The sequence below is a fragment of the Colwellia asteriadis genome (genome assembly GCF_039523295.1).
In the GTDB taxonomy this organism is placed as follows: domain Bacteria; phylum Pseudomonadota; class Gammaproteobacteria; order Enterobacterales; family Alteromonadaceae; genus Colwellia; species Colwellia asteriadis.
Genome location: NZ_BAAAFA010000008.1, coordinates 115343 through 173013, shown reverse-complemented (window position 1 = coordinate 173013; position 57671 = coordinate 115343). Strand labels below are relative to the sequence as shown.

The 57671-nt window shown below is 37.4% G+C and carries 54 protein-coding genes (2 of these 54 running past the window's edge); 31 read left to right on the top strand and 23 right to left on the bottom strand.

The features are described from left to right. Together asnB and ABD005_RS12620 are read right to left on the bottom strand one after the other, a co-directional pair. Positions 1 to 778: the 5' portion of an asparagine synthase B gene (gene asnB, locus ABD005_RS12625; RefSeq protein ID WP_343817828.1), read on the bottom strand. It extends 887 nt beyond the left edge of the window; only the first 778 of its 1665 coding nucleotides appear in the window; its start codon is at positions 776 to 778; the stop codon falls past the left edge of the window. Positions 779 to 1200: 422 nt separating this feature from the next. Next, entirely contained in the window at positions 1201 to 1878 is a 678-nt protein-coding gene (locus ABD005_RS12620; protein ID WP_343817826.1) for an MOSC domain-containing protein, read from the bottom strand. Between the two features lie 129 nt (positions 1879 to 2007). Here ABD005_RS12620 and ABD005_RS12615 point away from each other — a divergent pair, with 129 nt between their 5' ends. Genes ABD005_RS12615 through ABD005_RS12605 form a run of 3 tightly spaced genes read left to right on the top strand, consistent with a single transcriptional unit; the run spans position 2008 to position 3044 of the window. Next, entirely contained in the window at positions 2008 to 2280 is a 273-nt protein-coding gene (locus tag ABD005_RS12615) for a hypothetical protein (RefSeq protein ID WP_343817824.1), read from the top strand. 44 nt (positions 2281 to 2324) lie between these two features. Next, positions 2325 to 2696 carry a DUF2750 domain-containing protein gene (locus ABD005_RS12610; protein ID WP_343817823.1) on the top strand — a complete coding sequence of 124 codons (372 nt, stop codon included), beginning with the start codon at positions 2325 to 2327 and terminating at the stop codon, positions 2694 to 2696. Between the two features lie 21 nt (positions 2697 to 2717). Then, positions 2718 to 3044 carry a hypothetical protein gene (locus ABD005_RS12605; protein ID WP_343817821.1) on the top strand — a complete coding sequence of 109 codons (327 nt, stop codon included), beginning with the start codon at positions 2718 to 2720 and terminating at the stop codon, positions 3042 to 3044. A 132-nt stretch (positions 3045 to 3176) separates the two neighbouring features. On the opposite strand, the gene ABD005_RS12600 is transcribed toward ABD005_RS12605, so the two are convergent. Beyond that, on the bottom strand, positions 3177 to 4025 hold the full coding sequence (locus ABD005_RS12600) for a PEP-CTERM sorting domain-containing protein (protein WP_343817819.1): 849 nt from the start codon (positions 4023 to 4025) through the stop codon (positions 3177 to 3179). A gap of 546 nt (positions 4026 to 4571) precedes the next feature. Between ABD005_RS12600 and purE the strand changes: the two genes are divergently transcribed. From purE to hppD, 3 genes are all read left to right on the top strand, one after another. Then, positions 4572 to 5063 carry a 5-(carboxyamino)imidazole ribonucleotide mutase gene (gene purE / locus ABD005_RS12595; RefSeq protein WP_215979013.1) on the top strand — a complete coding sequence of 164 codons (492 nt, stop codon included), beginning with the start codon at positions 4572 to 4574 and terminating at the stop codon, positions 5061 to 5063. Then, the gene (locus tag ABD005_RS12590; protein ID WP_343817817.1) at positions 5063 to 6172 is read left to right on the top strand and encodes a 5-(carboxyamino)imidazole ribonucleotide synthase; all 1110 of its coding nucleotides are present in this window, start codon (positions 5063 to 5065) and stop codon (positions 6170 to 6172) included. Before purE ends, ABD005_RS12590 begins: the two co-directional genes overlap by 1 nt. 448 nt (positions 6173 to 6620) lie before the next feature. Next, positions 6621 to 7676, top strand: a complete 1056-nt coding sequence (gene hppD, locus ABD005_RS12585; protein WP_215979015.1) for a 4-hydroxyphenylpyruvate dioxygenase — start codon at positions 6621 to 6623, stop codon at positions 7674 to 7676. 110 nt (positions 7677 to 7786) lie between these two features. On the opposite strand, the gene can is transcribed toward hppD, so the two are convergent. After that, positions 7787 to 8386 (bottom strand): carbonate dehydratase, encoded by a 600-nt coding sequence (gene can / locus ABD005_RS12580; RefSeq protein WP_215979016.1) that lies wholly within the window; start codon positions 8384 to 8386, stop codon positions 7787 to 7789. Positions 8387 to 8583: 197 nt separating this feature from the next. On the opposite strand from can, the gene ppiC reads away from it, so the two are divergent. Beyond that, positions 8584 to 8862 (top strand): peptidylprolyl isomerase PpiC, encoded by a 279-nt coding sequence (gene ppiC, locus ABD005_RS12575; RefSeq protein ID WP_215979017.1) that lies wholly within the window; start codon positions 8584 to 8586, stop codon positions 8860 to 8862. Between the two features lie 33 nt (positions 8863 to 8895). Here the strand turns inward: ppiC and ABD005_RS12570 are convergent, their stop codons facing one another. Then, positions 8896 to 9063, bottom strand: a complete 168-nt coding sequence (locus ABD005_RS12570) for a DUF2897 family protein (protein ID WP_215979018.1) — start codon at positions 9061 to 9063, stop codon at positions 8896 to 8898. Positions 9064 to 9451: 388 nt separating this feature from the next. On the opposite strand from ABD005_RS12570, the gene ABD005_RS12565 reads away from it, so the two are divergent. Then, on the top strand, positions 9452 to 10999 hold the full coding sequence (locus ABD005_RS12565; protein ID WP_343817813.1) for a methyl-accepting chemotaxis protein: 1548 nt from the start codon (positions 9452 to 9454) through the stop codon (positions 10997 to 10999). A 150-nt stretch (positions 11000 to 11149) separates the two neighbouring features. Here ABD005_RS12565 and ABD005_RS12560 read toward each other — a convergent pair whose 3' ends face one another. After that, on the bottom strand, positions 11150 to 11779 hold the full coding sequence (locus ABD005_RS12560; protein WP_343817811.1) for a PilZ domain-containing protein: 630 nt from the start codon (positions 11777 to 11779) through the stop codon (positions 11150 to 11152). A gap of 218 nt (positions 11780 to 11997) precedes the next feature. Here ABD005_RS12560 and ABD005_RS12555 point away from each other — a divergent pair, with 218 nt between their 5' ends. The 4 genes from ABD005_RS12555 to ABD005_RS12540 all read left to right on the top strand — a co-directional run bounded on the left by ABD005_RS12555 (position 11998) and on the right by ABD005_RS12540 (position 16555). Next, positions 11998 to 13341 (top strand): lipoprotein-releasing ABC transporter permease subunit, encoded by a 1344-nt coding sequence (locus tag ABD005_RS12555; protein WP_343817809.1) that lies wholly within the window; start codon positions 11998 to 12000, stop codon positions 13339 to 13341. Positions 13342 to 13469: 128 nt separating this feature from the next. Further along, complete coding sequence (lolD, locus tag ABD005_RS12550) at positions 13470 to 14216, top strand: lipoprotein-releasing ABC transporter ATP-binding protein LolD (protein WP_343817807.1); 747 nt, start codon at positions 13470 to 13472, stop codon at positions 14214 to 14216. Beyond that, entirely contained in the window at positions 14209 to 15480 is a 1272-nt protein-coding gene (gene lolE / locus ABD005_RS12545; protein ID WP_215979023.1) for a lipoprotein-releasing ABC transporter permease subunit LolE, read from the top strand. The genes lolD and lolE overlap by 8 nt, the downstream gene beginning before the upstream one ends. A 607-nt stretch (positions 15481 to 16087) precedes the next feature. After that, positions 16088 to 16555 (top strand): GNAT family N-acetyltransferase, encoded by a 468-nt coding sequence (locus ABD005_RS12540; protein WP_252738783.1) that lies wholly within the window; start codon positions 16088 to 16090, stop codon positions 16553 to 16555. A gap of 99 nt (positions 16556 to 16654) precedes the next feature. On the opposite strand, the gene ABD005_RS12535 is transcribed toward ABD005_RS12540, so the two are convergent. Together ABD005_RS12535 and ABD005_RS12530 are read right to left on the bottom strand one after the other, a co-directional pair. Next, positions 16655 to 18103, bottom strand: coding sequence for a M20/M25/M40 family metallo-hydrolase (locus ABD005_RS12535; protein WP_343817804.1), 1449 nt, complete (start codon positions 18101 to 18103; stop codon positions 16655 to 16657). A gap of 85 nt (positions 18104 to 18188) precedes the next feature. Further along, positions 18189 to 18722, bottom strand: coding sequence for a YaeQ family protein (locus tag ABD005_RS12530; RefSeq protein WP_343817802.1), 534 nt, complete (start codon positions 18720 to 18722; stop codon positions 18189 to 18191). Positions 18723 to 18897: 175 nt separating this feature from the next. Between ABD005_RS12530 and ABD005_RS12525 the strand changes: the two genes are divergently transcribed. Then, entirely contained in the window at positions 18898 to 20019 is a 1122-nt protein-coding gene (locus ABD005_RS12525; RefSeq protein WP_343817800.1) for a pyridoxal-phosphate-dependent aminotransferase family protein, read from the top strand. 107 nt (positions 20020 to 20126) lie between these two features. Here the strand turns inward: ABD005_RS12525 and ABD005_RS12520 are convergent, their stop codons facing one another. From ABD005_RS12520 to ABD005_RS12500, 5 genes are all read right to left on the bottom strand, one after another. Next, complete coding sequence (locus ABD005_RS12520; RefSeq protein WP_215979027.1) at positions 20127 to 20546, bottom strand: VOC family protein; 420 nt, start codon at positions 20544 to 20546, stop codon at positions 20127 to 20129. Between the two features lie 265 nt (positions 20547 to 20811). After that, the gene (locus tag ABD005_RS12515) at positions 20812 to 21447 is read right to left on the bottom strand and encodes a class I SAM-dependent methyltransferase (RefSeq protein ID WP_343817798.1); all 636 of its coding nucleotides are present in this window, start codon (positions 21445 to 21447) and stop codon (positions 20812 to 20814) included. 156 nt (positions 21448 to 21603) lie between these two features. Next, positions 21604 to 22875: a serine hydrolase domain-containing protein gene (locus tag ABD005_RS12510; protein WP_343817797.1), complete on the bottom strand. Its 1272-nt coding sequence runs from the start codon at positions 22873 to 22875 to the stop codon at positions 21604 to 21606. 108 nt (positions 22876 to 22983) lie between these two features. After that, positions 22984 to 24003: a helix-turn-helix transcriptional regulator gene (locus ABD005_RS12505; protein ID WP_343817796.1), complete on the bottom strand. Its 1020-nt coding sequence runs from the start codon at positions 24001 to 24003 to the stop codon at positions 22984 to 22986. 229 nt (positions 24004 to 24232) lie between these two features. Beyond that, positions 24233 to 26101 (bottom strand): serine hydrolase domain-containing protein, encoded by a 1869-nt coding sequence (locus ABD005_RS12500; protein ID WP_343817794.1) that lies wholly within the window; start codon positions 26099 to 26101, stop codon positions 24233 to 24235. Between the two features lie 154 nt (positions 26102 to 26255). Here ABD005_RS12500 and ABD005_RS12495 point away from each other — a divergent pair, with 154 nt between their 5' ends. The 8 genes from ABD005_RS12495 to ABD005_RS12460 all read left to right on the top strand — a co-directional run bounded on the left by ABD005_RS12495 (position 26256) and on the right by ABD005_RS12460 (position 34047). Continuing rightward, entirely contained in the window at positions 26256 to 28004 is a 1749-nt protein-coding gene (locus tag ABD005_RS12495; protein ID WP_343817792.1) for a histidine kinase, read from the top strand. Positions 28005 to 28017: 13 nt separating this feature from the next. Next, positions 28018 to 28752: a LytR/AlgR family response regulator transcription factor gene (locus ABD005_RS12490; RefSeq protein ID WP_343817791.1), complete on the top strand. Its 735-nt coding sequence runs from the start codon at positions 28018 to 28020 to the stop codon at positions 28750 to 28752. 384 nt (positions 28753 to 29136) lie between these two features. Next, complete coding sequence (napE, locus tag ABD005_RS12485) at positions 29137 to 29298, top strand: periplasmic nitrate reductase, NapE protein (protein ID WP_343817789.1); 162 nt, start codon at positions 29137 to 29139, stop codon at positions 29296 to 29298. Positions 29299 to 29301: 3 nt separating this feature from the next. Next, on the top strand, positions 29302 to 29940 hold the full coding sequence (locus tag ABD005_RS12480; RefSeq protein WP_343817787.1) for a ferredoxin-type protein NapF: 639 nt from the start codon (positions 29302 to 29304) through the stop codon (positions 29938 to 29940). A gap of 67 nt (positions 29941 to 30007) precedes the next feature. Continuing rightward, positions 30008 to 30280, top strand: coding sequence for a chaperone NapD (locus tag ABD005_RS12475; protein WP_343817785.1), 273 nt, complete (start codon positions 30008 to 30010; stop codon positions 30278 to 30280). Between the two features lie 159 nt (positions 30281 to 30439). Further along, entirely contained in the window at positions 30440 to 32938 is a 2499-nt protein-coding gene (gene napA / locus ABD005_RS12470; protein ID WP_343817783.1) for a nitrate reductase catalytic subunit NapA, read from the top strand. Positions 32939 to 32947: 9 nt separating this feature from the next. Further along, positions 32948 to 33451, top strand: coding sequence for a nitrate reductase cytochrome c-type subunit (locus ABD005_RS12465; protein WP_215979032.1), 504 nt, complete (start codon positions 32948 to 32950; stop codon positions 33449 to 33451). A gap of 8 nt (positions 33452 to 33459) precedes the next feature. Continuing rightward, entirely contained in the window at positions 33460 to 34047 is a 588-nt protein-coding gene (locus ABD005_RS12460; protein ID WP_215979033.1) for a cytochrome c3 family protein, read from the top strand. A gap of 78 nt (positions 34048 to 34125) precedes the next feature. On the opposite strand, the gene ABD005_RS12455 is transcribed toward ABD005_RS12460, so the two are convergent. The 9 genes from ABD005_RS12455 to ABD005_RS12415 all read right to left on the bottom strand — a co-directional run bounded on the left by ABD005_RS12455 (position 34126) and on the right by ABD005_RS12415 (position 43475). Further along, the gene (locus ABD005_RS12455) at positions 34126 to 34575 is read right to left on the bottom strand and encodes a GNAT family N-acetyltransferase (RefSeq protein ID WP_343817781.1); all 450 of its coding nucleotides are present in this window, start codon (positions 34573 to 34575) and stop codon (positions 34126 to 34128) included. Positions 34576 to 34580: 5 nt separating this feature from the next. Beyond that, positions 34581 to 35240, bottom strand: coding sequence for an endonuclease III (gene nth, locus ABD005_RS12450; protein WP_215979035.1), 660 nt, complete (start codon positions 35238 to 35240; stop codon positions 34581 to 34583). Positions 35241 to 35287: 47 nt separating this feature from the next. Continuing rightward, positions 35288 to 35989 (bottom strand): electron transport complex subunit E, encoded by a 702-nt coding sequence (locus tag ABD005_RS12445; protein WP_343817915.1) that lies wholly within the window; start codon positions 35987 to 35989, stop codon positions 35288 to 35290. Positions 35990 to 36083: 94 nt separating this feature from the next. Then, the gene (gene rsxG, locus ABD005_RS12440; protein WP_343817779.1) at positions 36084 to 36833 is read right to left on the bottom strand and encodes an electron transport complex subunit RsxG; all 750 of its coding nucleotides are present in this window, start codon (positions 36831 to 36833) and stop codon (positions 36084 to 36086) included. A 7-nt stretch (positions 36834 to 36840) separates the two neighbouring features. Continuing rightward, positions 36841 to 37896: an electron transport complex subunit RsxD gene (rsxD, locus tag ABD005_RS12435; RefSeq protein WP_343817778.1), complete on the bottom strand. Its 1056-nt coding sequence runs from the start codon at positions 37894 to 37896 to the stop codon at positions 36841 to 36843. A gap of 3 nt (positions 37897 to 37899) precedes the next feature. Then, complete coding sequence (gene rsxC / locus ABD005_RS12430) at positions 37900 to 40227, bottom strand: electron transport complex subunit RsxC (protein ID WP_343817776.1); 2328 nt, start codon at positions 40225 to 40227, stop codon at positions 37900 to 37902. Between the two features lie 9 nt (positions 40228 to 40236). After that, positions 40237 to 40791 (bottom strand): electron transport complex subunit RsxB, encoded by a 555-nt coding sequence (gene rsxB / locus ABD005_RS12425; RefSeq protein WP_215979039.1) that lies wholly within the window; start codon positions 40789 to 40791, stop codon positions 40237 to 40239. Position 40792: 1 nt separating this feature from the next. After that, complete coding sequence (rsxA, locus tag ABD005_RS12420; RefSeq protein ID WP_215979040.1) at positions 40793 to 41374, bottom strand: electron transport complex subunit RsxA; 582 nt, start codon at positions 41372 to 41374, stop codon at positions 40793 to 40795. A gap of 172 nt (positions 41375 to 41546) precedes the next feature. Further along, positions 41547 to 43475, bottom strand: coding sequence for an EAL domain-containing protein (locus tag ABD005_RS12415; protein ID WP_343817774.1), 1929 nt, complete (start codon positions 43473 to 43475; stop codon positions 41547 to 41549). A 602-nt stretch (positions 43476 to 44077) separates the two neighbouring features. Between ABD005_RS12415 and rimP the strand changes: the two genes are divergently transcribed. From rimP to ABD005_RS12370, 9 genes are all read left to right on the top strand, one after another. After that, complete coding sequence (rimP, locus tag ABD005_RS12410; protein WP_215979042.1) at positions 44078 to 44533, top strand: ribosome maturation factor RimP; 456 nt, start codon at positions 44078 to 44080, stop codon at positions 44531 to 44533. A 21-nt stretch (positions 44534 to 44554) separates the two neighbouring features. Next, complete coding sequence (nusA, locus tag ABD005_RS12405) at positions 44555 to 46051, top strand: transcription termination factor NusA (protein WP_343817772.1); 1497 nt, start codon at positions 44555 to 44557, stop codon at positions 46049 to 46051. A gap of 21 nt (positions 46052 to 46072) precedes the next feature. After that, the gene (gene infB / locus ABD005_RS12400) at positions 46073 to 48754 is read left to right on the top strand and encodes a translation initiation factor IF-2 (RefSeq protein WP_343817771.1); all 2682 of its coding nucleotides are present in this window, start codon (positions 46073 to 46075) and stop codon (positions 48752 to 48754) included. Between the two features lie 151 nt (positions 48755 to 48905). Then, positions 48906 to 49310, top strand: a complete 405-nt coding sequence (gene rbfA, locus ABD005_RS12395) for a 30S ribosome-binding factor RbfA (protein ID WP_215979045.1) — start codon at positions 48906 to 48908, stop codon at positions 49308 to 49310. Positions 49311 to 49313: 3 nt separating this feature from the next. Beyond that, entirely contained in the window at positions 49314 to 50261 is a 948-nt protein-coding gene (gene truB / locus ABD005_RS12390; protein WP_215979046.1) for a tRNA pseudouridine(55) synthase TruB, read from the top strand. Between the two features lie 220 nt (positions 50262 to 50481). After that, complete coding sequence (gene rpsO, locus ABD005_RS12385) at positions 50482 to 50751, top strand: 30S ribosomal protein S15 (protein ID WP_215979047.1); 270 nt, start codon at positions 50482 to 50484, stop codon at positions 50749 to 50751. Positions 50752 to 51121: 370 nt separating this feature from the next. Further along, positions 51122 to 53239, top strand: a complete 2118-nt coding sequence (gene pnp / locus ABD005_RS12380) for a polyribonucleotide nucleotidyltransferase (protein ID WP_215979048.1) — start codon at positions 51122 to 51124, stop codon at positions 53237 to 53239. A gap of 107 nt (positions 53240 to 53346) precedes the next feature. Continuing rightward, positions 53347 to 54282 carry a lipoprotein NlpI gene (gene nlpI / locus ABD005_RS12375; RefSeq protein WP_343817769.1) on the top strand — a complete coding sequence of 312 codons (936 nt, stop codon included), beginning with the start codon at positions 53347 to 53349 and terminating at the stop codon, positions 54280 to 54282. A gap of 3 nt (positions 54283 to 54285) precedes the next feature. Then, complete coding sequence (locus ABD005_RS12370) at positions 54286 to 55863, top strand: hypothetical protein (protein WP_343817767.1); 1578 nt, start codon at positions 54286 to 54288, stop codon at positions 55861 to 55863. A 26-nt stretch (positions 55864 to 55889) separates the two neighbouring features. On the opposite strand, the gene ABD005_RS12365 is transcribed toward ABD005_RS12370, so the two are convergent. Beyond that, entirely contained in the window at positions 55890 to 56183 is a 294-nt protein-coding gene (locus tag ABD005_RS12365) for a hypothetical protein (protein ID WP_343817765.1), read from the bottom strand. Between the two features lie 193 nt (positions 56184 to 56376). On the opposite strand from ABD005_RS12365, the gene ABD005_RS12360 reads away from it, so the two are divergent. Then, a protein-coding gene (locus ABD005_RS12360; protein ID WP_343817763.1) for a SufS family cysteine desulfurase crosses the window boundary here: on the top strand, positions 56377 to 57671 show its 5' portion. The gene runs 400 nt beyond the window's last position; only the first 1295 of its 1695 coding nucleotides appear in the window; it begins with the start codon at positions 56377 to 56379; its stop codon lies off the right edge, out of view.

Genomic DNA, 57671 nt, shown 5'->3' with positions numbered 1-57671 from the left:
AGTCATTATCTTCAATACGACGTGCGGCAAACTTTTGGGTAATAGCTGAAATTAATGATGAGTCTAAACCGCCTGAAAGCAATACACCATAAGGAACGTCAGTCATTAAGTGGCTTTTTACTGACTCTTCTAACGCTTCGCGAATTTTAGTGGTGCTGGTAGTATTATCTTTAATAGCACCATACTCTTGCCAGTTACGTTTGTAATAACGTTGTAATTCACCAACACGGCTGTCTAAAATATGCCCAGGAGGAAATTCGCTTACCGTTTTACAAATAGGCATTAACGCTTTCATTTCAGAGGCAACATAAAAGTTACCATCGCTATCATAGCCAGTATACAAAGGAATAATGCCAATATGATCGCGGGCAATTAAATAGCTGTTATCTGTTTCGTTATATAGAATAAACGCGAACATGCCTTGTAGCTTATCAACAAACTCAACACCAAACTCTTCATAAAGCGGTAAAATAACTTCGCAATCTGATGCGGTTTGAAAGCTGTAATCAACGTTCAAGCCTTTAGCTAAGGTTTTATGGTTATAAATTTCACCATTAACCGCTAAAACATGGGTTTTGTTTTCATTGTATAGAGGCTGTGCACCGTGTTCGGTATCAACAATAGAAAGACGCTCATGAACTAAAATAGCGTTATCGTTATTGTAAATGCCAGACCAATCTGGACCGCGGTGACGTAAAAGACGTGAACATTCTAACGCTGAAGGACGAAGTGCATCAGCACTTGTTTTTATATCTAATATACCAAAGATCGAACACATTGAAGCGCTACTCCTTTAATTTTAATTGGGTTTAACTCAATATGAGTTAATTGAATTTTTATGCAGGAAATTATTGCTATGAAGGGTATTATCTTGCTTTAACCTGATTTATTCACTTACTTCAATTGAAAATCAATCAAAAATACGAATAAATATGCAATAGAGTCACTTTGACAGTTTTGAAATAAAAAGCAATAGCAAAAACTAAAGTTTTTACACTAAATATTAATTTGACGTTTTTTTGGGTTACTTCTAAGACCATTATTTGGCTAGTAATTTGTAACAGCTTTTCTCGTTGCTTAGATAACAAGGTGTAATAACTAAACTCGATATTTTGGTTGTTATCTTGCTTTAAGGCAATGGCACGCGACAGATGTTTTTTTACGGTGATACCTGCCAAGTTAGCTCAAGCTCATATTCAACTATTTGCCCTGCAATCGAAATTGCCAACTTTCAACCACCTTATTGGTCAGTCGCGCAGCCACTTTATTTTGCCAGCTGGCAGAAAGTGTTTGTTGTTGACTTAACTTTTCTAAGCCTTTTTGATTAAGAGGATCACCGAAGAAAACCTTGCATACTTCATCAACAGTCATAGGGTTATTCACGCGCTTTATCAAAATCAAGGGGTCATTAACACTGACAATACCAGGGGTAACCACTCTATATAACCAGCCGCAGCGATGGTTCTCTTGCATTTTTTCTGAGAATCTCTCAATGCCCCAACGTTTATTGAGCTTAAAGCAAGGGGAGCGAGGTTGGCTTACTTCAATAATGGCATCACCCCATTGATATTGGTCACCTAAACATACTGATTGCTCTGTCATACCGAAAGTACTGATATTTTCTCCCATTCCTGGCGCTTGCCAATTAATGGTATTACCGTAAATCTCTCGCCAATAAACATAATGCTCAGCAGGATATTGATGTAAAGCACGCTCTAAGCCGCCGTGGTGAGTTTTATCTGCACACTCATCACCAGCTAACCCTGTGAACGATAAATAAAGTGGCGTTAATACCGCTTGTTTATTTATAGCGCTTTGCATATTGTAACATTGACTGACTACGCCACAATAAAGTGCATTAATTGAATGTGATAACACAATAGTCCTTCATATAAATAGAGTACTCAAACAAGCTTGTAAAATTATTATAAGTTTAACAATCGTAAAGCTAATATCGTATAATCAACAATATACCGTGACCTTTATAAGTTTAACAACAGACATTTTATGAATAAAAATATATTACCTCCGTTTATTGGTGTTTTCGCAAGCTGGTTAGTTATTTGGCAGTTACATCGCTATTTATTAGTTGATAATTGCTTAGATATAGGGGGAAGTTTTCAATATAGTACGGGACAATGTTTACTTGATAATGGCGTTATGCAAAGCGATGGTTTAACCTCCGTAATGCTAGTGACTTATTTTGCGGTAGGTTTTATTGTGGCGTTATTTGTCGCTACATGTGTTCGTAAACTTATTGCTTCTCGCGGTGATAAATAGCGTATAATTGTTGAATAAATTTTAAGAGTCTATTGAGTGTAAGTATGAGTGATATAAATAACAGTACAGAAACAATGAATGCGTTTTTACAACAAGTAAAGCCAACGCAAGTTTTTTGGGCGCTACAAGATAAAGTCAGTGAAGATTGGGTGGTATTAGACTCACCTAGTTTTGAAAATACTGATGTCATGCCATTATGGTCGACAGCAAACTTAGCTCAAGAGCATTGTATTGAAGAATGGTCTGACTACGTGCCTTGTGAAATTTCGGTGGCAGAGTGGTTAGAGTTTTGGGTTGAAGACTTAAATGAAGACGGGGTAATTGTTGGCGTTAATTGGCAAGGTGATGAGCAATACCTTGAAATGGAACTAGCAGATTTTACTCAAGGGCTTGCGAGCATCGAGTCTTTTAAATAACGCTTAATACAAGGGAGTATCATGAACCAAAATATACAGCAATTGGCTGAAGAGGTCGCTAAAGCTAATGATGCTTTTTACGCTAAATATCAGCATGTAGATACTTTGATGGGAATTATGGATAAAACACTCCGTCAACAAGGTATATCGGCTGATGCTATTACCATTGACTGTGTTGCGTTAGATAAAAAAATTGTTTTATTAGTTCATGATAATCAACCCGAAGTGGTTGATGTTGCATTAGGAAATAAAGCAGGAGAGATATTTTCTTCGTCTAAATATGAAAGGGAGCAGCTTGATCTAGCTACTATTTTAGCGATTATGCAAACTAATTTTATTAACGCGTAGCCGCTCTTTTTCATACTTTATATTTTACTCTATCCCCTTAATTTCAAAACGAAAACGCCGTTCATTGATGTCCATGAACGGCGTTTTTTAACCCGTTACAGTCCTGTAACTTTCTACTTGTAGCATCACTATTTAATGATGAGTACGTTTTATACGCATTAAACCAAGTAACGCTAAGCCAAACATTGCAATAGTTGCTGGCTCAGGAATATTACGGCTTTGTAAACCAACAACAATATTATCAAATTCACCGGCAACACCAGTACTGGTTACCATGAATGAGTCAAAAGCAAAATCTTCAAACTTAATATTAATATATAAGTTTGATTCTAGGCCATTTTGATTACCTGGTGTACCTCCGCTTTGAGCAAGTAATGTTGAACCCAGTAAAGTTTCACTGGTGTTTGTACTTGAATCAAAAAAGGTAAAATTATTATAAGCATCAATAGAGCCCCAATAAAAACCTAAATAATCAATTTTATCACCACCGGTTAAAAAACCACTATAGTCAACAGTTACCGTATTACCTATACCTTCGCCAGGGGTAAAACCAAAACATGTTTTATCGCCAATAGTGGCGTGATTCCCTCCTGGAGGAGCACCTACACCGTGGTCGTTACTTGTTCCGTCACCTTTAACACCTAAATTACCGGTAACACTGATTGAGCCTGAAGAGTTTACTCCACAACCTGCGGAGACTGCGTTTCCAATTTCATCTAACCCGCTCCAGTTAAAGCTTTTATCTTGGGGGAAGCCTTCAAATCCGATCATTTTCGTAGCGGCATCAAAAGTTTCTATTAAGTATCCATTGGTTGGATCGATTTTGTTCGAGGCATCTACAAACGAGCTAGTTAAACCTGAGCCGTCTGTTGCCACTTGTCCACCGGTTGTAATGATTAAACCAGCGACTCCTTGATTCGCTGCTAACAGCAACGTTGTCCCTAATAGTGCTGATAAATATTTGTTTTTTAGAAAAGCCATATCTATTCCTTAAAAGTATCAAACATATAGGTCACCACTAATAATGCATATAGTATTCCTAAAAGTAATTAGTCACGAAAAACAAGCTATTAGTGACTTATGAGAATAGGGCGTCTTCTCAAGTGTAAAATAAACTGACAGCCTGATTGTTGAATAAAGCTGTCTGGCGTCAGCGTAAAGCAGAGCAATAATGTTAATATTGTTAGTTGCTGTTTTAAGTGTTTTATTGGCTATATGACAAGAAAGAAAGCTGCTATAATATCGCCTTGTTTTTTTGAACGCTTCAGTAAAATTTATTCTTTAACTGCTTTTAAATAAGCTATTCATTACTGAAGCGTATAAAAATCAACGTGTTTATTGATAATATTTATCAGTATAATACTGCTATATTATTGGCTCATTAGTTTTTATTTAATATGAGTTCTTGCTATTTAATGAATATATTACCGATACAGTAAGTGAGCGTTAAATAGTTTTCCTGTAAATGTAACCGTTGATGCACCAATTTATACGTCATAACTCAATGACTAACGAGGTAATTAAAATATGAGTCAAGTAAATAAAAAAATGAAAGTTGCAATTATCATGGGGTCTCAATCAGATTGGCCTGTTATGGAAAATGCAACGACTGTGCTTAATGCTTTAGATATTCCTTATAAAGCTATGGTTGTTTCTGCACACCGTACACCAAAAAGACTTGTAGAGTTTGCCGAAAATGCAGAAAACGAATATAGCTTAATTATTGCTGGCGCAGGTGGCGCAGCTCACTTACCGGGCATGGCAGCATCAATGACTTGGTTACCCGTTATTGGCGTACCAGTAATGAGTAAAGCACTTAAAGGAATGGACAGCTTATTATCTATTGTACAAATGCCAAAAGGTGTTGCCGTGGCAACACAAGCAATTGGTGAAGCTGGCGCATTCAACGCAGGCCTTATTGCTGCACAAATGTTAGCGATGGGTAATGAAGATTTACAAGTAAAATTAAAAGCATGGCGTCAAGCACAAACAGATAGCGTAGCATGGGAGACAGTGTAATGCGCATTGCTATTGTGGGATGCGGCCAACTGTCTAGAATGATGGCGCTTGCAGGTATTCCATTTGGTATTGAATTTAGCTTTATCAACGATAGTGACAATGACGACACTCGTTGTGTTGACGGTTTAGGCTCTGTTGTTAAGTTAAGTGATTACTGGCAAGTTGGCCAAGATGCACAAGCATTATTTGATGCATTAGGAAAGCCCGATACAGTTTCTGTTGAAAAAGAGCAACTCGATATCCAAATATTACAAGCGTTAGCACCTTATACGCGTGTTAATCCATGTGTTGATGCTGTATTGGCTTGTCAGCACCGTAATAAAGAAAAATCACTATTAGCACGCTTAGGTATCCCTTCTTCACCATCACTTTATTGTGTTAGTGCCAAAGAAGCGATGGACAAGCTTAAACTTCCTATGGTGGCTAAATCATGTAGTGACGGTTATGACGGTAAAAATCAGTGGGTATTAAAAACACCCGCAGACGTTGAGCACTTTGATAGTTTAAACATGCAAGATTATATTATTGAAGCATGGATAAAATTTGAAAGAGAAGTGTCGATCGTTTCGGCCCGCGGTTTAAACGGTGCTATTGTGCATTATGACATTACAGAAAATGAACACCAAAATGGCATATTGAAAAAATCTATTGCACCAGCTGCTAATGTGAGCGCAGCGTTAACGAAAAAAGCGCAATCGTACATGGAAAGCCTGTTAACTGAACTTGATTATGTTGGCGTTATGGCGATGGAATGTTTTGTACTCAATGATGAATTAATTATTAATGAGTTAGCGCCTCGTGTTCATAATAGTGGTCATTGGACTCAAATAGGCAGTGTTACCTGTCAGTTTGAAAACCATGTTAGAGCGCTTGCTGGCATTGAGTTAGGTAGCACACAAATACTCGGTAGTGTTGGTATGCTTAACTTAATTGGCACCGATATTCCTTCGGTGAATGAAATGTCACAAGCACTATGCGGCAACTCAAAGCTATATTGGTATAATAAAGTACCGCGCCCAGGGAGAAAGTTAGGTCACATTAACTTTTTAGCTGCAGACGCTGAAACACTAAGCCAAGCTATGCAACCGTTAGCTAAAGTAGTTTTATAAAAAATACCATCGTTATTACATTAATAGCGGATTGAATGGGTAAGATAACAACGCATTGTTGTTACCTTACCCATTTTTTATGTCTGTTCCTTTCACCTTAGGGGCTTTTTATTTTTACTTTTTAATTCCCTAAACTCGATTTACAGAAGCCATTTCAATAAATTTCTATTTCCTATACAAGAGCTGACGATAAATTTTTAGCAACGAACTATCGTGACATTTTCTTATTCGTTTGTGTCTCATCATAGCCTGTAAAATATTTGTTACATCAAATTTTCAGCCACTGTTTAGCTTAGACTAGTTTACGTTATTATTTAGCCAATATTATTGTACATAATTTTTTACGTCTGCGTTTTTAGCCTTATTCTGCTTAGCCTTTCGTTAAAGTGAATTCAACTAGATAATGGATTTATTACAACAACAACACGTTGACAAAAGAGAGATTATAATGACAGATAGTAAAAACCCTTTACAGCTTTGTGGTATTGAATTTACTGAATACGCTAGCCCAGATTCAGATTTTATGGAAAAAGCCTTTTATGGTTTTGGTTTTTCTAAAACTAAAAAATTCAAAGGTCGTGACATTGATTACTTCAATCAAAACGATATTCACTTTTTATTAAATAAAGAGAAAGCGGGTTTTTCAAAAGAGTTTGCTAAAAGTCATGGGCCTGCTATTTGTTCAATGGGCTGGCGCGTTAAAGATGCTGAATTTGCATTTAATGAAGCGGTAAAACGCGGTGCCAAATCGGCAGAGAATGAACCAAATAAACTGCCATACCCAGCTATTTTTGGTATTGGTGACAGCTTAATTTACTTTGTAGATAACTTTGCTGATATTGGTAAAAACAAAGGTTTAATTTACGAAGATGACTTTGAAGCACATGCTGAGCCAGTAATTAATGAAGACAAAGGCTTTTTAGCCGTAGATCACATGACCAATAATGTACATCAAGGTACTATGCATAAGTGGGCTGACTTCTATAAAGAAGTATTTGGTTTTACTGAAGTACGTTACTTTGACATTAAAGGTGTTAAAACAGCTTTGATTTCTTATGCGTTACAATCACCATGTGGCAAATTCTGTATTCCAATCAATGAAGGTAAGGGCAGTAAAGATAATCAAATTGATGAATACCTAGACGAGTATAACGGCCCAGGTGTTCAGCATTTAGCTTTCCTTACTGATGATTTAGTTGCTTCGTTAGATAAAATTGACCGTTCAATTATCGACACCTTGAATATCGTACCAGAATATTACGATGAAATTTTTGACCGCGTACCTTGGGTTAAAGAAGACAAAGATAAAATTCGTGAGCACCAAATATTAATTGATAGCCAAAGTGAAAACTCGTATTTACTACAAATATTTACGAAGAATTTATTTGGTCCTATTTTTATTGAAATGATTCAGCGTGTAGATGATCAAGGCTTTGGTGAAGGTAACTTCTCAACATTATTTAAGTCGATTGAGTTAAATCAAATGGAACGTGGCGTTTTATAGTTTGCCGTAGCCATTGTTTAATGTGTTAATAAAAAACCAGCATAATTGCTGGTTTTTTATTAATTTTTAATTCGCTTAAGTCTCTGCTAAAAAACTATGTATTTATAGTTTTACTTACCGTTAGATGATACTTTCAAGTCCTTTAATATGCCATCGTGTAAGTTATACACGACACCATGAACGGTAATATCTTGATTTGCACGCCATGCATTTTGTAAGGTCATGGTATTACTGACATTAGCAACTTGCTCAATAACATTTAGCTCACACAAGCGATCGACACGCTCTTTCTCGTCGGTTACCGCATCCATCTCTTGTTTATGAAAACGATAAACATCTTGTAAGTGACGTAGCCAGTTATCAATAAGGCCGTAGCTTTTGTCGTTAAGTGAAGCAATAACCCCGCCACAACCGTAATGGCCACAAACAATAATATGTTGTACTTTTAATATATCAACGGCAAATTGAATAACCGATAAACAATTAAGATCCGTATGAATCACTTGATTAGCTATATTGCGGTGTACAAATACCTCACCAGGTTGCATACCTAATAAATCATTAGCGGGCACACGGGAGTCTGAGCAGCCAATCCATAAATATTTAGGGGATTGTTGTTTGGACAGGTTTTCAAAAAAATCTGGGTTATCTTCCGTGATTTGTGCAGCCCATTTTTTATTGTTTTCAAATAAATGAGAAATATTGGTCATGTATGATTATACCTATACTAATGCCGAAGGAGGGGTAAGCCGTTAATTTACGCCATAGTAATGCGAAGTAAGTCATAAGTAAAAGTAATATTCGTACTAAGCGTAATCGTAGTATACTTACTAATAGTATAGTGTTGGCTGTGCCATCATCGATACTTATTAATTTTCAAGTTTTCAGGTTCAGTAAAGAGGAATATATGGCTACGGCGTGCGCATTACATATTTTAGTAAAAACAGAGAAACAAGCCTTAGCTTTAAAAGCGCAACTTGATGGCGGTGCTGACTTCTCGACATTAGCAAAGAAACACTCCACCTGCCCATCTAAAAAAAAGGGCGGTGATTTAGGTGAATTTCGTCGTGGTCAAATGGTAAAAGCTTTTGATGACGTTGTATTTAAAAAGCCAATACTTAAAGTACACGGACCGGTAAAAACAAAATTTGGTTTTCATTTAATTAAAACTATTTATCGTAATTAAATGACTAGCAGCTATGTAATTATTGATAGCTGCTTATTGTTCTTTTTTCTCTTCTTTATCTAGCATTTCATTACGCTTCTTAATGTCGGCTAATTGCTCTCGCGTTAAATTAAATTTTTTAGCCGATTTTCTAATTAAGAAAATCCCGCCAAGAATGCTGCCAAATATGAGTACTGTGATTATAATTTCTACGTATGACATAAACCCTCTGTTTATTTATGATCTGTTTGGTAATATAAAACTATTTTTATATTTTATATGCTAAAATTTCTTTTTAAATTAGTGCGTTAGTATGTGTTCTTTGTAATAAGTATCTAACGATGCTTTCAACGAGAAATGTTTGTTTAACAATGCTTCTAAGTTATTTATTATATGTTATTAGTTGCCTATTAAATATATAACAAAGCAATTTTTCAATTGTGGTTATTAAGTTAAGCCTAATATAAAAATACTCTTTTAGGTTGTTTTTTAGTGCTCAATAGATATTTTTTTTAATAAAAACTCTTTCCTAGACTACACTTAGCTTCAACACCTATTTTTCATTAATTATTATCTTTTATACATTACCATTATGGGAGAGTAAGGCACTATGGCACGGAATAATCAAACATTAATTGATGAGGAAGTCTCGTTTTCTGAAAATGAACAGCTTATTTCGGTTACTGATACTCGCGGTGTTATTCTTTACGCGAATGAAAATTTCTGTCGGGTTGCAGGTTACACTCAGGAAGAGCTTTATCATAAAAATCATAATATTGTCCGTCATCCAGACATGCCTAAAGCCGCTTTTAAAGATTTGTGGGAAGAATTGAAAGCCGGAAATCATTGGCAAGGTATGGTGAAAAACCGTTGTAAAGATGGCCGTTATTATTGGGTTAGCGCTTATGTTACGCCAATGTTTGAAAATGGTGTCCTAAAAGGTTATCAGTCAGTGCGGGTTAAACCATCACAAGCATTAAAGAAAAAAGCAGAAGAAACCTATAAAGCATTAAACAATAATCAAAAGTCGATATCTGAAGCACAGAAGAATGTGATTAAAAAGTCTATTTCTTTTGCATCACTCCTTTTCATTATAACGAGTGCCTTTTTAATGGCAGGTGCTTTTTGGGGGGCAGCAACATTACTGGCAGTTGTTGTTTTATATTTTTCATTATTTGATGAATTAGTGGTATTGCCTCGTTACGTAAATAAACAAAAACAAAAATATACTAGTATTTGTCGTCACATCTATACGGACGGTGGCGCTCAGTCTGTACTTGAGTTTCAAGAAATTCTTTATCAAGCGCGCATTAGAACTATTTTGGGAAGAATGGATGATTCGTTGAGTGTTATTTCTAATGTTATTAGTAATCTAGGGCAAGCTATTATAGATACAAATGACAAAATGAATAACCAAAACCATGAAACTACGCAAATAGCGACGTCTATGAATGAAATGTCGACAACGATTGCCGATGTCAGTGAAAATGTTGTGCAAACCGCCGATAGAGTAGAGCAAATATATCAACAATGTGCGACTTCAAAGACATTAATTTCTAGTTCAGTCAATGATATTTCAACGTTGCAAAATGATGTCACATCAGCCCATGATTTGGCCGAAGAGTTAGTAAGTATTGTTGCTTCAATTAATGCGCAAATGACAGAAATACAGGGTATTGCTGATCAAACTAATTTACTGGCGTTAAATGCGGCAATTGAGGCTGCGCGTGCCGGTGAACAAGGTAGAGGGTTTGCTGTTGTCGCTGATGAAGTGAGAGCGTTAAGTGGAAGAACGCATAGCGTATCTGAAGGTATTAAAGACTCTGTGCATCAAGTAACCGCAAAACTTGCCGATGTTTCTGGGTTAATGCGAGGTAATATGAAAACCAGTCAAGGCTGTGTTGACTCAGGTGAAGCTGCTCATAATTCAGCGGAAGAGATATTTCAGCAAATGTTGTCTATTTCTGACTTAACTACGCAAGTCTCTACCGCATCTGAAGAACAAAGTGTGGTCGCTGAAGAAATTAACCGTAATGTTCAGCGTGTTGCTGAATTAGCACAGGAGTTAGTCGACTCAGATATACTTTCAACAAATATCGCTGCGTTAAATAAAGAGTCGGGTCAATTAACCGAATTGTCGAATACATTTACTCGTTAGTTGATGATATAAAACCAATGAAGGGTGTATCAAAATTTATATGGATTTAAAACTTTGTTTCAATGAAAGCCTGCAAAACTGTGTTGCAGGCTTTTTTATTGATTTATATAGCTTTTGTTAAGACTTCCCTATATTCATTGTGGCATTCTGTTAGTTACTACGCTCTTGGTTTCTGTGTTGAGCTAATCTTTGTAATTGCTTAGCTTGTTCATGTAAACTGATACGTACTAATGCTTCTCGGTCTTCTTCTCGAATGAAATGAAAAATTGCCTTGTGCTGGTAAGAGCTCTCTGCTGTATTTTCTTGGGCTGCACTGTCATCCGTTTCACTTGCCTCAATGACTTCTGCATAACAGTATAACGCGCAGTTATTATCTAAAAGGAATATTTTTACTTCTAACATCTGTCCAATAGCAAAGCACTCTGCTGTGTTAAACTTTATACCACCGCCACCAAACTCTATACCCTGGTACCTGTGCTGTTCATCATCCTGCTGGCTGAGTATGTAAGTAACTAATAAATCAATCTTTTTTGCCTGTAAATTTAAAAAATCAACCAGTTGAGCACTCACGCTGTTTAACGCTTGTAAAGGGCGTAAAGCACTTTGGTCAACCGTTGTTACATCGCTTGCTAACTTAAAAGGGGTTGGCATATTACTAAGAAAGTCATCAAAACTACTTACATCGGTTGTTAGCGGGTGAATGTTTAGCGTGAAGTTGTGCGCTATGGCGAAAAACTCGTGGTATTGCGCTAATTTTTGCTCAAGTGTTTTAGTATTCATAGGTTAATTATTAGCTCAGAGTAAAAGGATACCGCCGCTCAAACCTGTGCTAGCAGTAATAACTATAGAGTGACTACAATAAAATAAAAGTAGTGAATTAATAGCGAATTTAAAATATATCACTTAATGATATCTTACACTAATTAACTCAAAAAAATGTAGCTGATATGGTATGCTGCTTTATCTTATTTATTCGCGAATAAACTTAATTAACCTCAATGTTTCAACCTATTAGTATCTTTATTGGGCTTCGCTATAGCCGAAGCCGCAGTCGAACCGGCTTTGTTTCTTTTATTACCTTCTTTTCTATTGTTGGTATTTTGTTAGGTGTTACTTCATTAATTACCGTGGTATCGGTGATGAACGGCTTTGAAGGAGAACTTAAGAAGCGCATTTTAGGCATAGTGCCTCACGTTGTTATTAATGATGTTGATAAAGTACAGTCATTTTATGCTGCCAATGAAAATAATACTCAAGCCAAAAGGTTATCAAGCACTTCGCCATCATGGCAACCCTTAAGACAAGGCTTATTAGAGTTCCCTCATGTGCTACACGTTAGTCCTTTCCTTGAAAGTGAAGCCTTAATTCAGTCCCCATCAGGGTTACAAGGTGTATTAATGCAAGGCATTGAACCTATTTATGAGCAAAATAATATCATTAATCAAGATATGGTTATTGGCTCACTCAACAGTTTAAGCGAGCAGCCTTACACCATTGTTGTCGGGCAATCATTAGCACGGCAACTTAAAGTGACTTTAGGTGATGAAGTTAGATTATTTTTACCAAATAAGAGCGTTTTTACGCCAATGGGTCGTATACCAGTACAGCGTGTTTTTACCGTTGGAGGTATTTTTAATGTCGGTTCACAAGTTGATGAAAGCATGGTGTATGTTAGCAATAAATATGGCGCTAAACTGCTAAGGCGTAAGGGCGACGGTATTGATAAACTGCGCTTATATTTAGACGATGCCTTTCATGCTAATACGGTCGTAAAACAGTTATTACTTGCGCAGCAGGCACCAAACAATAAACAGACACCAGCCATGCCACAACACCACCTAGCAAGCTCTCTTCCACAAGAAATAACCTTTAGCGTATGGAGTGAAAGCCAAGGTGTATTATTTTCTGCGGTGAATATGGAAAAAAACATGATGTGGCTAATGTTAAGTTTAATTGTTGCTGTGGCAGCATTTAATATAGTTTCAGCGCTTGTGATGGTAGTTATTGATAAACAGGGTGAAATAGCAATATTACAAACATTAGGCTTTACCCGCGCAGGTGTGGTTAAAATATTTATTACACAAGGTATGGTGAATGGTTTATGGGGTATTATTCTCGGCAGTGTTTTTGGGGTGTTACTGACGCTGAATTTAAATAGCATTATTACAATGCTTGGCGTTAATTTATTAGGTGTTGGCGTGCAACATTTACCCGTAGAGTTAGTTTTAAGTGATGTGTTTACTATTGTTTTATCTGCACTGGCGATGAGCTTTATTGCAACATTATATCCTGCTTATAAAGCATCAACCACGCTACCTGCTGAAGTGTTGCGTAATGAATAGTTGCTTTGTGAATGGTTATTTAATGAGTAATTATCATACACCACCCAGTAAGAACAAAATACCATTGTGCTTACTTATGCCATTATTAAGTTGTTCTCCGTTATTGTTACCCGTTAAGGTTTAAAAAAATGAGTAAAGTATTACGTTGTTGCCAGTTAACTAAGTCGTATAAACAAGGCGATATTGAAACTAAAGTGTTAGATAACTTAGCCTTAGAGGTTGAAAAAGGTGAGTTACTCGCTATCGTTGGTAGCTCAGGTTGCGGTAAAAGTACTTTTTTACACCTTGCTGGCGCACTTGATGTGCCTAGCTCAGGGCAAGTATTGATTAATGATATTGATATTCATCAATTGTCAGATAAAGAACGGGCAAAATTTAGAAATCAACACATTGGCTTTATTTACCAATTTCATCATTTAATGATGGAGTTTAGTGCGTTAGAGAATGTTGCTATGCCGCTATTAATCCGTGGTGACAAACCCAAAAAAGCACAACAAGCCGCTAGCCAAATGTTAGCACAGGTAGGGCTGGCGCATCGTGAGCAACATCGCCCATCACAACTGTCAGGTGGTGAACGGCAACGTGTTGCTATTGCTAGGGCTTTAGTTACACAACCTTCATTAATTTTGGCGGATGAGCCTACCGGTAATTTAGACAGTGAAACTGCAGAACAAATCTATCAACTAATACGCAAATTAAATCATGAGATTGGTACGAGTTTTGTTGTAGTAACCCATGATCTAGCTTTAGCAAAGCGCATGGACCGACAAGTAACATTAAGCCATGGCAGTTTGGCTGTGAGTGATGACAAAAGTGTCCTTAGTGATGTTATCAAAACTACTAGCGTCTCTGGAGATAGTTCAGTCAATGTTTAACTCGTTAAGTTTGTTTTTAGGCTGGCGATATATTCGTAGTCGCCATGGCAATGGCTTTTCTGCATTTATTTCTGCCTCGTCAACGATTGGAATTGCTTTAGGGGTAATGGTTCTTATTGTGGTGCTAAGTGCGATGAATGGCTTTGAGCGAGAATTATCACAAAAGCTATTATCGATAGTACCTCATGCTGAGTTGGTTAGTGTAAATAAACCCATTAATAACTGGCCGAAGAGTATTAAATCGTTACAAAATCAAGAGCACATTATTAGTGCCGCCCCAGTGATTAAGATGACAGGAATGCTACAACATGACTTACATCTAAAAGCGATTGAACTCCGTGGTGTGAATACCTTATTAGAGACACAAGTGTCGAGTATTGAGGATTATATTGTTGCAGGGGATTGGCATGGACTGAGCGATAACCAAGCATATGTGTCCAATACAATAGTCTTAGGTAGCGGCGTTGCTAAAAAGCTTAATGTTACTGTAGGCGATAGTATACAGCTATTATTACCTGCGCCTAAACAAGCTAATGATGTAAAGCAGGTATTTACCGCACCAGTTACAAAAACCGTGACAGTCGTTGCTATTTTTAAGTTTGGCGGCACTATTGATGAAGCATTAGCATATATTTCGTTAGAGCAAGCGAGTGCATTAATGGGCTACCAAGAAGGGCAAGCACAAGGGATCCGTTTACGTGTTGACGATGTTTTTGAAGCGCCAGCAATTGCACGTAGTGTTGCCTATAACTTTAACCATTATGTTTATATAAACGACTGGACCCGAACCCAAGGACACATATTTAATGATATTCAACTAGTGCGACTCGTAATGTTCATTGTACTGATTTTGGTGATTGCTGTTGCCAGCTTTAATATTGTTTCGACACTGATTATGGCAGTGAATGAAAGAAAAGGGGATATTGCTATTCTAAAAACCATGGGGGCAAGTGCGCCAGTGATAATGTTTTCTTTTATCATTCAAGGCTTGTTCAATGGCATACTTGGTTCATTAGTCGGTGGTGCTTTAGGTGTTTACCTTGCTTTAAACCTAACTGATTTAATCTCCTCTATTGAGAACTTCTTTGGAACAACTTTCCTTTCAGGTGATGTTTATTTTATTAATCACTTACCAAGTGTATTGCACCTGTCAGATGTTTATATCACTATGTTAACAGCATTGATAATGAGTTTTTTGGCTACTATATATCCTGCATGGCGAGCAACAAAAGTTGAGCCTGCACAAGTGTTAGGGCAATTATAAATGAGATAAGGATTAAAAAGATTTTTATTTCATTTGTTACTTTGTTTTGAATAAATTGAGACAAAAAAAAGCCCGCAAAATATGCGGGCTAACTTAAAAATAAGTTATAGAAGGAAGTTAAATTTCCAAAGAACATGTCAGAGAGAATAAATAGTAAGCTATAAATTCAAGTAATCTTGTTAGTAATTTCTCTATGGGAGTTAAGAAATTATTGCGCTAACTCAGAAAACAAAGCTATCTTAATAATTAAGTACCAGCTTCACAAACTAAAAAAAATATACCTTCGCATTAGAAAAACTAATGTAACTTTTTTAATGTTTCTTTGTTTGTGGTGGCTAAATAACTATTCATAAATAATTATTAATTACGAGTATTTAAGCAAAATAGAGGCATATTTATTTTTAGTTGAACAATTGTGCCATGATGATTTACTTATTAAGTAAAAAAATTATTTTCATATTATCAATTGTTTTTACTTTTATTGTGTGATTTTTGAATTAAATGTTGTTTTTTTAACTCGAATTTAAAAGAAAATGACATTATTATTTTTTAGTTATTGTTAAATGTTCTAATCACCTGTTTCCCCAATAAGTATTATTATCGAAAAATGAAGTTTACCGTAAGCTTTAGAAAAGCGACCCATGATGACATTGATTTTTTATTATCGTTAAGAAAACGATCAATGACTAAGCACTTACTTGTTGCTGGCATTAAAATGACTAATGACCAACATATGGAGCGAATTAAAGAATTCTATGCTCAAAGCCATATTATTTTAGTTGATCGCAAGCCGGTCGGTTTATTAAAGCTTGGGGTGGTTGCATTAAATGATATGGAGAAAAGTTTACACATTCGACAGTTGCAAATTATGCCAGCATTTCAAGGGAAGGGAATAGGTAGTGCGGCATTAGATGTGGTGAAAAAGCGCGCGCTGCAATTATGTTTACCGATCACCTTAAATGTTTTATTGAAAAACCCCGCGAGAGCGCTATATCTTCGCCATGGCTTCCAAGTGGTCAGTCAGAATAAATTAGAATATCAACTTCGTTGCTCACTTGAAGTCATCGCCGCGTAAAAATACACTGACGATAGCTTTAAGTGATAAATTAAGATAATAAATGCTAGCTAAGCTGTGAACATTTTAGCTAGCAATGGCAGAGTAAAACCCTTACTTTTAAAAAATAAGTCCTTTGCCTTTAACTAGATTAGTATCTATACGGCTTGGTGTGATTTTTCCGGTTACTAAAGGCGTTGTTGCCGTGGCCAAGGTTTTTATAACTTGCTGCATAGAGTTTAAATCAAGGCTATTAATATCATCGGTTACTTGATGATAATGCTGGTCTTTGTCAAGTTGGGTGCTACTAAAGCTATGCGCTGGTACACCTAACCTAGCTAAAGTTGCATTATCAGAGCGGTAAAATAGGTTTTGCTCTGGGTAAGGGTCGGCATAAATTTCCTTACTCTGTTCTTTTAAAGCTATATTTAACTGCTCGCCTAAGGTTGAACGCTCCATTCCTGTCATCCAAACGGTACCAGCACCGAATTTAGCCGGCTTACCGATCATTTCAATGTTAATCATTGCGGTAATATCGCTCGGGTTAAGTTGAGCGGAGAAATATTTAGAGCCAAAGCCGCCAATTTCCTCGGCGCTAAACGCAGCAAACATTAATGTTCTTTCATTGTTATTTACTTGCTTGAAATGGTTGGCTAAATTAATAATAGCTGACACGCCAGAAGCATCATCATCTGCGCCATTGTATATCTGCTGTCCCATACTTTGATGTGAGCTTTCGTCGCTGTGATTGCTTTTATGCTCATCAGGGCTAATACCGCCTAAATGATCATAATGAGCCGAATAAAGTACAATTTCATCAGGTAATGACTTACCTGGTAAGACACCAATCACGTTACTAATTTTAGTCTTGTTGACGTTAGTTGTTCCACTGATAGATAAGCTGTTTATCGTGGTGGTATCGGTTATTGCACCAACAATTATACCACCGCTAGTGCTTTCGTTTTCATTAATAAGTTTGTTGAGCCCACGTGCAAAATAAGCTTGGTAGCGCTTAAAGGTTTTTTCATGACTAGGGTCTACTAATACTAAATGCTGACCTCCTTGTTGATTAATATTGCTTAATATAGTTCGCAGGTTATCGTCTTTGCTAATGACGTGAGTGCTAAGGTTGGCGGTATTTTCACTCCAAGTAAAGTCACTAACGGTACTTGCCATAGTTAATACATCAGCGCTAAGCGTGTTGTTATTGATGACAACGGTTAAAGATGCAGGTGTTATTGATTTTATTTGGTAATATTGTTGGAAATTATCGGTATTGTTTGCTGCTACTAAACCAACTTGCTGATAACGCTGAGCGATATATTGCGCTGCTTTTTCAATATCTTTTGAAAAGTTACCACGGCCATTAAGCTCATCGCTCGCTAAATACGTAACGTCTTTAGTAATTTGGGTAAGGTTAATGGTGTTATCTAATGAGGTTTCTGTCGCTTGAAGTGCTTGAGTTTGATTATCGCTTTTCTCTTCGTTAACACAGCCAGTTAATGAAATACTAAGCGCTATCGCTAAAGACAAACGTTTTATATTATTATTGTTAAATGAAGGTGACATAAATGGGCCTTTATTTGATTTCAGGTTAGTTTAGGTAAACGCGCTATAGTACACATTACTCTTTTGAGTGAAAAGCTTAGCGACTTTATTGTAATTTAATTGTTTCAACCAGTACGGTTTCATCGCCTGAAGAAAGCCATAATTGACCGTCTTGTATACTGCATTGAAATTCCATGGTACGACTTAGTAGTTTAACTAACGCATCACAAGTTTCAGCAGTGAACTGTTCAACGCTTAAACGATCAAATTTTTTCAGATTGCTTTGTGCTTGCCCCCACCATGTTGAGGCGCTTGCTCCATAACAATAGAGTTTGACTTGCTTAGCTTGATTTGATGCCTTTTTTAAACGCTTTTCATCAAGCTGACCTAGCTCAATCCACAGCGCTATTTCATCACTGTAATTTACTTGCTTAATGGCAGCTTCATCTTCATCACTTAAGCCTTTGCCAAATTGTAGATCTGGGTGTGCATTTAAAATGTACGCGATTAATCTTACCATTAAGCGTTGCTCGGTTTCAGATGGATGCTGAGCAATGGTTAACTGAATACTGTCGTAATAATTACGATCCATATCGGCTAAATCAATGTTTGCTTTGTATATCGTTGCTTTAAGTGCCATGAGTTTTTTAATAGAAGGTGTTTATAATTGGCAATAGTAGCAGTTAGTCTGCCGCTTGCCATTACATTTATCAAATGAATAGCTAGGATAAGAGTAATTTATTTAGTTTATAAACAGCTCAATGCTAGAGTGGATGTTACTATGATTATTTATTGTTAAATATTTTGAGGATTATATGTCTATTTCATCTTTTTTCCCGCCACAACGTACTTTAATGGGGCCTGGTCCGTCAGATGTTAATCCTCGGGTTTTATCCGCACTCGCACGACCCACAGTAGGGCATTTAGATCCAACCTTTATTGGTATGATGGATGAAGTTAAAACGTTGATTCAGTATGCCTTTCAAACAAATAACACTTACACCATGGCAATCTCTGCGCCTGGCTCTGCGGGAATGGAAGCGTGTTTTGTTAATTTATTGACCCCGAACGATACTGTCGTTGTCTGTAAAAATGGTGTTTTTGGTGCACGCATGGTTGAAAATGTTACGCGTATTGGCGCTAAAGCAATTGTTATTGAGGGTGAGTGGGGCAGGGCTGTTAATCCACAGCAGCTCGAAGATACTTTAAAACAAAACCCTCAAGCGAGCGTTGTTGCTTTTGTGCATGCTGAAACCTCAACTGGCGCACTTTCTGATGCTCAAGCTCTATGTAGTATTGCTAAACAGTATGATTGTTTAACGATTGTTGATGCTGTTACTTCATTAGCTGGTGTTGAATTACGTGTTGATGATTGGGGAATTGATGCTGTTTATTCAGGCAGTCAAAAATGTTTATCGTGTGTACCTGGCTTGTCACCAATCAGTTTTAGTGAGCAGGCAGCAGAGCTGATTAAAAAACGTAATGCGCCCGTGCAAAGTTGGTTTTTAGATCAATCGTTAGTAATGGACTATTGGTCAGGTCAAGGTAAGCGTAGTTATCATCATACCGCGCCAGTAAACTCTCTTTATGCCTTACATGAGTCGTTAGTAATATTACAAAATGAAGGGTTAGAGCAAAGCTGGCAACGTCACCGTACTATGCATAATAAATTAGCGGGTGGTTTAGAACAGTTAGGTATTAATTTTATAGTACCTAAAGAGGAGCGTTTACCACAGCTAAACGCAGTATATATTCCTGAAGGTGTTGATGATGCTGCGGTGAGACATACATTATTAAATGATTATAATTTAGAAATAGGAGCTGGTCTTGGTGCTTTTGCGGGTAAAGCATGGCGTATCGGTTTAATGGGTTATGCTGCGCGTAATGAGAATGTAACCTTGTGCTTAGCGGCACTAAAAAACACCTTGCCTGCATAATACGAAACCTTCTGCACCTAAATACTGTTCAAATAATTAAAACTATATACACGCACTATGTATAAATAAATGTAGTGCGTGTACTGTTAATAAATTATTAGCTTGGCTTACCAAGTGCCAATATTCTCCATTTCGGCCCAAGGTGATTGAACAGGCAGCGCCCCGCCTTTTTGTAACAGTTCAATTGAGATCCCGTCAGGAGACTTAATAAATGCCATGTAGCCACAACGTGGTGGTCTATTAATAACGACACCCTCATCTTGTAGCTTTTGGCAAAGCTGATAAATATCATCTACTTGAAATGCTAAATGACCAAAGCTTCTACCCGTTGGATATTCTTCTGCAGAATCCCAATTGTAGGTAAGCTCAACTTCTGGTGCACCTATTTCTGTTGCTAAGTACACTAGCGTAAACTTTCCGTCAGGATACTCACTGCGTTTAGTTTCAATAAGACCGAGTTTATTAATATAAAAATCAAGAGAGGCATCTAAATCTTTCACTCTCACCATAGCATGTAAAAATTTCATTGTTTTTCCTTACGTAGGACAGAAGACAGGGGCTGTTGCCAATTAATCGTACTATTCTTATTTAAAAGAGAGGTAAAAATACACGTTAAAGTTAGCTAATTAATTACAGCACTAACCCTCGTTGCTTTATAACAATAATTGACTGTTTTCGCTAGCGTTAGTGTTTGTATTTAAGGTAATTGTGGCAAGGTACAGCTGTACGTAACAAATTACTTGAAAAAGTTACTTCTATTAAAGTCAGCACTAAACTCTGTTCACCGACCTCCTACTCAATAGTATTAGAGCTCTGTTTTCTTGCAATAATAAATATTGACTCATGGCTGCTTTGCCATTCTAATTCAATAGAAAACCCTGCTTTAATGAGCTTATCGGTTAGTTGTTTTTTAGTTAAAAAATCTACGTAAGGGGCTAAACCCAAAAACTGCATTATTACAATTAACCATCGAAAAATTACATTTACCTCACCTACTAGGGAAGTGCTTGAAATAAAAATAGCATTGCTTTTTAGTAGTTTGTAAACATGATTAATTGAACGGTCTACATCCTCTAAAAGGTGTAGAATATTTAGCCCTAAAACAACATCGTAATGCCTCTCCTGGACGACAAGATTATCAAGAGTACTTTGTTGAAAAATGATATTGTTAATATTACATTTATTCGCTTTTGTTTTTGCTATTTTTATCATTTTTTCAGAAATATCAGTAGCAACTATTTGCTTTACAAAGGGAGCGTGAATTATGGCGGTGCCACCACTACCGCAACCAAACTCTAAAACCTCACTGTTTTTACTTAAGTACTGTTGTGTAATAGCTAATTTTTTTTGATATGTTACTTGATCTTTAATTACGGTTTTTGTGTACTTTTTTGCGCATTTATCCCAAAATTTTTTTGAATCTATCATGATTTTTATAGCCAGTATATTTTCGACAAAGTCAGAGTGTGGTGACTCATAATAATGAGGCCCATAAAGCTATGCGTATTTGATTTTTAAACAGGCAGTTACATGGTTTTATAAACTTCATGTGTCTAAAAATCAAATACTCAACGGTTAAACCATCTACTTAATGGCAGTGAATAAAAAGGCTTTATCTAACCCCCGTAGTATCTCTAGTAGCCAATCTTTCTTTTGTGGGGCCGTTTGATTTAAGGTGAATACAATACTAGTACCTGTTGCGGGAATGTAATACATTCCACCTCCCCAAGCCCCATCATGACCATAAACAACAACCGTTTTATGTGCAAGTTGATATTCTTTTTTCTTCAGACCTAATCCGTAAGAAAAATACTGATCTTTAACATCGATTGATTGCTGCATTTTTTTAAGAGTATCAGAGTCTTGAAATAACTTATTATTAAATAAACTGCTAACGTAGGAGTTTAACTCTTCAATATTCGATACTATTCCTCCGCCGCCCCAGTCAAAAGAAGTATTAAAGCCGCTTGCAATAATATCTAAATTTTCATTGATACCGTAAGGTGCTAAATTTGCGTAGTGATGTGCAGGTCCTTTTCCTTTAGCTGCTTCATGCCACTCTAAGTAAGCACTGTTCATTTGTGATTGAGAAAAAATTTCAACTTGGTAATTATCAGCTAAACTCATTCCTGATATTTTTTCTATAATTAGACCTAGCAACACATAGTTAGTGTCAGAATAATGATAGCTTTCCCCTGGGGCATTCATTGCGTATTGACTCATATCACTTGAAAAGAAATACTCAAGAATACTCGAACTTGTCCATGACTTCTGGGCGATACCAGATGGCAGGATCTCTGTTAGATCTAAAATTTGTCGAGCGGCCAGTGAATTAGATAGAGTATCATTATTTGGTTTGTCAGCAATATAATCCCGTAAGCCACTGGTATGATTTAACAATTGATTAATTGTTAAAGATTCGCCATTTGAAGCCCCGTCTATTTGATGTAATTCATTCAATGTAAAGTGAGCTGGCATATCATCATCCGCGAGGATATCGCTAATAGGTGTTGAAAGCGAAACACTACCAGCTTCAACCATTTTCATTATTAACGTCGCGGTAAATGTTTTACCTATACTGGCGATACGAAATGGAGTTTTTATAGTCATTTCTTCACGATAGTTTGGATAAGCAATACCACCTGCCTTATTCCACGAAAAATTCTGTTTTGGGCTTTCAACACTCATGGCAAGGTTGATAATATCAGGATCATATGATGCTGCCTGATAGACGTCATCAAGTTTTTTTTCTGCGATACCATTTAGAAAAAGAGTAATTTTATCATCATCACAAGCAGTAATAAGTGCCAGTGAAAAAATAAAAAATAGTAGTGAAAGTACTTTTGTGCAATTCATTTTTTGCCCTTGTATTTATAAAAACTTAATATTTAAACAAAAAGGACATGTTCTCTTCCGTCCCGATAGGATGGGACGGTATAAGTACAAAAATAAACTGTTTTTAATTTATTTGTTGGCTTGCCTATATTCAGATGGTGACATTAAAACGTCTTTTTTGAATACTTTGTAGAAAGTGGTTTTCGAATTAAACCCAGAGTCCATAGCAACTTTTAAAACAGTATCATTTGAATTTAGTAAAAGTTCTTTCGCAAAGGCCACACGATAACCATTAATAAACTCAAAGAAGTTTCTTTTCGTAATTTGGTTGATTACTTGAGATAGATAGTGAGGAGGTATGTCTAGTGAATTAGCCAAGCTAGTTAGGGATAGTTGATTATTCAAGAACGGCTTTTCTTTTTCCATAAAGGTTAAAGTAGATTGGCATAACTTTTCTGCTAATGCTTGATCAAGAGAAGAGTGTTGATATTTTTCTTTTTCCGACATGTGTGTTTTTTTATTGGTCAGTTTATGTGTATCGATTCTTAGTTTTTTAAATATATTTACTTGCTGTAAACCAAAAATATTTAAGCTAATGATAAGGAGTGCGCTAATTACATGTAAGGCGATGAGTAAATGCTCTGAAAATAACTCACCAGTTAAAAGGATTATTATTAACATACACCAAATAATAGCAAGAGCGCTTGTCATCACTTTTAACCATGTTAATGATACCTTTTCATTAAATGATAGCTGTTCGCCAATAAGAATTCTGTAGTTTGATAACAACTTAAAGCAGGTAGGAATATAATAACTCGCTTGAGCAATTGCTATTGCCAGCAATGAGAATAGTATAATTGGTATCCAAATATCAAAATATGTTCCTTGTATGTCGCCATTAAATAGCTCGATAATAGTACTGCTATTGAATAATGCAACGGGTAGTATCATTAGTAAGATAAGTAACGAAGGGGAAAAGTGTAAAAGTAAAGAGCCTTTCAGCTTGCTACCTACCATGTCAGAAATATAAGCGTAATATAAAGGCAGAAATAGCCCGTTGATAGGTAAAATAAGAAGAGATAAATGAGCGAATTGTTGATCTAGCCCAGCGATATCAATAGCACCCTCAGTTAAACTAATTGCAAGCAATAAACATAGCGCTACTAACCACTTGTGTGTGCTGTTAGCTTCATTTTTCTTACTAAGCATAGCAATAGTTAAAACAAGAGCTTGGACAATACCAATTGAAATAAGAATAATATGAACACTCAGCATCTTTATATATACTTCCTTTTAACTAACAATTGAACTCAATTAACGTAATGACAATACACATTGTGTACTGCCACTACGTTAATTTAAACACTTACTGTAATTATTATTTTGAGTTGAGTTTTTTGAGCATTTTCTCTGCATTTAGATTATTTGGGTTTAATAGTAGAGATTGTTGATAATTTACAAGGGCATTATTTTTTTCACCATTTAGCATGTAAGCTTCAGCTAGACTGTCAAATGCATTTGCATCATTGGGGTGAAAATAGGCATACACTTTAAAGAAGTTTAATGCTACGTTAAAATCTTTGTTACCTAATGCATTATATCCAGCATTATTTAAAGTATTAGCAGACAAAAATCTTGAATTAGGGAAGTTTATTTTCCACTTCTTATATGCATCGATTGTTTTGGTAAAACCTGCGCTTGCGGCCACTTCAAAAGGAAGGAGTTCACCTTCATTAAGCTTACGCATTGCATACTCCTTTAAACCACTTTCGATACTGTTTAATACTAAGTAAGATTTTTTAGATACAGGGTGCATTTCAAAGCTTATCAAATTGGGGTTGTTGTCTAAAGAAAAATGACCATTTCCTTGGTAATACATTACAGTATTTTTGTTTTTTTGCGCATTATCGATATATAGTACTTTACCGCTATTATTTGATGGTACAAATCTCACCTCCACTATTTGATCAAATGGGGATAAATACCGCCCTGCAATATTTTTTAAAAGTTCGTCTGAAGGCATCTCAGTTGCCTTTAACGCTTTATCCCAACCCATGCTTTTGATCGTAGCATTAACGAGCGCTTCAATCGCAGGAGCTCTATGCTCAGTTGTTGCATTCATAAAAATATGAATGCCTTTCCCACCTTGCATTGTCGACATAATGTGCCCACCGGTCCCAGTATTAGAGCCACCATGAGAGAACCATTGTAAATTACCATTACCTTCAAATCGCATCCAGCCTGGTGACCATCCACCCACTTTTTTTAGTGTATGGGTTTGAGTTGTAATAGTTGCAACAAACCTTGAAATAACCATTGTTTCCTCACCTGCCAATGCTTTTTGATATTCAATGGTGAATTTAGCCATGTCTTCAGGCGTACTCCATAAACCCGAAGGCGCGATCTGTGGGCAAATAGGAATACCATCTCGAATAACTTGTTGATTACGATCATGAACCTTGGCAATATTGGTTAAAAACTGCTTGTTACCATTTTGATACATTGTTGTATTAATCATGCCTAAAGGAGTGAATAGCATTGTTTGAGCAAGTTCTTGTAGTGATTTTCCGGTGATATCTTCTATGGCTACTTGTATTATTACGTAACCACCACCGCTGTACTGCCAATCACTATCAGGAGAAAACAGCCCAGTAATAGGGCTTCTATAGCGTGGTAATTTTTTACCGTTAAGTACTTCTATAATTGTTGGTATATCGTCTCCTAAATGAAAGTCGGCATAGCCACCTTGGCTCATCCCAGAAGTATGGGCTAATAATTGTCGTATAGTTATTTTGTTAGGTACCGAAAAAGGAGAGTCGGGTAATTTCCAACGCTTTAAGTAATGATTAACAGGGGTGTCTAAACTCAGTCTACCTTGCTCTGCGAGCATGGCTACAATCGTTGCTGTTACTGGTTTTGCAATTGATGCAGTTGAAAATGCTGTTTCTTTATCTATCTTTTGTTTACTCTGTGTATCTTTAACGCCCGCGACTGCTGAATACACAAGTTGGTAACCATCCACTACAGCAAAGCTTAATCCTGGAATTTTATATGCGTCAATAAACGCTTGGTAACTGAGTGATTCGCCTTGAGGCGATGTATAATTGCTTAACTGTTTTGCATCGTTATTATTTGCTTGTTTAGGTTCTTTTATTGCATCATTAGCAATAACAATTGATGTAACAATCGAGCAACTTGCGATCACAAATAGCTTACATGTAGAAACTATAAATTGATTAATAGTCATATTTAATACCCCTGTCCATAAATTTAACGTTATTGTGGCTTAATCAAAGGCTTAAAATTTTTGTTAATGCATCAACTGCTCGTATAACTCCTGAACGCCTCTTCCTCTGATGCTTTTTATTGTTAAGATAGCTAAATATAAAAGAGGGGATATTTTGTCAAAAAATCTATTTATACTTATATTACTACTTGTTAGCTTTTCTGCTTGTGCACAAAAGCCAGATATTATTTCAAGTAAAAATTATTACTTAATAGAAGATGACAATTTTAGTTACTCAGTGCCACTTAAAAGTCGAACAGGATGGCAAAAAAATACCTTCAATGGAATCAAGAATTCGAGAAATATTCGTTGGGTACAGGTAGACTTTAATTTTGAAAAACGGTACCAGCGGCCTCTTGGCTTATATGTGAGTATTTTAGGATCATTTGAAGCGTATTGGGATGGTGTCTTAATAGAGGAAAATGGTCGTGTTAGTGGCTCGCGAGACTCTGAAATTGCAGGTATCATTGATACAATAATACTCTTGCCTGATGAGCATAGTGGTAAAGGGGTGCACACCCTCAGTTTACGAATTTCAAATCAACATGCTCCGGCTGATCAAGCTTATGTCTCATTTACCACTGTTATTGCTCAATATGACCATTTAATACAATTACCATTTCAAAAATCGAGTTTGCCATTGATTATGACCAGCGCGTTATTTTTAATTGCTTTATATTCTTTAAATATTTTTATTACTAGTAATAGGGAGCCTAGCTATTTATTGTTTAGCATGCTTTGTATAAGTATTTTATTACTTATTTTTGCTGAATCTTGGCGGGGAATTTTTCCCTATACTTACGACTGGCAAATTCCCCGTTTGCGCACAGTTTTATTTCTCTCATGCTTAACATCATTTCTCTTCACGTGCTTTTTTGCCTGTTTTTTTAAGTTACCTCAAAAGCATCGTATATCATGGCTTATAACTATCACTCTCTCACAATGCATTTTATTAATAACGATTTCAGGCTATGACAATAGAAGCCTATACATTTTCTTAGTGGGTGTAATTAGCGCTGGAGGGATCTGCCTGCAGGCTTTTTTAACTCAACAGGCGAATGCAAAATTAATGATGATTGGGTTAGGGGTATTCATTGCACCTATTTTTATTAATAGTTATTCGTATATGGACCAGTACTTTTTTCTTTCCTTTTCAGGACTTATCTTTTTGATGCTTTACACATTAGCTCAAACTATGAGTTTAAATACAAAGCTACTAGAGAAAAGTAAAACCAATGCCAGTCGATTAGAGTTAGAGTTAGTAAAGCGCAACCTACAACCGCATTTTATTTTAAACACATTAACTGCAGTTGAAGAGTGGATAGAGGAGTCACCATCTACGGCTGTCAAATTTGTTCATGCGTTAGCTGATGAATTTAGGGTTATGGCTCAATTATCAACAAAAAGAATCATACAATTACAGGGTGAAATAAATTTATGTCAATCTCACCTAAAAGTAATGGGGTATCGTGCAAATGCTGAATACGCGCTAAATATACAAGTTAGCAATTTAAATGCCCTAATTCCGCCAGGCGTTATTTTAACTCTTATTGAGAACTCAATTTCGCACAATCGTTACCAACAACCTCTTACCGTGTTTATTTTGGAGCAAAAGGTCATAGATAAAATACAATGCTTAACTTTTAAAGCCCCAGTCAATAAACAAATAAAACAGAGTGCACTAGTTATAAATAAAACAACTAGTATAGGCGCAGGTATAGGTTATAAATACATTGCAGCTAGGCTCGATGAGAGCTTTATGAATGAATGGAGTATGAAGGAGAACTTTGATAATAAGCAATGGGTGACGACCATAACAATCCCACTTATTATCGATGATGATTCTTTTTTTATCACGAAGTAAGTAAGGATAGTCAATGAAAAAAATATTGATGGTTGAAGATGAATTTATGGTTGCTAAGAGATTAAAGCGCTTTATTGAGCATGCCTTTAATGGGCAAAAGATTGAGTTACATACCCTTACAAACTTAGATGATGCTCATGATTATTTAGCAGAGCATATTATTGATCTTTTATTTTTGGATCTAAACCTACAAGGAAGAGATGGTTTTGAGTTATTAAAACAAAAATTATGTGAGAGCTTTCATACGATTATAGTTTCTGCAAATAGCGATAGAGCAATTGAAGCTTTTGATATAGGGGTGCTTGACTTTGTAGCAAAACCATTTACACAAGTAAGAATTCAAAAAGCGGTTAATCGTTATCAACAACAATTCAACGGTGCCTGTAAATATTTAACTTATAAGTATTTAGGGAAGGTTAAATTGCTACCAGTGGCAGAAATTTTATATATTAAGGCTGATGGTCATTATAGCAATGTTGTAACCAAGGCCTCAGAAAGCAGCCTAGGGCACAGTATTTGTCATGATAAAAACCTTGATAAAATATTAATGCTGTTCAATACAGATTTTATAAGAATACATCGCTCATTTGCACTGCCATTAGTAAATATTCAATCATTAATCAGTGAGGAAGGTAGTAAATATTATGTTCAACTTTTATCAGGTGAGAGGCTTCCCGTTGGACGTACACGACTTAAACAGCTAAGAGCCAAAATAGGGAGTACTAAGGGCTGTGACCTTGCGAAATGACTTTTACAATAACTTGTTTGGTGTTTAGGCAAGGCAGAATATGTAAGTGTAACGGGTGACAGGAAGATGCGATAACGATGTATAAAACTCAAATAGGTGATGTCGTAACTCATTAAAAACAGATTTACTCATTATTGCTCATTTTTTGAATAGGCCAACTATAATATTGCATTCTCGTCGCGATAACTCTCAGATAACCTTCATAGCTATCAATGATATAAAACTATTTGATTTAACTTTTTAATTTGACTAAATTCATACTAAGTATTGTATTTTAAAAATAAGGTTATTTTGTTTACTTTGATTTATATCAATAAACAAAGAAGCTAACCGCGTTAGGGTTAGACATATAGCTTATTTAATCATAAACAGTCGAGAGCCATTATGAATAAAGCAATATCACCTGAGCAACAGCAAAAACATGAACGAAATACCTTTATCTTTTTAGCGGTATTTTTAGCCCCTATTTTATCCGTTATTATTGTCGCAGGCTTTGGCTTTGCGGTGTGGATCTCTCAAATATTCTTAGGTCCTCCGAGCACATAATCGTTGTTCTCTTTTAAAAGAAACAAGTCAGATAAGCCTGAACGTTTGGTTGATCCCGCTCGGCGTCGTTTATTTAAAGGGCGTGTAAAAACCGAGTCAGTATTACGGCTACCTTGGGCTATTAATGATAAAGCCTTTACAGAGAGTTGCACTCAATGTGGCGATTGCATTGATGGGTGCGAAACAAACATTATTGTTAAAGATGAATTTGGCTTTCCTAAAGTTGATTTTACATTAGGCGAATGTACTTTTTGTGATTTGTGCATAACTCATTGCCAACAGCCATTATTTGTTAGTAGCTTTGCTCAGCAAGAGAGTTTACCTGTACAACATAATAGCCAGCCACAGCATATAAACCCTTTGGTCACTCGTATTCATGATCCACAAATAGCAAGTACTGCTATTGAACCGCACAGAGATAAACCTTGGCCAGCAACATTAAAGATAACCAATAAATGTTTAGCTAAAAACAATATTTATTGTCAAAGCTGCCGTGATGAATGTGAGCCTAACGCCATAAAGTTTGTTTATCTCAATTCAAGTATTCCAGAGCCAACTATTAATGAAACTGATTGTACTCAGTGTGGTGCTTGTATCTCAAGCTGTCCACAAGAGTCATTGGTGTTGGACTTTAACGTATGATTTTCATACAGAACACATACTGTGTACTGAATATTATAAACACAGTGAATTAAGACGAAGAGGGAATATGACAGACAATATAAATACGCCCACCGATGAATATCATGTTGCAAGCTTAGTTGCTTATTGTATGCAAGATCAAATAGGCGAAGTAACCCAAGCCATTAATGCTATTGAAGGGGCTGAAATTCATGCAACCAGTGTGGAAGGAAAAATTGTCCTAACTTTAGAAGGAGATAGCCATAAAACTATCGGTAAAAGAATGGACCAATTAAGAATACATCAAGGGTTAATTAATTTATCTCCTGTTTATCATCAAGTTCTTGATGAGGGTCAATAAAAAATACTGGTAAAGGCATAAACTAGGATTAAATTTAACGTTAATACTACTGTGAACTTAACTGTAAGCGTCAATAATTTATAAAAATAATAGTGGCTTGAAAATTTATCAAGCTAAAACCATTAAGTTGAATCGAAGAGCAAAAGGAAAGGTGACCCAATGACCATTAATCGCCGAGAATTTATTAAAGCTAATGCCGTTGCCGCGGCGGCGGCTGTCGCAGGTGTATCTGTACCTGCGATGGCATCAAATTTCATTACCAGTTCAGACCTTACTAAGCTGAAATGGGACAAAGCCCCGTGTCGTTTTTGTGGTACTGGTTGTAGCGTTAATGTCGGTGTAATGGATGGCAAGGTTGTTGCGACTCACGGTGATATCAAGTCGCCCGTGAATAAAGGCCTTAACTGTGTTAAGGGCTACTTTCTTTCTAAAATAATGTATGGGAAAGATAGACTTACCACACCTTTATTACGTATGACTAATGGGAAATACGATAAAGAAGGTGAGTTTACACCCATTACTTGGGATCAAGCATTTAATGTTATGGCTGAAAAAGCCAAAGACGCTTTACAAAAAAACGGTCCTGAAGCATTAGGTATGTTTGGGTCTGGGCAGTGGACAGTGCAAGAAGGCTATGCTGCGGTTAAGTTAATGAAGGCCGGCTTTAGAACAAATAATATTGACCCAAATGCACGCCACTGTATGGCATCAGCGGTTGGCGGCTTTATGCGTACCTTTGGTATTGATGAGCCTATGGGATGCTACGATGATTTAGAGGCGGCAGATGCATTTGTATTATGGGGTTCTAATATGGCAGAAATGCACCCTATTTTATGGACTCGTTTAACCGATCGTCGTTTAAGTGCACCACATGTAAAAGTGGCCGTTTTATCGACTTTTGAACATCGTAGCTTTGATTTAGCTGATAATGGTATGGTATTTACGCCGCAAACCGATTTAGCTATTTTAAATTATATTGCCAATTATATTATTGAAACCGGTCGTGTAAATAAAGATTTTGTGAATAAACACACTAACTTTAAGTTAGGTGAAACTGATATTGGTTATGGTTTACGACCTGAGCACCCTTTAGAGCAAAAAGCTAAAAACAATGGTAAAACTGCGGGCAGCTCAACATCGATTAGTTTTGATGAATACGCGAAATTTGTTAGCACCTATACCGCAGAATATACGGCTAAGTTATCAGGGGTTCCTGAGCATAAATTGAAAGCGCTTGCTGAGCTCTATGCAGACCCTAAAATTAAAGTAACATCATTTTGGACGATGGGCTTTAACCAACATACTCGTGGAGTGTGGGCTAATAACTTAGTTTATAACATTCACTTGTTAACAGGAAAAATATCCACGCCAGGTAACAGTCCATTTTCATTAACGGGTCAGCCTTCAGCTTGTGGTACCGCACGTGAAGTTGGTACATTCTCTCACCGTTTACCAGCTGATATGGTTGTAGCAAACCCTAAGCACCGTGCAACCGCTGAAAAAATTTGGAACCTACCTGAAGGCACTGTGCCTGCTAAACCAGGTTATCATGCGGCACTGCAAAATCGTATGTTGAAAGATGGCAAGTTAAATTTCTATTGGGTGCAATGTAATAACAATATGCAAGCAGCAGCTAATATTAACGAAGAAGGCTATCCTGGTTATCGTAACCCGAAAAACTTTATAGTTGTTTCTGATCCATACCCAACGGTAACAGCACAAGCGGCAGATTTGATTTTACCGGCCGCTATGTGGGTAGAAAAAGAAGGGGTTTATGGTAATGCCGAACGTCGAACACAATCTTGGTATCAAATGGTAGAAGCGCCAGAAGGGGCTAAGTCTGATTTATGGCAGTTAGTTGAATTTTCAAAACGCTTCAATATTGAAGAGGTTTGGTCAGAAGAGTTAATTGCTAAAAAACCAGAAGTACGAGGTAAAACATTATTTGATGTGCTTTACAAAGAATCATCTGTTGGTAAATTTTCATTAGATGAAATCCCAGAAGATAGATTAAACCATGAATCACGTGAATTTGGTTTTTATATTCAAAAAGGTTTATTTGAAGAGTACGCTAGCTTTGGTCGAGGTCATGCTCACGATTTAGCGCCGTATGACAGATATCATCAGGAGCGCGGCTTACGTTGGCCTGTTGTCGATGGTAAAGAAACACAATGGCGCTTTAAAGAGGGTACAGATCCATACGCTAAAGCGGGCAGTGGTTGGGATTTTTATGGTCACAAAGACGGTCGCGCGGTTATTTTTGCTCTACCTTATGAGCCACCAGCTGAATCTCCAGATGAAGAATACGACTTATGGTTATCTACAGGCCGTGTATTAGAGCATTGGCACTCTGGCTCAATGACACAGCGTGTTCCTGAGCTTTATAAAGCAATGCCTGATGCTTTGGTTTATATGCACCCTGATGATGCTAAAGCACGTAATATGCGCCGAGGAGATTTAGTGAAATTAATTTCTCGCCGCGGTGAAGTGCAAACTCGTGTTGAAACGCGTGGCCGTAATAAACCGCCTAAAGGCTTAGTATATATGCCTTGGTTTGATGCTAGCCGTTTAGTAAATAAAGTTACTTTAGATGCTACCGACCCGTTATCGAAACAAACGGATTTCAAAAAATGTGCTATTAAAATTGTGAAAGTGTAGGAGTCTGTTATGAAAAAATTTAACTTAATAACCATGAGTAGTTTATTAATAATGACTTTGGCGCCGTTATTTTATGTAAGCACAGCGATAAGTGCAGATAAAGATACAATAAATACTGTGGCAACATTACGAGATCACACTAAGGTTGATGAACAAAAAACACCCAATACAATACCTCAAGTGATGAACAAGGATATAAAACAAACTCGTAACTATCCTATGCAACCGCCGGTTATTCCTCATACAACGCGCAGTTATGAGGTGAATACAAATAGTAATAAGTGTATGTCGTGTCACTCACGTCATCGCACTGAAAAATCACAAGCACCTATGGTAAGTGTTACTCATTATATGGATCGCGACGGTAACTTCTTAGCTGAGGTGTCGCCACGTCGTTATTTCTGTAACCAATGTCATGTCACGCAAGTTGATGCTAAGCCGTTAGTTGAAAATACTTTTACTGATATGCATAGTTTAATGAAAAATAAAGTTACTTCAGCTGAGAAAGATTAGGAGCACTAATGAAAAAATTATTTCTAATTGGTTGGCGCACCTTAAAAAAACCTAGCGCTTATTATAGTTTAGGTACTTTAGTAGTTGGAGGCTTCATCGCAGGTATTATTTTTTGGGGTGGTTTTAACACCGCTTTAGAAGTGACAAATACGGAAGAGTTTTGTATCTCTTGTCATGAAATGGAAAATAATGTTTATGAAGAGCTCAAAACGACCATTCACTTTACCAATCGCTCTGGGGTACGTGCAACATGCCCTGATTGTCATGTTCCACATAATTGGACTGATAAAATAGCCCGTAAAATGAAAGCTTCAAAAGAGGTATGGGGTGCTATTTTTGGTACTATTAATACGCGAGAGAAGTTTTTAGTGCATCGTAGACGGTTAGCTGAAAACGAATGGGAGCGCTTAAAAGCCAACGACTCATTAGAGTGTCGTAATTGTCATAATTTTGATTATATGGATTTTACCGAGCAAAGTGAACGTGCAGCAGTACAACACTCAGGTGCTCTAGCATCAGGTGAAAAAACTTGTATTGACTGCCATAAAGGTATTGCGCATCATTTACCTGATATGAAAGGCGTCGAAGGCTGGTAAAATAGCATTCACATTATGATTAAAAACCTAACACTGTTAGGTTTTTTTTTGCTCATTATTCACTAGCCTACACTCGGGTTATAAACCTAATACAAGAGCAACTAAACAAGACTGCGTTTTTAAATATGTTTGGTAACGAGTATAAACAGCAGGGCTTAATTTTAATTCCACCGACTTTTCAGATACTTGAATCATATTTTCGCTTAAATATAAGGGCGCTAGTATTGGCTGTGTAAAGCAAACCAATGGTTGGTGACTATTCTGTACATGTTGAAGTAATAAACGCGCAATACCTTGGCGCTGATGTGATTTAGCGACAACTAAGCCATGTAAAAAGTATTGTTCATTGGTAGGTGTTAATTGAGAAATAATAACGCAAGCAATAATCACATTTTCACTTTTGATTAAGTAAGCTTGATCCAATCCGATAAACCGTGCTGAGTACTGCTGGGATTTATAAAAGCGTAATATCGCTTTTTTATCGGACTTTAGCGCTTTGGTAATGCTTAAATCGTTAATGTAGCTCACTTGTGCTATTCAGTTTTCTCTTTGAAATCACATAAATCTTCAATAATACACGAGCCACATTTCGGTTTACGCGCCGTACAAGTATAGCGACCATGTAAAATAAACCAGTGGTGTAAATTGAACATAAATTCTTTTTTATTGGGGGTGTTTTTTATGATGGCTTGTTCGGTTTGCTCAACGGTTTTCCCTTTGGCATAACCTGTACGATTAGCTAGTCGTTGTATATGAGTGTCAACAGCGAGAAAATAGTTACCTTCATTATCTTTGAGCCAACCAAAGGCAGTATTAAGTACTACGTTTGCGGTTTTACGGCCGACGCCAGGAAGCGCTTCTAAAGCGGCTCTATTTTCAGGTACTTCACCGCCGTGTAAGTCGACTAACATTTGGCAGGTTTTTATGGTGTTTTGCGCTTTGGTGTTAAATAAGCCTATCGTTTTTATATACGACTTTAATCCATCTAAACCTAAGTCGAGAATGGCTTGTGGTGTATTAGCAACAGGGTAGAGCTTGTCTGTTGCTTTATTAACACCAACATCTGTTGCTTGTGCAGAAAGTAGTACAGCAATCAATAACTCAAAGGGAGTGCTGAAGTTCAGCTCTGTTGTTGGTGTTGGGTTATCATCGCGCAAGCGAGTTAGCATTTCTACACGGGTATTTCTATTCATAATGTTGTTATTGGCTCTCTATTAAATTAGCGTTAGTTATATCACCATTAAGAATCAAAATTAACGCGTACTCGTTCAATGGTTCCATCATGGGTATTAACTTGCGCTTTTTTCATTTTTGCATCGATGGCATTTTTAATGGCAATTAAAAAGCCCATCGCAATAAAAGCCCCAGGAGGTAAAATGGCGAGTAAGAATTGGCTATCAAACTGCATAACTTCAATACGCAAACTACTCGCCCAATCACCTAACAGTAAATGCGCGCCATCAAATAATGTTCCTTGTCCTAAAATCTCCCTTATTGCCCCTAAAACAACCAACACTAAAGCAAAGCCAATACCCATCATAAAGCCATCAAAAGCCGCTTGTTTTACGGGGTTTTTAGAAGCGTAGGCTTCTGCTCGACCAATAATGGCGCAGTTAGTGACAATGAGCGGTAGAAAAATCCCTAAAGATTGGTAAAGACCGAAGGTGTATGCATTCATCAGTAATTGTACACAGGTGACAAAGGCAGCAATAATTAGTACAAAAATTGGAATACGTATTTCTTTTGGTACCCAGTGACGTATAGCCGATACGGTTACATTGGAGCAAATGAGTACTAATAGTGTTGCTAGCCCTAAACCTAGTGCATTAGCGACTGTGCCGGTAACGGCAAGTAAAGGACATAAGCCTAATAATTGGACTAAGCCTGGGTTGTTTTTCCATAAGCCTTGAATAGCTAATTCTTTATATTCAGCATTAAGCATTGCTTTTTTTTCACTACTTTGACTTGCATTAGCCGTATCATCATTGATAGCGGTTTCATTAATTGCTTGAGCAGAGGCATTATTGTTGGGAGTTTTAGTGCTCATTAGTCACCTCTGTATTTTGGGCATTGCCATGGGAAGTGTTTTCTACGTTACTTGTTTTTTCAATATTACCTGATGGTGAGGCTAGTTTGCAGGTATTTGGCTGCGTCAGTAAGCTCTGCTGATTATTTTTAAAGTAGCTGAGCGTATTTTTAATACCATGTACTACGGCTCGTGGTGTAATTGTTGCGCCAGTAAATTGGTCAAACATACCGCCGTCTTTAACGACGCTCCAGCGCTTATCATCATCAGATATTAAGGTTTTACCATTAAATTTAGTGATCCAGTCATGTTTGGCTATTTCTATTTTATCGCCTAGTCCAGGTGTTTCTTGATGTTTTAATATGCGAACACCGCTAATCGTGGCATCAATATTAATACCGACAATAAAGTCAATATTACCGTTATAGCCATTCGGCGCAGTGCTGGTCATTGCTAAGGCTACAATTTTATTATTTTTGCGAGCAACATATGCTGTTTTGACATCGTTAGTGCCTAGGAAAGGTGAACTTATGCTAATACAGTCGTTTGCTATGTCGTTATCGTAACGTGATGGTTCGATAATCGCATGTAGTGTATTAAGGAGTTGCTGTTGCTCTTGGGCTTTAATTTTATCTTGGGTAAGTTCATTTACCAGCGCAACTAGACCCGTACAAGCAATAGCAAATAACGCTAATATTTTGCTGTTGTTAGACACGGCTACTGTAGTTGCTGAAACAGTTTTTGTTTTTTTATTTGACATAGTAGCGTTATCCTTTGGTATGACCATAGGTGCGAGGTCGTGTGTATTGGTCAATTAAAGGGGCAGCCATGTTACATAATAAAATAGCAAAGGCGACGCCGTCAGGGTAACCACCAAAAGTTCTAATTAAATAAACGAGTAAGCCAGCCAATAAGCCGACAATAATACGGCCTTTGATGCTGGTTGCGCCAGTTACAGGATCAGTCAGAATAAAAAATGCGCCAATCATCGTGGCCCCCGAGAGCCAATGAAACATTGTTGATGGGCTACTATCTGGGTTGATGCTATAAGCAACTAATGAACAGATAAATATTCCTGCTAAAAAGCTGACAGGCGTTTGCCAAGGAATCATTTTTTTAATGATTAAGTAAATACCGCCGATGAAAAATCCAGCGTTAATCCATTCCCAACCTAGCGCAAAGTTATCGCCAAATACATTTGCTGTCATGCTCTCATAAACGGTTAAACCAAGCGTTGTGTTGGTTTTTAATGTATCAAGTGGCGTTGCCATGGTGATGCCATCAATACCTGTACGTATTTGCTCAACTGAATAACCCTCTAAGGTAAAGCCTGTGAAAATAGCGGAAAGTGTATTAGATAAATTAAGCTCAATATTAAGTAAGCTTAACGGCGGTTGCCATGTGGTCATTTGAAGAGGAAATGAAATAAGTAAAACGACATAACCTGTCATCGCAGGGTTAAAAGGGTTATGGCCCAAACCACCGTATAGTTGTTTAGCAATACCAATAGCAAAAATAACACCGATAACGGTAATCCACCATGGCGCTAGAGCAGGTAAGCATATACCTAGTAATACTGCGGTGAGTATGGCACTTCCGTCAAAAAGCTCTTTGCCTATGGGCTTGTTACGTAACGCTAAAATAGTAAACTCACACAGCAAGGCGGTAAGTATTGCTAAACCAATATGTATTAAGTTTCCCCAACCAAAAAAGTACCACTGAGCGAAAATGCCGGGAATTGCGGCATAAATAACGTGTCGCATCAGTTGTGATGTTTCGCTCTGAATGTGGTTATGTGGCGAGCTTGCTATCCAAAAGGCCATAAATTATGTTAACTCTTTTTGTGTATTGTTATTAGCGTTGTTACTGGTATTTTCGTTAGCCGATTTAGCTAATTTTTTCGCTTTTGCTTTAGCAATCGCAGCGGCTATTTTTGCTTTCTTATCATCAGCTTGATTTTGAGTCTTATTGCTGGAGTCAGTATTACTTGGGTCAGTATTACTTGAGCCGATGTTGTCGCTAATATTTGGCTCATGACTCGGCTTTATTGCCGCTTTTTTTTCTGATTTAGTTAAAGTCGTGTTATTAGCGTCAACGTCAGCATTCCCCGATGTAACTTCTAAATCAGTAGATTGATTTGCTTGAGTTGACTTGGCTAATTTCTTCGCTTTTGCCTTAGCGATTGCTGCAGCTATTTTCGCTTTTTTATCGTCTGCTTGACTATTATCCGATTGAGTAGCAGGGATCGGTGCTTCTGTTGACGCTTCATCGGTTGATTGAGTTATTGATGGCGCACTTTTAGCTTCTTTTTTCGCTTTTGCTTTGGCAATTGCAGCAGCAATCTTTGCTTTCTTATCATCAGGCTTTGAGGCAACACTTTTTGTATTGTCAGCGGTTGACTCAATCGCACTGTCTTGAGGTGGTTTATCCTCGGTAGTGTTTGCATTATTGCCACGGTCATTCGTTTGATTTTTCTGCTCTCGCTTGGCTTTAGCACGGGCGATCGCGGCAGCAACTTGCGATTTTTGCGTATTATCTTCAACGTTGTTTTCACTTTTGTTACTCTCTGGAGCAGCGGCCGTTGTTGTTCCTGCTTTTTTGGCTTTAACACGTGCTAAAGCAGCAGCTACAGCAGATTTAGCATTCGCAGCTTCTGGCGTTGCTTTATTCATTGCCGCTTTTCGAGCCGCTGCAGCTTTTTTCTGTTTTTCTTCTCGGGCTATTTTTTCTTTTTCAAGTCTTAACTTTCTTGCTTCAAAGCGTACTTTGGCTTTTTCAGCCTTAATATCAAGAATCTGCTGCTGACGTATTTCTGCTTTAGCTATACGGTAATACTGTACTAAAGGAATTTGGCTTGGGCATACATAAGCACAAGCGCCACAATCTATACAGTCACGTAAATTAAGCTTCTCTAACTGCGGATAGTCTTTTGCTTTGGCACTCCATTGCAGCTCTTGTGGTAATAATTGACTAGGGCAAACTACCGCACACTCGCCACAGCGAATGCATTCAACTTCCTTACTTTGGCGGTCAAATGCGCTAGGCATTTCCTGCTTGCTGGGAATTAAAATACAATTACTGGTTTTAATAATAGGTACTTGCTCAGACAATACACCAAAGCCCATCATAGGACCGCCCATAATAACCGGTTGTTTACCGCTTTCTAATGGTTGTGCTGAAAACTGACTGAGCAAAAAGTCAATGGTAGTGCCTAATAGTACCCAAGCATTTTGCGGCGTATCTAAAGCTTGTCCAGTTACGGTAACAACACGCTCAATTAGCGGTGTATCATTTATAACCGCTTGGCTAATCGCAAAACAAGTGGCAACATTTTGCATAATAATACCGCAATTTATGGGGAGGCTACCGCTAGGTACTTCTTTGCCAGTTAATACTTTTATTAACTGCTTCTCGCCACCTGTAGGGTACTTGGTTGGTACCACACAAACATGAATATGTGCTAAGCCCTTTGTTGCTATCTCCATTGCTTTAATTGCGTTTGGTTTGTTATCTTCAATGGCAATCAAGATGTTTTTTGGAGCTATTACTTGTTTTAGTATATTAATACCATCAACTATTGCCTGACTCTGCTCAGTCATCAATAAATCATCGGCTGTTATATAAGGCTCACACTCAGCGCCATTAATAATGAGGAAATCAATATTAGCCGCTGAATTTGTTTTTATGTGCGTAGGAAAGCCCGCACCGCCCATACCGGAAATGCCGGCATCAGCAATTTTTTTAATTATTTCACTTGAGGAAAGCTGCTGGTAATCTTGATTTTTATTACGCTTTATCCAAGTATCTTTACCGTCAACATCGATAAATAAGCACAGCTCACTTAAGCCTGAAGGGTGAGCAATAACCGATTTTTTAATGGCCGTGATTATACCGCTGGTTGGAGCATGTATCGGCAATGCCATAGGATTAGACGCTAACGTTAAAGGTTGACCTTTGAGCACTTTGTCACCCACGTTAACGAGTAAATCACCTTCACCACCAATATGTTGCTGTAACGGCACAATAAGCTGCTTTGGTAAAGGTAGTGTTCTAATGGCTTTAGTTGCGGTTAATGCTTTTTGTTCAGGTGGATGAATGCCGCCATGAAATGACCAAAATTTTCCAGAGGTGATTCGTTCAAGAATAGATTGCACGCTGATCTCCTAATCTATTTGTTTGACGGGGATACTATTGATATCCCATTGCCAATTTTGCGTCGTCTCAGGGATAACACGCATTTCTATACAATCTACGGGGCAGGGAGCAACACATAAGTCACAACCCGTACACTCATCAATAATAATGGTATGCATTTGTTTGGCTGCGCCAATAATGGCATCAACAGGGCAGGCTTGAATACATTTAGTACAACCAATACAGTCTTCTTCAATAATGAAGGCAACTTTAGGGCGGTTATCTTGCTCATGACTTTCATCAAGCGGTTGTACTTCAACCCCCATTAAATCGGCAATTTTTTTAATGGTATCTTCACCACCCGGAGCACACTTATTAATGGCTTCACCATCAGCTACTGCTTGTGCATAGGGTTTACAACCAGGGTAACCACATTGTCCACATTGTGTTTGTGGTAAAAGTGCGTCGAGTTGATCAACAATAGGATCCGCTTCTACTTTAAAACGAATGGAGGCAAAACCAAGAAGTGCACCGAATAATGCTGCTATAACGCCAACAACAGCAATGGCGATAAGAATACTCATGTTAAATTTTTACCAAACCAGAAAAGCCCATAAAGGCGAGTGACATTAAACCAGCAGTAATCATTGCAATAGCCGCGCCTTTAAAAGGAGAAGGAACATCGGCATTCGCTAATTTTTCACGCATTGCTGAAAACATAACTAAAACTAAAGAAAAGCCTGCTGCGGCGCCAAAACCATAAACAATAGACTCAAAAAAGCTATGTTGTAACCTTAGGTTAAGTAGTGCAACCCCTAATACGGCACAGTTAGTGGTTATTAAGGGTAAAAATATACCTAATAAACGGTATAAGTTTGCGCTGGTTTTATGTACTACCATTTCTGTAAATTGTACGACAACGGCAATCACTAAAATAAAACTAATGGTTGTTAAGTATTCTAAGTTCAGCGGAATTAATAAATAGGCAGTCACCAAGTAGCTTAATAAAGAGGCGATGGTCATCACGAACATAGTTGCAAATGACATGCCGATAGCAGTTTCGGTGCGTGAAGATACACCCATAAATGGACAAAGGCCGAGAAACTGTACCAAGACAAAGTTATTAACAAGTACAGTACCAACAAGTAGTAGTAGATAATCAGTCATTTACTTCAAAGGTCATTAAGTTGGTGAATAATATGGGCGACATTATCCTTTGTTATGACTGATTTAACAACACACTAAGTAAAGGCTTTTCATATTTTTTATAGGTAATGTTGTTGTGATAAATAGGTTAAAATAAATAATACATTTTAACCTATTATTTTTTGATGATTATTTATTCTAACGGCGTTGGTTTTCCAACATAGAAACCTTGGCAACCATCAATAAATAGTTTTTCTAAAGTGTGCTTTTCTTCTTGACTCTCAACACTTTCAGCTAAAACATTAATACCTAAGCGATGTGCTAAATCAACCATTAAACGTAAAAAGTATTGGTTGTTTTTATCATCGTCAATATCATGGGTATAAGAGCTATCCATTTTGATGTAATCGGGGGTTAAATCTCTAAAAAATTTAAATGAGGTCATGCCTAACCCAAAGCGCTCAACAGTTACCCGAGAACCAACACGGTGTAACATATCGACAAAACGTTTACTATTTTTTATATTTTGCTGTAACCCCACTTCCGTTATTTCAAACACTAAACGCGGAGCTGCCAGTGGCTCACGTAATAATTTACGCTCTAACCAAATCATAAAATGCTCATCATTTATACTACGAGCGCTAATATTTATACCAAAACTCTGATCTAGCATGTTTTTATCAATAATTTCTGATATTACGGTATCAATAATTAATTTATCAACGGCAATGATTTTATCAAGTTTTTCGGCCATAGCGATAAAAGAAGCGGTGGGTAACATGTCATCATGTATATTAAGAAAACGAGCTAACACTTCACCATAGACTTTACTATTACGACCACTAGGTTGTATTGGCTGTAATAATAGTCGTATGCGTTGTCCTTCAATGACACTATCAATTTCCTGACGCCAATTTTGATTGCCATGATTAGTGTTATCGTTAGTGAATATTCCCGAATCTTTTTGAGAGAACCATGCGTTTGTTTGGTGTGTTTGCGCAACGCTAACACCCGTATCTGCTAGCGCTAAGAGCTCGCCTAATGGTTTACTTTTATCAAAAAACACTAAGCCAGTAAAAGCGACAGATTCAAGATCGCTAATTTGTTGGTATTCATTAAACTTGGTTGTGAGCAGTGTTGCGTATTCTTCTGCTGCTTTAAGCTGTTCATTAGGTAGAATAGTGGCAAAGTCAGAGCTGTTTAATCTAAAGAGCTTACCTAATGAGTGAGAAACAAGGGCATTTTGCATGATTTTAGCTACTTTGCTAATATAATCATCGCCTGCGTTATAACCTTGTACTTGGTTAATTGTTTGTAATTCAGAACAACGGGTAATAAGTAATACACCAAACTTAACAGGGCTTTCTTTTACCACTTGCTCTTCATAGAATTGCACAAACATATTGCGATTATCCAAACCCGTTAAACTATCTTGGTTTGCTTTGGTCTCTAACATTGAATGGTTTTGTAACTGTGCGGTCATTAATGACTTTATTTCAGCGATGCCTTTCTGCAATGCTGGTATTTTTAGTAAAATATTATTTTTCGTGTCGGTGGTTAGTGCATCATTAGTATTTAAGGTTGATAAGTCATGCTTGATTTGGTCGCTGATAATGTTAAATAATTTGGTTTGAATAACATATTGGCGCCAAGTACTAATTAAAACAAATGAAACTGTTAATAGTGTTAAAGCGATAGCAATATTTATTAATAAGGTAAGTTGTTCTTGGTTATTGATTTGATAAGTAATAATAACTCTTTGTTTTTGTAATAATAGTGTTAAATTCTTTTCTTTTGGTATGTAGATAGTAGCTTTCTTTATGCTATTTGGATCACTATATGAAAAAAGTTCAGTATTTTTATGTTTAATCTTTAAGGATAAAAAGGGAGTTGTTTGTCTTAATAAATTTCCAAGTTCATTTGCAAAATCTATAGAAATAGGCTGTTCTTCATTTAATTGAAGGCTCATCACATGAGAAATATTTTGAATGACACGTTCTTGTTGTTTATCGTCAATACTAACAAAAGTTGGCAAAAAGTAAAACGCGATAACTGCAACAGTACCGAGAAAAACCAATGCTAAAAAGATGTTATTAATTAGTAACCTAGAAAATTTATGCATGATGAAATTGAATGCTCCATTTAAACACTATCAAAATTTATACTTGCATAACTTAACTACCGCTTACCTAGAATCCCCCATGATAAATAATAGGGTTGCTCATAGAACTACATACGCGATAAAACAGTTGAATAGTACGCAATTTATACACATTATAGTAACTATACTAACATATTGTAAAATAGATATTAATTTATGAATATTGCTTTTCATAATTTAACCTTCATTTCAGGTTAAATACCTTCCTCGATATAACTTAAGCTGCTTGCACTTCTATATGCTTAGATATATAATCATGCCAAATTAATTTTAGCAAAACATCACTGGGTAGTTATTACAAAGTACTTGTTACAGGTAATAGTTATAGTTTTGCTTATATCTCAATTAATAACCAGAGTTAATAATTTTTATAATTAGTAACTTTAGGGCTGACAGTGAAATAAGCCCCGAATTGGGGTTTTTTTGTTTATTTAGTTTGTATTTTATACTATTTAAACAAATTACAGCAAAAATACGCTGGGCTATATGCCCTTTTTTTATATCTAAATTTTTATATTTATTAATAGTTTAAATGAAAATATAAAAATAATAGGAGAAAACGATTGGCTAAATTTGAACAAAAACTTACTGACATGTTAAGACCCGCGGTTGAAGAAACAGGTAAGTCTTTATTAGGCGTTGAATTTATCAGTGCGGGTAATAATTCCATTTTACGTTTGTTTATTGACCACGAAAATGGCATTGATGTAGATGATTGTGCAGAAGTTAGTCGTCAAGTTAGCGCTATTCTCGATGTAGAAGACCCTATTAGTAGTGAATACAATCTTGAAGTTTCTTCACCAGGTGTAGATAAACCGCTATTCGAAAAAGCACATTTTGAAGCGGTAATCGGTGAAACTGTCAATGTTAAATTATCGATGCCATTAAATGGCCGTCGTAAGTTTAAAGGCCCATTAGTGGCCATTGAAAATGATACCTTAATAATAGAAGTTGATAGCATAGATTATGAAATTGTTATCAGTAACGTAGACAAAGCAAACCTTGTCGCTAAATTTTAAAATAATTAAAGGCTAAGTAGCATGAGTAAGGAAATATTACTGGTTGTTGATGCTGTTTCAAATGAAAAGGCACTCCCTCGAGAAAGTATCTTTGAAGCGATGGAAACTGCTTTAGAGACAGCCACCAAGAAAAAATATGAAGGCGATATTGTGGTACGTGTTTCAATTGACCGTATTAGCGGTGAATTCGACACTTTCCGTCGTTGGTTAGTTGTTGATGATACCGTTGAAGCAATGGAAAATCCATATGCCGAAATTAGTTTAGCTGCTGCTCAATATGATAACCCTGAGTTAAATCCAGGTGATTATATGGAAGAGCAAATTGAATCAGTTAAATTTGACCGTGTAACAACACAAACTGCAAAACAAGTTATCGTACAAAAAATTCGTGAAGCAGAGCGCGGATTAATTGTTGATGCATATCAAGATCAATTAGGTGAAATTGTTACTGGTGTTGTTAAAAAAGCAAGCCGTGATAGTGTTATTATTGACTTAGGTAATAATGCCGAAGCAATTATTTACCGCGATGATATGTTACCACGCGAAACTTTTCGTCCAGGCGATCGTGTTCGTGGCTTATTATATGAAATTAAACCAGAAGCACGTGGCGCACAATTATTTGTTAGCCGTACTAAACCAGAAATGTTAATTGAACTTTTCCGCGTTGAAGTACCTGAAATAGGCGAAGAAATGCTTGAGATTAAAGGCGCAGCTCGCGATCCTGGTTCACGCGCTAAAATTGCAGTGAAAAGCAATGACAAACGCATTGACCCTGTGGGTGCTTGTGTTGGTATGCGAGGTTCACGTGTACAGGCCGTATCAAGTGAGTTAGGCGGTGAACGTGTAGATATCGTGTTATATGATGATAATGTTGCACAATACGTGATTAACGCAATGGCTCCAGCTGAAGTTGCTTCAATTATTGTTGATGAAGACAAAGGCACGATGGATATTGCTGTTGAAGAAGGCAACTTAGCGATGGCCATTGGCCGTAGCGGTCAAAACATTCGTTTAGCAAGCCAATTAACGGGTTGGGAACTAAACGTAATGACGGTTGCTGACATGAAAGAGAAGCACCAAGCAGAAAATGATAAAGTATTAAACTTATTCATTGAGAAACTAGATCTTGATGAAGACTTCGCAACATTATTAGCGGAAGAAGGTTTTACTTCACTAGAAGAAATCGCTTATGTTCCAACGGCTGAAATGCTAGAAATTGACGGCTTGACTGAAGAAGTCATCGAAGAGCTACGTGAACGTGCTAAAGAAGCGTTAACAACACAAGCGTTAGCAAGTGAAGAAACATTAGAAGGCGCAGAGCCAGCTGATGACTTATTAAACCTTGAAGGTTTAGACCGTCATTTAGCTTATGTTTTAGCAAGTCGTGGTGTTCGTACGCTAGAAGACTTAGCTGAGCAAGGTGTTGATGAAATAAGCGATATTGAAGAATTAGATGAAGCCAAAGCGGGTGAGCTAATTATGGCAGCGCGTAATATTTGTTGGTTTAACGAAGAATAATAACACCGGAGAATTATATATATGGCAGAAATAACTGTAGCAGAACTTGCCAACGAGATCGGCACACCGGTGGAACGTTTAGTAAGTCAGTTAGCTGACTCTGGCGTGAATAAATCGGCTACCGACTCTATATCGCAAGATGAAAAAGAGGCCTTATTAGGTCACTTGAAAAAACAACATGGTGATGACTCTGAGTCTAAACCCAATAAATTAACGCTTAACCGTAAAACCAAGTCTACGTTGACTATGGGTCACGGCAGCAAAGCAAAATCGGTTAATGTAGAAGTACGTAAAAAACGCACTTATGTTAAACGTAGCGATGTTGAAGAGCAAAAGCTAGCCGAAGAAGCGGCGGCAGCTGAAGCGAAAGCTAAAGCAGAGGCCGAAGCATTAGCGCAAGCAAAAGCAGAAGCAGCAGCAAAAGAAGCTGAAAATGCACGAGCAGCCGCAGCGGCAAAAGCAGAAGCAGAAGCAGAGCGTAAAGCCGCAGCAAAAGCAGAAGCAGCAGCGAAAGCTAAACAAGCAGCAGTAGAGAAGGCAAAAGTTATCGAAAAAGCACCAATTAAAGTTGAAGAAAGCGAAGAAGCGAAAAAACTTCGTTTAATTCAAGAAAAAGAATTAGCCGCCAAAGCAGAAGCCGAAGCAAAAGCAGCAGCAGAAGCCGCGAAAAAATTAGCGGAAGAAAATGAAGCTCGCTGGAAAGAGCAAGAAGCCGAACGTAAAGCGAAAGAGAAAGAAGTCGTACATTTAACTTCATCTAAATATGCACAAGAAGCTGAAGATAAAGTTGATGCTGCAGATGAAGGCGCTGGTCGTCGTCGCAAGAAAAAAAGTGGCAACGATAAAAGTGCTAACTTTGGTCGTAATGCTAAGGGACGTAAGCAAACCTTATCAGCGCCACAAAGTTTAAAACACGGCTTTACCAAACCGGTTGAAACGAAAGTGCAAGACATTCGCATTGGTGAAACTATTTCAGTTGCTGAATTAGCTAATAAAATGGCTAAAAAAGGCGCTGAAGTTGTTAAAGCTATGTTTAAAATGGGTGCAATGGCAACCATTAACCAAGTTATTGACCAAGAAACAGCGGCACTTGTTGCTGAAGAAATGGGCTTTGATGTTGTTTTAGTGAAAGAAAATGCGCTAGAAGAAGCAGTATTAGCTGATCGTGGTAATGCAGGTCCAGCGGGTGAAGCGGTAACACGTGCACCAGTAGTAACTATTATGGGTCACGTTGACCACGGTAAAACATCATTACTTGACCACATTCGTGAAGCAAAAGTTGCTTCAGGTGAAGCGGGCGGTATTACCCAGCACATCGGTGCTTATCACGTAGAAACGGGTCATGGTATGATCACTTTCTTAGATACTCCAGGTCACGCGGCGTTTACTGCAATGCGTTCACGTGGTGCTAAAGCTACCGATATCGTTATTATCGTTGTTGCAGCCGATGATGGTGTTATGCCACAAACCATTGAAGCAATTCAACATGCTAAAGCTTCTGATGCGCCAATTATCATTGCTGTTAACAAAATGGATAAAGAGTCTGCTGATCCAGATCGTGTTAAGAGTGAATTATCACAACATGACGTTTTATCAGAAGAGTGGGGCGGAGACGTTCAATTCTGTCACGTATCAGCAAAAACTGGTTTAGGTATTGACGAGTTACTTGATTCAATATTACTACAATCAGAAGTTTTAGAGTTAACGGCTGTTGTTAATAAAATGGCAAGCGGTGTTGTTGTTGAGTCTAAGTTAGACAAAGGTCGTGGCCCTGTTGCAACGGTACTTGTTCAAGAAGGTACTTTAAACCAAGGTGACATCGTACTTTGTGGTTTAGAATACGGCCGTGTTCGTGCCATGCGTGATGAAAATGGTAAACAGATTCAATCAGCAGGCCCTTCAATTCCAGTAGAAATCCTTGGTTTAAGTGGTGTTCCACAATCAGGTGATGAAGCAACTGTTGTAAAAGATGAGAAAAAAGCACGTGAAGTTGCGCTTTATCGTCAAGGTAAATTCCGTGATGTTAAACTTGCTCGTCAACAGAAGTCTAAACTTGAAAACATGTTTGCTAACATGGCTGAAGGTGAAGTATCTGAAGTAAATGTTGTCCTTAAATCGGACGTTCAAGGCTCACTTGAAGCGATTACTGATTCATTACTGAAGCTTTCAACTGATGAAGTTAAAGTGAAAATCATTGGCTCTGGTGTTGGTGGTATTACTGAAACTGACGCAACGTTAGCAGCTGCCTCTAATGCGATTGTTGTTGGTTTTAACGTTCGTGCTGATGTAGCTGCACGTAAAGTGATTGACTCAGAAAATATTGATTTACGTTACTACAGTGTAATTTACGCCTTAATTGACGAAGTTAAAGCGGCAATGAGCGGTATGTTAGCGCCTGAGTTTAAACAAGAGATTATTGGTCTTGCTCAAGTACGTGACGTATTTAAATCACCTAAAATTGGTGCTATTGCTGGTTGTATGGTTACTGAAGGTACAATCAAACGTAGTGCGCCAATTCGTGTTTTACGTGAAAACGTAGTTATTTACGAAGGTGAACTTGAATCACTTCGTCGCTTTAAAGACGACGTTCAAGAAGTACGTAACGGTACTGAGTGTGGTATCGGTGTTAAGAACTACAATGATGTTCGCGTTGGCGATCAGATTGAAGTATTCGAAACAGTTGAAGTACAACGTACATTATAATTTTGAGTAAGAGTCATGATTTTACTGATTTAATAAGTCATGACTTTATCTTTAAATTATAAGAAATATTTTTAAATGGGGGCTTAGCCTCCATTTTTGGCTATAAAATTTGTATCAACGAAATTTATTGCCATATTATTAGGAGTATACGATGGCTAGAGAATATGCCCGTACAGACCGAGTAGGTCAACAAATCCAAAAAGAAATTGCGGTGATCTTAATGCGTGAAATTAAAGATCCCCGTTTAAGCATGACAACGGTTTCAGCGGTTGAAGTAACGCGCGACTTAGCTTATGCAAAAATTTTTGTTACTTTTATTCAAGATAGCCCAGAAGAAATAAAAGCATCGATAGAAGTATTAACAGAAGCCGAAGGCTATATTCGCTCTTTACTTGCTAAAAGGTTACGTGCACGCATTATGCCGCACTTACGCTTTGTTTATGATCAATCGATGGCTGAAGGTGTTCGTATGAGCGCTTTAGTTGATCAAGCGGTTGCAAGTGATAAAAATAGTGATAATGAAGATGATATTACTGAAAGTGAGCAGGACAAATAAGGCATGGCAAAACGTAGAAAAGGCCGCGCTATTAATGGCGTATTACTCTTAGATAAACCGTATGAAATGTCATCTAACCATGCACTACAAGCGGTTAAAAGACTCTATTTTGCACAAAAAGCAGGACATACAGGCGCATTAGATCCACTTGCTACCGGTATGTTACCTATTTGTTTAGGCGAAGGTACTAAATTTTCTCAATATTTACTCGATACCGATAAAACTTATCAAGTTACCGCAAAGTTAGGGGTTCGTACCACAACCAGTGATGCCGACGGTGAAGTGGTTAGCGAGAAACCTGTGAGTGTTTCAAAGGAGCAACTTAATAGCGCCTTAGATAGCTTTCGTGGTACTACCAAGCAAGTTCCTTCAATGTACTCAGCATTAAAATATCAAGGACAGCCTTTATATAAATATGCAAGAGAAGGTATTGAAGTACCGCGTGAAGCTCGAGATATTACAGTATTTAATTTAGAACTTTTACGCTTTGAAGGTGATGAAGTCGACTTAGATATTCATGTTTCTAAAGGGACCTATATTCGCACTATTATTGATGATTTAGGTGAACTATTAGGCTGTGGGGCTCATGTTGCTGACTTACGTCGCTCAGCAGTAGGAAGCTACCCAATTGATAAAATGGTAACCTTGGCGGACCTTGAAGCCTTATTAGCCAAAGCGCAAGCCGATGAAATTTCACCATCTGTGCTACTTGACCCATTACTCTTGCCGATGCAAAGTGCTGTTGAAGGTATGCCAGCCGTTTATGTTGATGATATGTCAGCTAACTTTCTTCGTCATGGTAACCCAGTACAAGCTTATAATGCACCAAGCGAGGGAAGTGTACAGGTTTATATTGGTGACAATGAGCAAGATGATAGTGCTGAATTTATTGGCGTTGGTGTTATCGATGATGATGGTTTAGTTGCGCCGAAAAGAATTGTAGTGATTTAACCTCATTTCACACTCGGTTATGCGTGTATTTTCAACATCTTTATGGTGAAAGTAGTTGTTTGTAATTAATTATTGCACCTTAGCTGAGGTTAACCGATATTTATGTTGCTTTTTACTTAATGGCTGCTAGAATACGCGCTCTTTCATTGGGCTGAATTAGTGTTTGGCTTGATGGTATTAAATAACTCAGCATGCTGAGTTTACACACTAAGGATAAATTATGTCTTTAAATGCTACACAAAAAGCTGCTATCGTTGCTGAATACGCACAAGCAGAAGGCGATACAGGTTCACCAGAAGTACAAGTTGCTTTGTTATCTACACAAATCAACCACTTACAAGGTCACTTTAAAGAGCACATCCATGATCACCATTCACGTCGTGGTTTATTACGTATGGTTGCTCAACGTCGTAAATTATTAGATTACTTAAAAGGCAAAAACGTTGATCGTTACACTGCTTTAATCGCTAAATTAGGTTTACGTCGTTAATAACGATTTGAACTTTAAAAAAGGAGCCTAAGGCTCCTTTTTTTGTTTGTAATGCCATAAAAACACACAAAAAGATTACTCTGTATTGATTTAATCACATATTGGTCTTTTAAATACGTATTAATAACGTTTTGACGCTAGCATTCATCAGCTTAGTTAGTATAATGACCATGAAAATTTTTTAGCTAACTATTTGTTCTAGTCAGTTCATGTTAACTCAATAGAGATAGTGCACTATTTAGCATAATCTTTTCATACCACTAACCAATCCAAACTGTATAATTTTTTGTTCGACTTAATGTCTTGCACATCTAAGTGAATAAATAATTGTACAGATTGGTAAAATATAAATTTAAGGAAAATTAATTAGATGTTAAATCCAATTACTAAAAAATTTCAGTTCGGTAAGCATACCGTAACGTTAGAAACCGGTGCTATTGCACGTCAAGCAAGTGCGGCTGTTATGGCAAGCATGGACGATACCTCTGTATTAGTATCAGTTGTTGCTAAGAAAGAAGCCGTTGCTGGTCAAGACTTTTTCCCACTTACGGTTAACTACCAAGAACGTAGCTATGCTGCGGGTAAAATCCCTGGTAGTTTCTTCAAACGTGAAGGTCGTCCTTCAGAAGAAGAAACATTAATTGCACGTTTAATTGACCGTCCAATTCGTCCATTATTCCCAGAAGGTTTCACCAACGAAGTTCAAGTGATTATCACCGTTGTTTCAGTAAACCCTGAAATTTCACCAGATATTATTTCATTAATTGGTACTTCAGCTGCGTTAGCTATCTCAGGTGCACCATTTAATGGTCCTGTTGGTGCTGCACGTGTTGGTTATGTTGATGGTCAATACCTTCTTAACCCATTACAGTCTGAATTACCAACAAGTCAATTAGACTTAGTTGTTTCTGGTACAGATTCAGCGGTATTAATGGTTGAGTCAGAAGCTGATGTATTATCTGAAGAAGTAATGCTTGGCGCTGTTGTTTACGGCCACGAGCAAATGCAAGTTGCTGTTTCTGCCATTAACGAATTTAAAGCAGAAGTTAACACACCGGTATGGGAATGGTCTGCACCCGTTAAAAATGCTGAGTTAGTTGCAAAAATTGCTGAGCTTTCAGAAGCACAAGTAAACGAAGCTTACCAAATTACAGAAAAAGCAGTTCGTTACGAAAAAGTAGCTGAAATCCGTAATTCAGTGGTTGAAGCGTTATTAGCAGAAGACGCTGAGCTTAACGTGCAAGAAGCAAAAGACTTATTCCACGATTTAGAAAAAACTGTTGTACGTGGTCGTATCACACAAGGTAGCCCTCGTATCGATGGTCGTGATCCTGAATCAATTCGTGCATTAGATGTAATGACAGGTGTTTTACCTCGTACTCACGGCTCTGCTGTATTTACACGTGGTGAAACGCAAGCATTAGTAACAGCAACGTTAGGCACACAACGTGATGCACAACGTCTTGATACAATTATGGGTGAGAAAACTGATGCATTTATGCTTCATTATAACTTCCCTCCATACTGTGTTGGTGAAACTGGCTTTGTTGGTAGCCCTAAACGTCGCGAAATCGGCCACGGCCGTTTAGCAAAACGCGGTATGTTAGCTGTTATGCCTACTATTGAAGAATTCCCGTACGCTGTACGTGTTGTATCTGAAATTACTGAGTCTAACGGTTCATCGTCAATGGCTTCTGTTTGTGGTACGTCATTAGCACTTATGGATGCTGGTGTTCCTATTAAAGCCTCTGTTGCAGGTATTGCGATGGGTCTAGTTAAAGAAGGCGAAAACTTTGTTGTTCTTTCTGACATTTTAGGTGATGAAGATCACTTAGGTGACATGGACTTTAAAGTTGCAGGTACTACCGGCGGTATTACTGCGTTACAAATGGATATCAAGATTGAAGGTATCACACAAGAAATCATGCAAATTGCTTTAAACCAAGCAAAAGCTGCACGTACTCATATTTTATCTGTAATGGATGATGCTATTGCGGGCCACAGAGAAGAAATCTCTGAGTTTGCACCACGTATTCATACGATCAAAGTAAGCCAAGATAAAATCCGTGACATTATCGGTAAAGGTGGGGCAACTATTCGTCAGCTTACTGAAGAGACGGGTACAACAATTGAAATTGATGATGATGGTACCGTTAAAATTGCGGCAACATCAGGCGAGCAAGCACAAGATGCGATCGACCGTATTAAATCATTAACGGCTGAAATTGAAGTAGGTACGCTTTACACAGGTAAAGTTGTGCGTATCGTTGATTTTGGTGCTTTTGTTAACGTTCTTCCAGGTAAAGACGGTTTAGTACATATTTCACAAATTTCTGACGAACGTGTAAATAACGTTGCTGATGTATTATCAGAAGGTCAAGAAGTGAAAGTTAAGGTACTAGAAGTTGACCGTCAAGGCCGTGTTCGTTTAAGTATCAAAGAAGCAATGGAAAAACCAGCGACTGAAGAAGCTCCAGCCGCTGAATAATTGCTATCGTTAATTATTATGTATAATAATGTTTTAAAAGGAGCCTTTTGGCTCCTTTTTTGTTTATAATAATCAGGTTATTACTTATTTATTTTTAAGGCATTTTTGTGCATTCTTCTATTAAAAACGCAATATTACCATTACTGATCAGTGCTTGTTTGTTAACACAAGGCTGCACTGTGCTTAGCCATGATGATAACTCTAGTTCAGTAATGATGAATCAATTAGTGATTGCGGAGCCATTACCTATTAGTTATAAAAGTGAAATCGCGATAGCACGATTATCAGAAGTACTCGAACGCGTAAAAATAAGTGACGAGCAACGCGCTGAGCTTTTTTATGACCGCGGTGTATTGTATGACAGTGTTGGTTTACGCTCTTTAGCACGTATAGATTTCTCTCATGCGCTACAGCTTAAACCAGATTTAGTGGATGCTTATAACTTTCTAGGAATTCATCTAACACAAGTACAAGAGTTTTCTCAGGCTTATGAACAGTTCGACTCGGCTTTAGAGCTAGACCCTGAACATGAATATGCTTATCTTAATCGCGGTATTGCGCTTTATTATGGAGCGCGTCCTGAATTAGCTGCTGCCGATTTTAAAGCATTTCATCATCAGCAAAAAGATGATCCGTATCGCCTTCTTTGGCTTTATTTAACTGAATATGAAGTAGATGATATTGCTGCAAAATCAGCCTTAGAACGAAGAGCTGAGTTAGTTGATGAGCGCACTTGGGCAAAGCAAGTGATTTATCTATATTTAGGTGATATATCACAACAGACCTTTATCAGCAATTTAACTCGCAATGTTACCTCATCAAAGCAATTAACCGATCGATTGTGTGAAGCTTATTTTTATTTAGGAAAATACAATCAAATGCGTGGTTTTTCTAATGCAGCAGCCAACTTTTTTAAGTTATCGTTAAGCACTAATGTTTATGAGTTTGTAGAGCACAGGTATGCTAAATTAGAATTAGACTTAATGCGTACACTTGCAGCACAAGAGCAAATTACCGAAATTGAAGAGGCAGCAAAGCTTTAACATATGGCCAAACAAAAAGCGGTGTTTTTCTGCCTAATAACAATGAGCTTGATGATGTTAATATCATCAAGCTCATTTTTTTTATCGCCTTACTTAACAAAAAAAATTATGCAAGGGGAGGCCAATCATAAGCAGTTTAATTTTGCTCTACAACGAAACAATACTGCGGCCTTAGCGCTTGAAATTAACAAGCATAGAGAAGGCAGCTCCCAATGGCTATTTTTTAAAATGGCACTGGCACATCAACAAGCTCAAACAGCTTATGAACTTGCTACTTGGTATGGTAACCAATATTTAAATGTGATCGCTGAACAGCGTTTATCTTCAAAATACTTACAAGAAGCTAAAAAGTGGTACCAACAAGCTATAAGGCTGGGATCTGAAATTGCCAAAGTCTCATTTGCGCGTTTATATCAACAGCAAGGGCGTTTAAATTTAGCACGTTCGCAATTATCCCAAGTAAACTCAAGTGCAGGACTTGATATTGAGTTAGGCTCGCTTTTAGTTTCCATCGATTTAGCACTTGAAACGGGTAATATTAAGCTTGTTGAATCGCTTATCGTACAAAAAATTCCATTATTGTTACTAACGCCAGAGGGGCGTAAACTCCTTGCCGACATACAGCGATATAAGACTTTAAATGTTGGCTCACATGTTAGTGAAAAGGTTGCTAACTTGTTTACTTCTGTTGCTACTCCTACTATGGCACGCAGTTTGTTGCAGCCACCAAATACCTCATGTACAACTAGCCTACAGCTATTTGCTAGTAGTTTGGCAAACCTTAAACATCTTGATGCACTAATAGAACAATTTATATCAACACCTTTAGCAAGCTTTGTATGTTTACCACCACCACGATATGTAGCTCGCCAAAGCCTTTCATGCCACAATAATAAAAAATCTGCACTTTTGTGTGATGAAAGTACTTGGCGAGAACTTGCGGCGACAATTACTACCCGACATATTGGCTATATGAGCAATGAAGGTGGGGCAAATGTGCATTTTGGAATCTTATATTTTGACCGCCATGATAGTCTTGACATTTTTACTCATGAACTAAGCCATTTACTTGGCTTTATTGATGAGTACCCGCTGTCAATAAACCATTCAACTTGCCAGCAAACACAAACGTCAACGTTTTCACATAACATAAGCGTATTAGCGCGTAACTACCAAGGTAGGCAAGCGGATATTCGTCGTCAAATATTGCAGGAGTTACCGTGGTCAAATGCGATCAAACCGTCGACACCTATCTTGCATCAACGTGATCATAATAGTGATAACTGGCTTTTAGGAACGCCCAAATCTCACCAACACGAGGTTGGAGTTTTTGCGGCACAAAGTTGTAAAAAATCCAAAGTAGCTAAAGCTAATAATTTTTCTGCCTTTAAAGCAACAGCTCAAAGTACTCATTTAGAATACTCTGTCGAACAACTATCACTTTTATATTTACAGCAACTAAACTTAGCACCAGAAAAATTTTTAATGCCTAGCTTTCATTACAATATCGCCTTAGCCTTATATCAGCAAGGAGAAGAAGAACAAGCACTATATTGGTTAGAACAAGCGAAATTATGGTAATAACTCATTAGGCTGAGTGTTGCCGATCATAGCCTAAGTTTGCTTGGCTCTATTTCTCTACTTGCATGATAACGTAAAGTGACTGGCCTGGGTGGCATTGCAATTTTATTCATACGCTTTCTGTCTAGCAAATTAGTCACCGGTGCTTTTGTTGTTATCTTGGCCGTTGGCCAGTAACTAAAGCGCCCTATATACTGTATTTCTTCAAGTGCTTTTTTACGCTGTTTGATTAATAATTTTTTTCTTTGTGTGAGCTTTCTATCTAAGAGTCTATTAACGGTGCTAGTGTGAATTTTACGATACCAAGAGAGTATAAACATAAAAACTGCCTTATAAAAACACTGTACTAGTTATAGCGCAATTTATGTGTAATTGCACTAATTAGTTACAGTGATTGTGGTTATTTTATTGGCTCAAAGTAACTTTAAGAATAAAAACAAAGACAAGCATCAATAATAAATTACGTTATAATAGCGCTCTATTTATTGTAATGTTATATGAGTTATCAGAGTTATGTCGCCGTTTTTTCCGTTACGTTTTCGTCAACAATTTCCTCTATTGAACCAGCGTGAACATACTACTAGCGCAAGCGACATTATTTATTTCGATAATGCAGCAACTACACAAAAATCGCAGCAAGTGATTACTGCTCAACAGCACTATTACCTCAATAATAATGCTAACGTACATAGGGCGTCTCACCAGTTGAGCGCTAAAGCAACCTTTGATTTTGAGCAAACGAGACTGGCTGTGCAGCAATTTATCAAAGCTAAGTACCTTGAAGAAATTATTTGGACGAAAGGTGCTAGTGAAAGTATTAATTTAGTTGCACAAAGCTTAGGGCGTAACTTACTTAAACCAGGTGATGAAATAGTGCTATCGGCGAGTGAGCACCATGCCAATATTGTGCCTTGGCAAATACTTGCAGAGCAAACGGGTGCTGTCATTAAAGTTCTGCCGATTAACGAGCAAGGTATTATTAACATTACCAACCTTGAGAGTATTATTACCACGAAAACTAAAATAGTTGCATGCGCACATATCTCTAATGTTTTAGGGCGGATAAATCCAATAGAGAAAATTATTGCTAGAGCTCGAGCAGTTAATGCCATTAGCTTAATTGACGGGGCGCAAGCAATTGCACATTTGCCGGTTAATGTTCAAGCACTTGGTTGTGATTTCTATGTTTTTTCAGCACATAAAATGTACGGACCAACAGGGGTTGGCGTACTCTATGGCCGTAAGGCACTACTTGAAAGTATGTCGCCTTACCAAGGTGGCGGGGAAATGATCAAATCGGTGAGTTTTAATAAACCAACCACCTTTAATGATTTACCGTTCAAGTTTGAAGCGGGCACACCTAATATTTCAGGTATTATTGCTTTTAAAGCCGCGATTACTCTCATGAAAACAGCGTTTACTAACGATATCCATAGCTATGAGCAGCAATTAGCAAGTTACTGTTATCAAGCGCTTGCTCAAATACCGCAAGTTGAGTTTATCGTACAAGGTCAGCCTGATATTGCGCTAATTGCGTTTTCAATTAAAGATCATCATAACCATGATATTGCCAGTGCGCTTGACAGTTATAATATAGCGCTTCGCTCTGGCCATCATTGTGCAATGCCATTAATGGAGCTGTTAACGATTAATGGTTGTTTGCGCGTATCATTAGCACCATACAATACCTTAGCAGAAATAGACTATTTTATTCGTTGTTTAAAGGAGATTGTGACTACACAAACTGATGCGCATACTGAAATCAATACAGAGATAAAAACTAAAGAAACAGAGCTTAAGGAAAATGG

Bases quoted from the DNA above. Each gene is read 5' to 3' on its own strand.
- ABD005_RS12540 (WP_252738783.1), top strand. From the start codon at position 16,088: ATGAAGTTTACCGTAAGCTTTAGAAAAGCGACCCATGATGACATTGAT.
- hppD (WP_215979015.1), top strand. From the start codon at position 6,621: ATGACAGATAGTAAAAACCCTTTACAGCTTTGTGGTATTGAATTTACT.
- rsxB (WP_215979039.1), bottom strand. From the start codon at position 40,791: ATGAGTATTCTTATCGCCATTGCTGTTGTTGGCGTTATAGCAGCATTA.
- rpsO (WP_215979047.1), top strand. From the start codon at position 50,482: ATGTCTTTAAATGCTACACAAAAAGCTGCTATCGTTGCTGAATACGCA.
- pnp (WP_215979048.1), top strand. From the start codon at position 51,122: ATGTTAAATCCAATTACTAAAAAATTTCAGTTCGGTAAGCATACCGTA.
- ABD005_RS12560 (WP_343817811.1), bottom strand. From the start codon at position 11,779: ATGAATACTAAAACACTTGAGCAAAAATTAGCGCAATACCACGAGTTT.
- ABD005_RS12365 (WP_343817765.1), bottom strand. From the start codon at position 56,183: ATGTTTATACTCTCTTGGTATCGTAAAATTCACACTAGCACCGTTAAT.
- can (WP_215979016.1), bottom strand. From the start codon at position 8,386: ATGACCAATATTTCTCATTTATTTGAAAACAATAAAAAATGGGCTGCA.
- ABD005_RS12370 (WP_343817767.1), top strand. From the start codon at position 54,286: ATGGCCAAACAAAAAGCGGTGTTTTTCTGCCTAATAACAATGAGCTTG.
- ABD005_RS12615 (WP_343817824.1), top strand. From the start codon at position 2,008: ATGAATAAAAATATATTACCTCCGTTTATTGGTGTTTTCGCAAGCTGG.
- rbfA (WP_215979045.1), top strand. From the start codon at position 48,906: ATGGCTAGAGAATATGCCCGTACAGACCGAGTAGGTCAACAAATCCAA.
- ABD005_RS12555 (WP_343817809.1), top strand. From the start codon at position 11,998: ATGTTTCAACCTATTAGTATCTTTATTGGGCTTCGCTATAGCCGAAGC.
- rsxG (WP_343817779.1), bottom strand. From the start codon at position 36,833: ATGTCAAATAAAAAAACAAAAACTGTTTCAGCAACTACAGTAGCCGTG.
- ABD005_RS12605 (WP_343817821.1), top strand. From the start codon at position 2,718: ATGAACCAAAATATACAGCAATTGGCTGAAGAGGTCGCTAAAGCTAAT.
- ABD005_RS12490 (WP_343817791.1), top strand. From the start codon at position 28,018: ATGAAAAAAATATTGATGGTTGAAGATGAATTTATGGTTGCTAAGAGA.
- ABD005_RS12510 (WP_343817797.1), bottom strand. From the start codon at position 22,875: ATGAATTGCACAAAAGTACTTTCACTACTATTTTTTATTTTTTCACTG.
- ABD005_RS12610 (WP_343817823.1), top strand. From the start codon at position 2,325: ATGAGTGATATAAATAACAGTACAGAAACAATGAATGCGTTTTTACAA.
- ABD005_RS12520 (WP_215979027.1), bottom strand. From the start codon at position 20,546: ATGAAATTTTTACATGCTATGGTGAGAGTGAAAGATTTAGATGCCTCT.
- ppiC (WP_215979017.1), top strand. From the start codon at position 8,584: ATGGCTACGGCGTGCGCATTACATATTTTAGTAAAAACAGAGAAACAA.
- purE (WP_215979013.1), top strand. From the start codon at position 4,572: ATGAGTCAAGTAAATAAAAAAATGAAAGTTGCAATTATCATGGGGTCT.
- truB (WP_215979046.1), top strand. From the start codon at position 49,314: ATGGCAAAACGTAGAAAAGGCCGCGCTATTAATGGCGTATTACTCTTA.
- ABD005_RS12600 (WP_343817819.1), bottom strand. From the start codon at position 4,025: ATGGCTTTTCTAAAAAACAAATATTTATCAGCACTATTAGGGACAACG.
- ABD005_RS12515 (WP_343817798.1), bottom strand. From the start codon at position 21,447: ATGATAGATTCAAAAAAATTTTGGGATAAATGCGCAAAAAAGTACACA.
- lolE (WP_215979023.1), top strand. From the start codon at position 14,209: ATGTTTAACTCGTTAAGTTTGTTTTTAGGCTGGCGATATATTCGTAGT.
- ABD005_RS12445 (WP_343817915.1), bottom strand. From the start codon at position 35,989: ATGCTTAATGCTGAATATAAAGAATTAGCTATTCAAGGCTTATGGAAA.
- ABD005_RS12530 (WP_343817802.1), bottom strand. From the start codon at position 18,722: ATGGCACTTAAAGCAACGATATACAAAGCAAACATTGATTTAGCCGAT.
- ABD005_RS12525 (WP_343817800.1), top strand. From the start codon at position 18,898: ATGTCTATTTCATCTTTTTTCCCGCCACAACGTACTTTAATGGGGCCT.
- ABD005_RS12590 (WP_343817817.1), top strand. From the start codon at position 5,063: ATGCGCATTGCTATTGTGGGATGCGGCCAACTGTCTAGAATGATGGCG.
- lolD (WP_343817807.1), top strand. From the start codon at position 13,470: ATGAGTAAAGTATTACGTTGTTGCCAGTTAACTAAGTCGTATAAACAA.
- napA (WP_343817783.1), top strand. From the start codon at position 30,440: ATGACCATTAATCGCCGAGAATTTATTAAAGCTAATGCCGTTGCCGCG.
- nth (WP_215979035.1), bottom strand. From the start codon at position 35,240: ATGAATAGAAATACCCGTGTAGAAATGCTAACTCGCTTGCGCGATGAT.
- ABD005_RS12535 (WP_343817804.1), bottom strand. From the start codon at position 18,103: ATGTCACCTTCATTTAACAATAATAATATAAAACGTTTGTCTTTAGCG.
- ABD005_RS12565 (WP_343817813.1), top strand. From the start codon at position 9,452: ATGGCACGGAATAATCAAACATTAATTGATGAGGAAGTCTCGTTTTCT.
- napE (WP_343817789.1), top strand. From the start codon at position 29,137: ATGAATAAAGCAATATCACCTGAGCAACAGCAAAAACATGAACGAAAT.
- rsxA (WP_215979040.1), bottom strand. From the start codon at position 41,374: ATGACTGATTATCTACTACTACTTGTTGGTACTGTACTTGTTAATAAC.
- ABD005_RS12465 (WP_215979032.1), top strand. From the start codon at position 32,948: ATGAAAAAATTTAACTTAATAACCATGAGTAGTTTATTAATAATGACT.
- nusA (WP_343817772.1), top strand. From the start codon at position 44,555: ATGAGTAAGGAAATATTACTGGTTGTTGATGCTGTTTCAAATGAAAAG.
- ABD005_RS12415 (WP_343817774.1), bottom strand. From the start codon at position 43,475: ATGCATAAATTTTCTAGGTTACTAATTAATAACATCTTTTTAGCATTG.
- ABD005_RS12475 (WP_343817785.1), top strand. From the start codon at position 30,008: ATGACAGACAATATAAATACGCCCACCGATGAATATCATGTTGCAAGC.
- ABD005_RS12570 (WP_215979018.1), bottom strand. From the start codon at position 9,063: ATGTCATACGTAGAAATTATAATCACAGTACTCATATTTGGCAGCATT.
- infB (WP_343817771.1), top strand. From the start codon at position 46,073: ATGGCAGAAATAACTGTAGCAGAACTTGCCAACGAGATCGGCACACCG.
- ABD005_RS12460 (WP_215979033.1), top strand. From the start codon at position 33,460: ATGAAAAAATTATTTCTAATTGGTTGGCGCACCTTAAAAAAACCTAGC.
- rsxD (WP_343817778.1), bottom strand. From the start codon at position 37,896: ATGGCCTTTTGGATAGCAAGCTCGCCACATAACCACATTCAGAGCGAA.
- ABD005_RS12500 (WP_343817794.1), bottom strand. From the start codon at position 26,101: ATGACTATTAATCAATTTATAGTTTCTACATGTAAGCTATTTGTGATC.